56 protein-coding genes (2 of these 56 cut by a window edge) are annotated in these 55888 nt (G+C 66.8%); 34 read left to right on the forward strand and 22 right to left on the reverse strand.

The window, feature by feature from the left end; genetic code table 11:
• Together ACH5N8_RS08365 and ACH5N8_RS08370 are read left to right on the forward strand one after the other, a co-directional pair.
• Positions 1–1268 carry the 3' portion of a hypothetical protein gene (locus ACH5N8_RS08365; RefSeq protein ID WP_483280980.1) on the forward strand. 421 nt of this gene lie to the left of the window's left edge, so 1268 of the gene's 1689 nt are visible here — the last part of the coding sequence; the start codon falls outside the window, past its left edge; the stop codon is at positions 1266–1268.
• Positions 1269–1300: 32 nt separating this feature from the next.
• Positions 1301–2818 (forward strand): hypothetical protein, encoded by a 1518-nt coding sequence (locus ACH5N8_RS08370; protein ID WP_483280981.1) that lies wholly within the window; start codon positions 1301–1303, stop codon positions 2816–2818.
• 95 nt (positions 2819–2913) lie between these two features.
• Here the strand turns inward: ACH5N8_RS08370 and ACH5N8_RS08375 are convergent, their stop codons facing one another.
• From ACH5N8_RS08375 to ACH5N8_RS08420, 10 genes are all read right to left on the reverse strand, one after another.
• Positions 2914–3297 carry a GtrA family protein gene (locus ACH5N8_RS08375; protein ID WP_483280982.1) on the reverse strand — a complete coding sequence of 128 codons (384 nt, stop codon included), beginning with the start codon at positions 3295–3297 and terminating at the stop codon, positions 2914–2916.
• Entirely contained in the window at positions 3297–4010 is a 714-nt protein-coding gene (locus ACH5N8_RS08380; RefSeq protein ID WP_483280983.1) for a class I SAM-dependent methyltransferase, read from the reverse strand. Before ACH5N8_RS08380 ends, ACH5N8_RS08375 begins: the two co-directional genes overlap by 1 nt.
• Positions 4011–4020: 10 nt before the next feature.
• Positions 4021–4965, reverse strand: a complete 945-nt coding sequence (locus tag ACH5N8_RS08385) for a glycosyltransferase family 2 protein (RefSeq protein WP_483280984.1) — start codon at positions 4963–4965, stop codon at positions 4021–4023.
• Between the two features lie 132 nt (positions 4966–5097).
• A complete protein-coding gene (gene hemL / locus ACH5N8_RS08390) occupies positions 5098–6378 on the reverse strand; it encodes a glutamate-1-semialdehyde 2,1-aminomutase (RefSeq protein ID WP_460027741.1) in 1281 nt (426 codons plus the stop codon).
• A 65-nt stretch (positions 6379–6443) separates the two neighbouring features.
• Positions 6444–7010, reverse strand: coding sequence for a dCTP deaminase (gene dcd / locus ACH5N8_RS08395; protein ID WP_483280985.1), 567 nt, complete (start codon positions 7008–7010; stop codon positions 6444–6446).
• Positions 7010–8098 (reverse strand): iron-sulfur cluster carrier protein ApbC, encoded by a 1089-nt coding sequence (gene apbC, locus ACH5N8_RS08400; protein WP_483280986.1) that lies wholly within the window; start codon positions 8096–8098, stop codon positions 7010–7012. The genes dcd and apbC overlap by 1 nt, the downstream gene beginning before the upstream one ends.
• Positions 8099–8166: 68 nt before the next feature.
• The gene (locus ACH5N8_RS08405; RefSeq protein WP_483280987.1) at positions 8167–8439 is read right to left on the reverse strand and encodes a hypothetical protein; all 273 of its coding nucleotides are present in this window, start codon (positions 8437–8439) and stop codon (positions 8167–8169) included.
• Positions 8440–8514: 75 nt separating this feature from the next.
• Complete coding sequence (gene cysS / locus ACH5N8_RS08410; RefSeq protein WP_483280988.1) at positions 8515–9921, reverse strand: cysteine--tRNA ligase; 1407 nt, start codon at positions 9919–9921, stop codon at positions 8515–8517.
• Positions 9921–11324: a glutamate--tRNA ligase gene (gene gltX / locus ACH5N8_RS08415; protein WP_483280989.1), complete on the reverse strand. Its 1404-nt coding sequence runs from the start codon at positions 11322–11324 to the stop codon at positions 9921–9923. The genes cysS and gltX overlap by 1 nt, the downstream gene beginning before the upstream one ends.
• Before the next feature lie 98 nt (positions 11325–11422).
• Positions 11423–13126, reverse strand: a complete 1704-nt coding sequence (locus ACH5N8_RS08420) for an ABC transporter ATP-binding protein/permease (protein ID WP_483280990.1) — start codon at positions 13124–13126, stop codon at positions 11423–11425.
• A 229-nt stretch (positions 13127–13355) separates the two neighbouring features.
• On the opposite strand from ACH5N8_RS08420, the gene ACH5N8_RS08425 reads away from it, so the two are divergent.
• The 4 genes from ACH5N8_RS08425 to ACH5N8_RS08440 are packed head-to-tail and all read left to right on the forward strand — an operon-like array spanning position 13356 to position 16786.
• Entirely contained in the window at positions 13356–13757 is a 402-nt protein-coding gene (locus ACH5N8_RS08425; RefSeq protein ID WP_483280991.1) for a hypothetical protein, read from the forward strand.
• A 30-nt stretch (positions 13758–13787) separates the two neighbouring features.
• Positions 13788–15377, forward strand: coding sequence for a SulP family inorganic anion transporter (locus ACH5N8_RS08430; RefSeq protein WP_483280992.1), 1590 nt, complete (start codon positions 13788–13790; stop codon positions 15375–15377).
• 34 nt (positions 15378–15411) lie between these two features.
• The gene (locus ACH5N8_RS08435; RefSeq protein WP_483280993.1) at positions 15412–16026 is read left to right on the forward strand and encodes a peptidylprolyl isomerase; all 615 of its coding nucleotides are present in this window, start codon (positions 15412–15414) and stop codon (positions 16024–16026) included.
• Positions 16027–16054: 28 nt separating this feature from the next.
• Entirely contained in the window at positions 16055–16786 is a 732-nt protein-coding gene (locus tag ACH5N8_RS08440; protein WP_483280994.1) for a UDP-2,3-diacylglucosamine diphosphatase, read from the forward strand.
• A gap of 21 nt (positions 16787–16807) precedes the next feature.
• Here ACH5N8_RS08440 and ACH5N8_RS08445 read toward each other — a convergent pair whose 3' ends face one another.
• Positions 16808–17623, reverse strand: a complete 816-nt coding sequence (locus tag ACH5N8_RS08445; RefSeq protein ID WP_483280995.1) for a ferritin-like domain-containing protein — start codon at positions 17621–17623, stop codon at positions 16808–16810.
• Positions 17624–17742: 119 nt separating this feature from the next.
• Between ACH5N8_RS08445 and ACH5N8_RS08450 the strand changes: the two genes are divergently transcribed.
• Entirely contained in the window at positions 17743–18813 is a 1071-nt protein-coding gene (locus ACH5N8_RS08450) for a PspC domain-containing protein (protein WP_483280996.1), read from the forward strand.
• On the forward strand, positions 18810–19178 hold the full coding sequence (locus ACH5N8_RS08455) for a VOC family protein (RefSeq protein WP_483280997.1): 369 nt from the start codon (positions 18810–18812) through the stop codon (positions 19176–19178). The genes ACH5N8_RS08450 and ACH5N8_RS08455 overlap by 4 nt, the downstream gene beginning before the upstream one ends.
• Here the strand turns inward: ACH5N8_RS08455 and ACH5N8_RS08460 are convergent.
• Positions 19164–20414: a glycoside hydrolase family 57 gene (locus ACH5N8_RS08460; RefSeq protein WP_483280998.1), complete on the reverse strand. Its 1251-nt coding sequence runs from the start codon at positions 20412–20414 to the stop codon at positions 19164–19166. The two genes, ACH5N8_RS08455 and ACH5N8_RS08460, sit on opposite strands and share 15 nt — an antisense overlap.
• A gap of 402 nt (positions 20415–20816) precedes the next feature.
• Here ACH5N8_RS08460 and ACH5N8_RS08465 point away from each other — a divergent pair, with 402 nt between their 5' ends.
• The 3 genes from ACH5N8_RS08465 to ACH5N8_RS08475 are packed head-to-tail and all read left to right on the forward strand — an operon-like array spanning position 20817 to position 22999.
• Positions 20817–21494 (forward strand): P-loop NTPase family protein, encoded by a 678-nt coding sequence (locus ACH5N8_RS08465; RefSeq protein ID WP_483280999.1) that lies wholly within the window; start codon positions 20817–20819, stop codon positions 21492–21494.
• Complete coding sequence (locus tag ACH5N8_RS08470) at positions 21495–22256, forward strand: hypothetical protein (RefSeq protein ID WP_483281000.1); 762 nt, start codon at positions 21495–21497, stop codon at positions 22254–22256. It begins immediately after the preceding gene.
• Between the two features lie 14 nt (positions 22257–22270).
• A complete protein-coding gene (locus tag ACH5N8_RS08475) occupies positions 22271–22999 on the forward strand; it encodes a polysaccharide biosynthesis/export family protein (RefSeq protein ID WP_483281001.1) in 729 nt (242 codons plus the stop codon).
• An 18-nt stretch (positions 23000–23017) separates the two neighbouring features.
• Here the strand turns inward: ACH5N8_RS08475 and ACH5N8_RS08480 are convergent, their stop codons facing one another.
• Together ACH5N8_RS08480 and ACH5N8_RS08485 are read right to left on the reverse strand one after the other, a co-directional pair.
• Positions 23018–23341 carry a hypothetical protein gene (locus tag ACH5N8_RS08480; protein WP_460027723.1) on the reverse strand — a complete coding sequence of 108 codons (324 nt, stop codon included), beginning with the start codon at positions 23339–23341 and terminating at the stop codon, positions 23018–23020.
• Positions 23342–23536: 195 nt separating this feature from the next.
• On the reverse strand, positions 23537–24094 hold the full coding sequence (locus tag ACH5N8_RS08485) for a hypothetical protein (RefSeq protein WP_460027722.1): 558 nt from the start codon (positions 24092–24094) through the stop codon (positions 23537–23539).
• 289 nt (positions 24095–24383) lie between these two features.
• On the opposite strand from ACH5N8_RS08485, the gene ACH5N8_RS08490 reads away from it, so the two are divergent.
• On the forward strand, positions 24384–24878 hold the full coding sequence (locus ACH5N8_RS08490; protein WP_460027721.1) for a DUF1269 domain-containing protein: 495 nt from the start codon (positions 24384–24386) through the stop codon (positions 24876–24878).
• A gap of 96 nt (positions 24879–24974) precedes the next feature.
• On the opposite strand, the gene ACH5N8_RS08495 is transcribed toward ACH5N8_RS08490, so the two are convergent.
• Entirely contained in the window at positions 24975–25676 is a 702-nt protein-coding gene (locus ACH5N8_RS08495) for a S1 family peptidase (RefSeq protein ID WP_460027720.1), read from the reverse strand.
• Between the two features lie 66 nt (positions 25677–25742).
• Positions 25743–26834: a lytic transglycosylase domain-containing protein gene (locus ACH5N8_RS08500; RefSeq protein ID WP_483281002.1), complete on the reverse strand. Its 1092-nt coding sequence runs from the start codon at positions 26832–26834 to the stop codon at positions 25743–25745.
• Between the two features lie 296 nt (positions 26835–27130).
• On the opposite strand from ACH5N8_RS08500, the gene ACH5N8_RS08505 reads away from it, so the two are divergent.
• On the forward strand, positions 27131–27712 hold the full coding sequence (locus ACH5N8_RS08505; protein ID WP_460027718.1) for a hypothetical protein: 582 nt from the start codon (positions 27131–27133) through the stop codon (positions 27710–27712).
• 19 nt (positions 27713–27731) lie between these two features.
• Here ACH5N8_RS08505 and ACH5N8_RS08510 read toward each other — a convergent pair whose 3' ends face one another.
• Positions 27732–28388, reverse strand: a complete 657-nt coding sequence (locus ACH5N8_RS08510; RefSeq protein WP_460027717.1) for a TVP38/TMEM64 family protein — start codon at positions 28386–28388, stop codon at positions 27732–27734.
• 275 nt (positions 28389–28663) lie between these two features.
• Here ACH5N8_RS08510 and ACH5N8_RS08515 point away from each other — a divergent pair, with 275 nt between their 5' ends.
• The 9 genes from ACH5N8_RS08515 (at position 28664) to ACH5N8_RS08555 (ending at position 35192) form a co-directional block, all read left to right on the forward strand.
• Positions 28664–28822 carry a DUF1674 domain-containing protein gene (locus ACH5N8_RS08515; protein ID WP_460027716.1) on the forward strand — a complete coding sequence of 53 codons (159 nt, stop codon included), beginning with the start codon at positions 28664–28666 and terminating at the stop codon, positions 28820–28822.
• Positions 28823–28850: 28 nt separating this feature from the next.
• Positions 28851–29252 (forward strand): succinate dehydrogenase, cytochrome b556 subunit, encoded by a 402-nt coding sequence (gene sdhC / locus ACH5N8_RS08520; protein WP_483281003.1) that lies wholly within the window; start codon positions 28851–28853, stop codon positions 29250–29252.
• A gap of 5 nt (positions 29253–29257) precedes the next feature.
• Complete coding sequence (gene sdhD / locus ACH5N8_RS08525) at positions 29258–29638, forward strand: succinate dehydrogenase, hydrophobic membrane anchor protein (protein ID WP_460027714.1); 381 nt, start codon at positions 29258–29260, stop codon at positions 29636–29638.
• Positions 29638–31425, forward strand: coding sequence for a succinate dehydrogenase flavoprotein subunit (sdhA, locus tag ACH5N8_RS08530; RefSeq protein ID WP_460027713.1), 1788 nt, complete (start codon positions 29638–29640; stop codon positions 31423–31425). The genes sdhD and sdhA overlap by 1 nt, the downstream gene beginning before the upstream one ends.
• A gap of 33 nt (positions 31426–31458) precedes the next feature.
• Positions 31459–32244 carry a succinate dehydrogenase iron-sulfur subunit gene (locus ACH5N8_RS08535; protein WP_483281004.1) on the forward strand — a complete coding sequence of 262 codons (786 nt, stop codon included), beginning with the start codon at positions 31459–31461 and terminating at the stop codon, positions 32242–32244.
• 35 nt (positions 32245–32279) lie between these two features.
• Positions 32280–32486 carry an FAD assembly factor SdhE gene (locus tag ACH5N8_RS08540; RefSeq protein ID WP_460027711.1) on the forward strand — a complete coding sequence of 69 codons (207 nt, stop codon included), beginning with the start codon at positions 32280–32282 and terminating at the stop codon, positions 32484–32486.
• Entirely contained in the window at positions 32446–32886 is a 441-nt protein-coding gene (locus ACH5N8_RS08545; protein ID WP_460027710.1) for a protein YgfX, read from the forward strand. Before ACH5N8_RS08540 ends, ACH5N8_RS08545 begins: the two co-directional genes overlap by 41 nt.
• A 78-nt stretch (positions 32887–32964) precedes the next feature.
• A complete protein-coding gene (gene trxC / locus ACH5N8_RS08550) occupies positions 32965–33402 on the forward strand; it encodes a thioredoxin TrxC (RefSeq protein WP_460027709.1) in 438 nt (145 codons plus the stop codon).
• Between the two features lie 65 nt (positions 33403–33467).
• The gene (locus ACH5N8_RS08555) at positions 33468–35192 is read left to right on the forward strand and encodes a solute carrier family 23 protein (RefSeq protein ID WP_460027708.1); all 1725 of its coding nucleotides are present in this window, start codon (positions 33468–33470) and stop codon (positions 35190–35192) included.
• A 48-nt stretch (positions 35193–35240) separates the two neighbouring features.
• Here ACH5N8_RS08555 and ACH5N8_RS08560 read toward each other — a convergent pair whose 3' ends face one another.
• Positions 35241–35534, reverse strand: a complete 294-nt coding sequence (locus ACH5N8_RS08560; RefSeq protein ID WP_460027707.1) for a hypothetical protein — start codon at positions 35532–35534, stop codon at positions 35241–35243.
• 142 nt (positions 35535–35676) lie between these two features.
• Entirely contained in the window at positions 35677–37161 is a 1485-nt protein-coding gene (gene zwf, locus ACH5N8_RS08565; protein ID WP_460027706.1) for a glucose-6-phosphate dehydrogenase, read from the reverse strand.
• A 191-nt stretch (positions 37162–37352) separates the two neighbouring features.
• Here zwf and ACH5N8_RS08570 point away from each other — a divergent pair, with 191 nt between their 5' ends.
• Positions 37353–38057, forward strand: coding sequence for a transglutaminase-like cysteine peptidase (locus tag ACH5N8_RS08570; RefSeq protein ID WP_483281005.1), 705 nt, complete (start codon positions 37353–37355; stop codon positions 38055–38057).
• Positions 38058–38062: 5 nt separating this feature from the next.
• Complete coding sequence (locus tag ACH5N8_RS08575; protein WP_483281006.1) at positions 38063–40015, forward strand: EAL domain-containing protein; 1953 nt, start codon at positions 38063–38065, stop codon at positions 40013–40015.
• 30 nt (positions 40016–40045) lie between these two features.
• On the opposite strand, the gene ACH5N8_RS08580 is transcribed toward ACH5N8_RS08575, so the two are convergent.
• Complete coding sequence (locus tag ACH5N8_RS08580) at positions 40046–40561, reverse strand: hypothetical protein (protein WP_460027703.1); 516 nt, start codon at positions 40559–40561, stop codon at positions 40046–40048.
• 240 nt (positions 40562–40801) lie between these two features.
• Between ACH5N8_RS08580 and ACH5N8_RS08585 the strand changes: the two genes are divergently transcribed.
• The 6 genes from ACH5N8_RS08585 (at position 40802) to ACH5N8_RS08610 (ending at position 47186) form a co-directional block, all read left to right on the forward strand.
• Positions 40802–41110 carry a hypothetical protein gene (locus ACH5N8_RS08585; RefSeq protein WP_460027702.1) on the forward strand — a complete coding sequence of 103 codons (309 nt, stop codon included), beginning with the start codon at positions 40802–40804 and terminating at the stop codon, positions 41108–41110.
• Between the two features lie 80 nt (positions 41111–41190).
• Complete coding sequence (locus ACH5N8_RS08590; RefSeq protein WP_460027701.1) at positions 41191–41793, forward strand: nuclear transport factor 2 family protein; 603 nt, start codon at positions 41191–41193, stop codon at positions 41791–41793.
• Positions 41794–41951: 158 nt separating this feature from the next.
• Positions 41952–42296, forward strand: a complete 345-nt coding sequence (smbP, locus tag ACH5N8_RS08595) for a small metal-binding protein SmbP (protein ID WP_460027700.1) — start codon at positions 41952–41954, stop codon at positions 42294–42296.
• Positions 42297–42624: 328 nt separating this feature from the next.
• Positions 42625–43014, forward strand: coding sequence for a hypothetical protein (locus ACH5N8_RS08600; RefSeq protein WP_460027699.1), 390 nt, complete (start codon positions 42625–42627; stop codon positions 43012–43014).
• 59 nt (positions 43015–43073) lie between these two features.
• Positions 43074–43316 (forward strand): CDGSH iron-sulfur domain-containing protein, encoded by a 243-nt coding sequence (locus tag ACH5N8_RS08605; protein ID WP_460027698.1) that lies wholly within the window; start codon positions 43074–43076, stop codon positions 43314–43316.
• Positions 43317–43448: 132 nt separating this feature from the next.
• A complete protein-coding gene (locus ACH5N8_RS08610) occupies positions 43449–47186 on the forward strand; it encodes a PAS domain S-box protein (RefSeq protein ID WP_460027697.1) in 3738 nt (1245 codons plus the stop codon).
• Positions 47187–47239: 53 nt separating this feature from the next.
• Here ACH5N8_RS08610 and ACH5N8_RS08615 read toward each other — a convergent pair whose 3' ends face one another.
• Positions 47240–47818: a helix-turn-helix transcriptional regulator gene (locus tag ACH5N8_RS08615; protein WP_483281007.1), complete on the reverse strand. Its 579-nt coding sequence runs from the start codon at positions 47816–47818 to the stop codon at positions 47240–47242.
• Positions 47815–48324, reverse strand: a complete 510-nt coding sequence (locus ACH5N8_RS08620) for a hypothetical protein (RefSeq protein WP_460027695.1) — start codon at positions 48322–48324, stop codon at positions 47815–47817. The genes ACH5N8_RS08615 and ACH5N8_RS08620 overlap by 4 nt, the downstream gene beginning before the upstream one ends.
• 430 nt (positions 48325–48754) lie before the next feature.
• Here ACH5N8_RS08620 and ACH5N8_RS08625 point away from each other — a divergent pair, with 430 nt between their 5' ends.
• From ACH5N8_RS08625 to ACH5N8_RS08640, 4 genes are all read left to right on the forward strand, one after another.
• Complete coding sequence (locus tag ACH5N8_RS08625; RefSeq protein WP_483281008.1) at positions 48755–49288, forward strand: hypothetical protein; 534 nt, start codon at positions 48755–48757, stop codon at positions 49286–49288.
• A gap of 588 nt (positions 49289–49876) precedes the next feature.
• Positions 49877–52600: a cation-transporting P-type ATPase gene (locus ACH5N8_RS08630; RefSeq protein ID WP_483281009.1), complete on the forward strand. Its 2724-nt coding sequence runs from the start codon at positions 49877–49879 to the stop codon at positions 52598–52600.
• A 32-nt stretch (positions 52601–52632) separates the two neighbouring features.
• Entirely contained in the window at positions 52633–53829 is a 1197-nt protein-coding gene (locus ACH5N8_RS08635; RefSeq protein WP_483281010.1) for an efflux RND transporter periplasmic adaptor subunit, read from the forward strand.
• Between the two features lie 5 nt (positions 53830–53834).
• Positions 53835–55888, forward strand: partial view of an efflux RND transporter permease subunit gene (locus tag ACH5N8_RS08640; RefSeq protein ID WP_483281011.1) — the 5' portion only. It continues 1081 nt past the right edge of the window; the window shows 2054 of its 3135 coding nt (coding positions 1–2054); the start codon lies at positions 53835–53837; the stop codon falls past the right edge of the window.

Genomic DNA, 55888 nt, shown 5'->3' on the forward strand with positions numbered 1-55888 from the left:
AGCGGCCTGCCGCCACTGGTCGCGTCGCCATCGTGGCATTCGGCCTGTTTGCCCTGACACCGGCAATCGCACGCATCACGATCAACGGCATGGAATCGGCCCTCGTCATGCTGCTCGACACCGGCATACTGCTGCTCACAGCCGGATGGAAGGGCAACTGGTTGACCCGCGCATCCCGCAGCCAGCGCCTGCGATTGTCCGCGCTGCTGTCACTGGCGATACTGGCTCGCACCGACCACGTGCTGTTGCTGTCGTGCGTCGGATTCTGGACGCTGCTTGAGATACCTCGAACCGGCAAACGCGGTTGGCTGCCCTGGCTGGAACTCACGGCAGCACCACTGATGACCGTACTGCTGTATGGCCTGGCCAATCAGTACTATTTCGATACCTTCGTGCAGATCAGCGGTTTGGTGAAGCGAGTTTCCCTGACGCCCTATCGCTGGGGCATGCTGGGCATTGTGGCAGGGTTGGCCATCCGCATGCTCTGGCTTGGCCAGCGGCAGCCGTTGACAACCTCGCCATCGAGATTTCCCGGACTGCGGCGCTTCCTGCCATCGACAGCCTGGTTTGCCGCATTCTGCTGCCTGATCCTGGGATATTACGGAATAGCCCAGAATCAGCAGTGGTTATGGTATTACGCGCCTGTAGCATTGTACTCCCAGATGTTCTTGACGATATTCGTTGCCGACCTGGGCGAAGCTGCGATAATCGAAAAAAATCCCAACCACTCCGACGTTCAGGCAATGGCGCCCGCCATGGGCCTTCTGATGCTGCCATTATTGATTTTCTTCATGCTGAGCATGCGAGATATGTTCAACGCCTCGCGTTACTCCATTCTGCTTGCCAACAAGGCCGCCGCGGAATGGATCGCCTCGAACCTGCCAACCGACACGGTTCTGAGCGCCTGGGATGCGGGCGTACTCGGTTACTATGCCCACCGGTCCATCATCAACCTGGATGGCGTGGTCAATTCGATGGACTTTCTGAAGGCCCACATGACAGGCAATGTGGGCAGGTTTCTCACCGAGCGGAACCTTGCTTATATCGTCAACCATGGTGTCCCTACGGAAGGGCGTGACAGCGGCATTGACGACTATATCAGAAACTGGCTGGGAAACGATGCGGCCGCCACCAGTACTCTCGTCAGGCACTGGCCATTCCGGTTCACTGGAACCACCGTCGGCGAGGACGGAGAACAAGCGGGATCACACGACATGGCCGTGTTCCTCTACAGATTGCCGAGACCACTATCGTCACTGGATAACTGAGTGATATGGTAACGACTCCTTCAACGTCGACAATGCGAATACTGATCTGGCCTGCCTGTTTTTCTGTGGTTTTCGCCGCTGTACATGTCCATATTGCTAAATTGCCTCCAAATCATGATAACGAATGGCTGCTGAGAATAGCGCAGAGAATGCTGGATGGAGGAACCTATGGCAAGGACTTCATCGAGATCAATCCTCCGTTTGCCGCCTGGATCAACCTGCCTCCTGCGGCATTTTCTCGGACCCACGGGACCGAGCTTTACCCAACCTTCATTGTCTATGTCGCCATCCTGATAGGCATTTCGACAGGACTGGCCATCAAGCCCATTTCGAAACTATCGCATGGCCGCGGCCATAACATTTTAATGCTGGCCTATGCCTCATCCCTCGCATTGTTGCCCGGCTTCGACTTTGGCCAGAGAGAACATCTGGCCATCATCCTGGCTCTTCCGGGCCTGCTGTGGCTGTCCCTCGCGCAACCCGAGAACAAAGCCCGACCCGGCAGGCTGGAAGCCTTTTCCATATGGCTGTCTGCTGTCGGGCTACTGATCAAGCCTTTCCTGATCCTTATGCCACTGGCCGTTCTGGCTCGCCGTCTGTGGCACCAGCCGCTGTCACGAAACTGGCATTTATCGGCGCTCCCTTTTGGCATCGCCCCCATCCTGTATGTGACGATAGTCACCTACGGATACCCGGAATACTGGGCAGAAGCCGCACTCCATGGCCAGACCTATTTTGGTTACGACAAGCCGTGGCCCATCGTCATCAATGCCTTGAAGGAAGAACTCTTAGGTGGCTGCCTGGTTTTCTGCCTGATGTATCTCCATCGTGATTCAACAAGCGTTGGCAATGCTCAGACCATGAATCTGGCGCTCGCCGCCTTGATGGGGCTGGTTTCGGCGCTGCTGCAAAAGAAAGGCTGGTTTTATCATGCCTTGCCCGCCTTCATCATTATGACATTCACCATGGTCCTGATGACAACCTCATGCCTGATGAGTGCCTTGGGTTCCAGAGGCGGTGTTGACATCGCACTTTGTGGCAAACCCCTGTCAGCGACAACGATTACCGTGCTCTATTTTGGTCTTCTGGCGAAAACCATGGCCTGGTCCTATAGCATCAAACCACCGCCTCTGATTGCCATCCTGCAGAAAGAAGCAAACAACAAATCCCTGTTGATGATGAGCACAAGCCTCATTCCGGGTCTCTTGACGATGCCCGGCACACGACTGGCAGCCCGCGCCCCCGTGCTCGGCGATCTGGGTGGTGTCGTAAAATTAAGCGAGGGCACCGTGACTGACCGCGAGAAGGCCAAATTCTTGCAGCCCTGGCTTATCCAGTCCCTCAACACCGATATAGAAAACCTGAAGCCGGATGTTATCGTCGTGGACGAATCGCAGCACAAGCAATCGCTACCGGAAGGCTTCGATATCCTGACGTATTTCCTCAAGGATGACGGTTTCAGGCGATTGTGGGAACATTACACCTTGCAAACATCGATAACCGGTTACGACATCTACAAAAGGAGTAGCAACCTGAATCCACCAGACTGAGGAAAGCCCGCCCGGCAACAGCCCTCATCTATAGGCATGGAATTTTCTGGAGATTCTCGAACCAAGCAATGCCACGCTACCTTATTGCAAGGCAACTATCTCACCGCAAACGTCCAGGCATGATGAAGCAGGAATGTTGCAGGCGGTATCACGAAAGCGACCGCAAGGATACCCCACAAATAATGGTAGCCTTCCCTGTCCACCATCCAGGACAATCCTGCCGCCATGCCCAGAGCCAGGATCGATACGGCCAGGAAGCGGACCAGATTGGTCTTCCGCAGTGGACAGGTGAATGTCCAGGTGGCGTTGAGGAGATAATTGAAAACCGTCGCGACAGTATAGGCAATCCCGTTGGCAAGCGGCGGATTGTTCACGAGCTTCTCGACGATGCCGATGGCTATCGCAAAATGCAGCGCAGTCACCAGCCCCCCAACCATGGCAAAACGCAATACCTTGCCAATCAGGCCCTGCCGGTCCATCAACATTTTTCAGCCAGACAGAATATGCTGAGGCCAGCCCATCGGTTGCGGTGCATGTAGCGCAGTTCCAGGCCGCAGAGCCCGGCGAGGATGGCATTCATGGTGGCACTGTGCCGGGTCAGCTGTGAACGCGGCACGAGACCGCGTGCCAGCAGCCTCTGCCCCAACCTCAACATGGCGGCCAAGGGAAAGATCAGGCCGAAGTAGTAGCAGCTGTTCCGTACCCGCAGGCCGGAACTGTCGGCGAGCGCGATGAGTTGCCTCAGGGAGTACCGCCGCCGATGTTCCAGAAAGACATCGTGTCCACTCCAGAGAAACTGGAAAGCCGGCACGGTAATGAGAAACCGGGTACCCGCCTCTGCCCTGGCAACATAAGCCCTCAGAAAATCCCCGTCGTCCTCCACGTGCTCCAGGACATCCATCATCAGGATCAGGTCCGCCCGCTGACCGGCAGGATGCCTGAGGAAATGCATCGTCTTGCCATGCAGGCTGGCGTGGCTGTCCGACGGATAGGCGGGGTCGATGCAATAGGCTTCCTCCGCCCCGGCATGCTCCAGCAGGTATCTGGAGAAGAAACCCGAACCCGCCCCGACATCCATGACGACAGCGACAGGCGAATTCTGGAGCAGGCGTGTCAGGGCCTTCGCCTTGGAAGCATAATACCAATGGTGGTCAATGGCATCGCCCAGAATATCGGATTCCTTGATATCCAAGGCAGCCTCGCTAGGGTTCGTAGATATGTCGAACGATATAGATGGGGCGGTGCTTCGACTCGATATAGGCGCGGCCGAGATATTCCCCGATGACGCCAATGCCGATGAGTTGCAGGCCACCCAGGAAGGTAATCGCCACCATCAGCGAGGCATAGCCGGGTACATCCACCCCCTGTACAAACACCCTGATCGCGATGAAAGTCGCAAAACCCAGCGCCATCGTGGCCACCAGGCAGCCAATGTAGGTCCATACCCGCAAGGGCGAGGTGCTGAAGCTGGTGAAGCCTTCCAGCGCAAAGTTCCACAGCCGCCAGCCATTGAACTTGGTCGCTCCGGCGGCGCGACCTGGCCGGACGTAGTCCAGCACCGCCGTCCTGAACCCGACCCAGGCAAACAGGCCCTTCATGAAGCGGCGGGACTCCGGCAACTGGTTCAAGGCCTCCACCACCTTGCGGTCCATGAGGCGGAAATCGCCGACATTCTCCGGTAACCCGGGCTCCGCGATGAGGTTGTGGATACGGTAGAAAAACCGCGCGGAGATCCGCTTCGACCAGCTGTCGGAATCGCGATTGACACGTTTGCCCAGGACCACCTCATAGCCTTCCCGCCATTTTTCCAGCATGGCCGGAATCAGTTCCGGGGGATCCTGCAGATCCACATCGATAGGCACGACAACCTCGCCCGTCGCCACCTGCAAACCCGCGCTCAAGGCGGCTTCCTTGCCAAAATTCCGGCTCAGGTCAACGATCTTGATCCTGGCATCCTTGCCCTGGCTTTCGAGCAGCCTGTCCAGCGTATCGTCCTGACTGCCATCGTTCACGAACACCAGTTCCACATCCAGTCCGGTCTGCGAGGCGAATATCCGGTGGATGGCATCCAGAAACAGCGCGATGGACTCCGCTTCGTTGTAGACGGGTACCACCAGGGAAAGCCTGGTCCGGGCGCTGTTCCTCATGAGCCCCGACGGCTGCATCCAGGAGGGCGCCCGAAACGCCGGAAGGTCATGGCAGAGCTTCCGCTGCGCCCGGCCAGGTGCACCAGCCAATTTGTCTCCGCATCGACGGATCCCTCTGGCCGTGGACAGGCGTTACGGCAGGCGGGCAAACACACGGCCGGCCGCCTCCAGGGTAGCCTCGATAACGTCCTCGCCATGACTGGCCGAGACGAAACCGGCCTCGAAGGCGGAAGGCGCCAGATAAACCCCCTCCTCCAGCATGCCGTGGAAGAAGCGTCTGAACCGTTCGCCATCGCAGGCCATAACGGCGTCGAAGCCGGTCACGTGGGGTTGGTCGGTAAAGAACAGGCCGAACATGCCGCCGACCGCATTGACCGCCAGCGGGATGCCGGCGGCGTAGGCACGCTGCCGCAGCCGCTCGACGAGATCGCGCGTCACGTCGGTCAGCCGCTCGAAGAACCCGGGGACACCGATCAGCTCCAGCGTCCTGAGCCCCGCTGCCATCGCCACCGGGTTGCCGGACAGGGTACCGGCCTGGTAGACGGGGCCAAGCGGCGCCAGCCAGTCCATGATGTCGCGGCGGCCGCCGAAGGCGCCGACCGGCATGCCGCCGCCGATGACCTTGCCCAGGGTGGTCAGGTCGGGCCGGATGCCATGCAGGGCTTGGGCACCTCCCAGCGCGACCCGGAAACCGGTCATGACCTCGTCGAAGATCAGCACGCTGCCGTGCTCGTCGCAGACTTCGCGCAGGGTCTCCAGGAAGCCGGGAACCGGCGGGATACAGTTCATGTTGCCGGCCACCGGTTCGACGATGATGCAGGCGATCTCACCGCCGCGACGGGCGAAGAGCTCGCGCACCGCACCGCTGTCGTTGTAGGGCAGCGTCAGCGTGTGCCCGGCCAGGCTGGCCGGCACGCCGGGCGAGCTGGGCACGCCCAGGGTCAGCGCGCCGGAACCGGCCTTGACCAGCAGCGAGTCGGAATGTCCGTGATAGCAGCCCTCGAACTTGACCAGCGTGTCGCGGCCGGTAAAGCCGCGCGCCAGGCGAATGGCGCTCATGGTGGCCTCGGTGCCCGAGCTCACCATGCGTACCTTTTCGATGCCCGGCATCAGCTGGCAGATACGCTCGGCCATCGCCGTTTCGATGGCCGTCGGCGCGCCATAGCTCAAGCCCCGGTCGACGGCGGCATGCACCGCCTTGAGCACCTCCGGATGCGCGTGGCCCAGCACCATCGGCCCCCAGGAGCCGACATAGTCGATATAGCGACGGCCTTCGGCGGACCAGAAATAAGGCCCCTCGGCCCGCTCGACGAAAACGGGCGTACCGCCGACTCCCTTGAAGGCCCGCACGGGCGAATTGACACCGCCGGGAATGACGGCGGCAGCCTGCTGGAAGAGTTGTTCGTCGGTCATGGACATAGGTTCAGCCAAGTGATGGTTTGAGTGGTCCCGTGTTGCCGCCGCCGCAGTCCGGTGGCTCAGGCCCTCGGCAAGGTGACGCCGGTCTGGCCCTGGTATTTGCCGCCACGGTCACGGTAGGAGGTTTCGCAGACGTCGTCGGCGCCGATGAACAGCATCTGGGCGACGCCCTCGTTGGCGTAGATCTTGGCCGGCAAGGGCGTGGTGTTGGAGAACTCCAGCGTCACGTGCCCTTCCCATTCCGGCTCCAGGGGGGTCACGTTGACGATGATGCCGCAGCGGGCGTAGGTGCTCTTGCCGAGACAGATGACCAGCACGTCGCGGGGAATGCGGAAATACTCCACGGTGCGCGCCAGGGCGAATGAGTTGGGCGGAATGATGCAGACATCCTGCTGCACATCGACGAAGCTGCTGGCGTCGAACTGCTTGGGATCGACGATGGCCGAGTTGATGTTGGTGAAGATCTTGAATTCGTTCGAGCAGCGCACGTCGTAGCCGTAGCTGGAGGTGCCGTAGGAGATGCTGCGTCCGTCGGTCCCCTCGCGCACCTGACCGGGCTCGAAGGGCTCGATCATGCCGTGCTCCTGAGCCATGCGGCGTATCCAGCGATCGGACTTGATGCCCATCAGTCGTTCACCACGGCAATGGTCGGGAAGCGGGCGCTGTAGTCGCGGGCCTTGAGCGCCAGACGGGCGGACAGCCGGCGGGCGATCTCGCGGTAGGCGACTGCCGCCGGACCGTCCGGCTCGGCGACCACGATGGGATGACCGGCGTCGGCGCGCTCGCGGATGCGAATGTCCAGCGGCAGCGAACCCAGCAGCTCGGTCCCGTATTTCTGCGCCATCTTCTCGCCGCCGCCCTGGCCGAAGATCGGTTCGGCATGGCCGCAGCGGGAACAGACGTGGATGCTCATGTTCTCCACCAGCCCCAGCACCGGCACGCTGACCTGCTGGAACATCCGCAGCCCCTTCTGGGCGTCCAGCAAGGCGATGTCCTGCGGCGTGGTGACGATGACGGCCCCGGAAACCGGTATCTGCTGCGACAGGGTCAGCTGGATGTCGCCGGTTCCCGGGGGCAAGTCGATGATCAGGTAGTCGAGATCGTCCCAGGCGGTATTGTTCAGCAGCTGCTGCAGAGCGCCGGTCACCATCGGGCCGCGCCAGATCATCGGCTGGTCCTCGTCGATGAGGAAGCCAATCGACATGGCCTGGAGACCGAAGGCCTGTAATGGCACGATGCGGTTGCCCTCGCGCACCTCCGGACGCCCGGCAAGGCCCAGCATGTGCGGCAGGCTGGGCCCGTAGATGTCGGCATCCAGCACGCCGACCCGCGCGCCTTCCGCCGCCAGCGCCGCGCCCAGGTTGATGGCGGTGGTGGACTTCCCCACCCCGCCCTTGCCGGAGGCGATGGCGACGATGTTGCGCACGCCCGGCAGGGGCTTGAGATTCTTCTGCACCGCATGAGAAACGACCTGCAGAGCGAAGCCGATGTCCACGCGCTCGACGCCGGTATCGGTCCGGATGCGCTCGGTCAGGGCCTCGCGGATCACCGGATGAAAGCCCAGGGCGGGGTATCCCAGGGCCAGCTCGACCCGCACCCGGTCGCCATCGACATGGATGGCCCTGACCATCCTGGCGCTAACCAGATCCTTGCCCAGATAGGGATCGATCCATCCCTTGAGGCTGTTTTCCACGTCCTGTTGCTGAAGGGTCATGCGTGCTCCGTCGTCGTGAGGGACCGGGTTGGCGAGAGCGGGCGCCGGCGGTCGAAAGGGTGTCGGGTTCAGTAGCGCAGCCGGTCGAGCTGCAACTCGTTCTGGCGATCCGGCGAGCCGCGCTCCTGTTGCTGCTTGATGGCGGCATCCAGCGCCGCCTTGTGCCGGACCCGCATCTCCGAATAGGCGGTGAAGGTCGCCATGAACATCACCAGGCCGAGCGAGGAGGCCCAGAGACGGTCCGGCTCCTTCATCCAGAACAGGATCCATTTGGGCTTGACCAGACCAACCAGGAAGACAACGGGAGACAGGGCCACGAGGAGGAGTAACAGCTGAAGCATGGTGGGTTCTCGGAGTATGGAAAAAACGCCGGTTAGACCGGACGACGGACAGGGGTTCCGGCCGCGGAGCGGACTTCAGGCACGGCGCCAGGTGGTGCCGCCGGGGCCATCCTCCAGCACCACGCCACCGGCCTTGAGCAGATCGCGGATCCGGTCGGCCTCGGCCCAGTCGCGCTGCTGGCGGGCATCCAGCCGCCGCTGGATCAGGTCCTCGATCTCGGCATCGCCAAGCCCGTCCCCGGCGGGCGCCCCGGCACCCTTGAGGAAGGCCTCGGGATCGGACTGCAACAGCCCCAGCACGGCGGCCAATGCCTTCAGGCGCGCCGCCAGCCGCCGGGCGGCTTCGGTATCGTCGGCCTTCAGCCGGTTCAGCTCGCGGGCCATCTCGAACAGCACCGCGATCGCCTCGGCGGTGTTGAAATCGTCGTCCATCGCGGCCTGGAAGCGCTCGGCCTGGCGGTCGCCCTCGCGGCCTGCCAGCCCGGGGTCGACGCCTGCGAGGTCGAGCCCGCGCAGGGCGGTGTAGAGACGGGTCAGGGCGGTCTGCGCCTCCTCCAGATGCTCGTCGCAATAATTCAGCGGGCTGCGATAGTGCGCGCTGAGGATGAAGAAGCGCACGACCTCGGGCCGGTAGCGGGCGAGAATGTCGCGGACGGTGAAGAAATTGCCCAGGGATTTGGACATCTTCTCCTCGTTGACCCGCACGAAGCCGTTGTGCATCCAGACATTGACGAAGGGCCCGCCGGTGGCGCCCTCGGACTGGGCGATCTCGTTCTCGTGATGCGGAAACTGGAGATCCATGCCGCCGCCGTGGATGTCGAAGTGGTGGCCGAGGCAACGGGTGGACATGGCCGAGCACTCGATATGCCAGCCCGGCCGTCCCGGGCCCCACGGCGAATCCCAGGCGGGCTCGCCCGGCTTGGCCATCTTCCACAGCACGAAATCCAGGGGATCGCGCTTGGCGGTGTCGACATCCACCCGCTCGCCGGCGCGCAGATCGTCCAGTTGCTTGCCCGACAGCCGGCCATAGGGCTTGAAGCCGGCCACGGCATAGAACACGTCGCCGTTACGGCCGGCATAGGCCAGCCCCTTGCCGATCAGGGTCTGGATCATGGCCAGGATGTCGTCGATGGACTGGGTGGCACGCGGCTCCAGATCGGGTGGCAGGACACCCAGGGCACGCTCGTCGGCATGCATGGCGTCGATGAAGCGCGCGGTCAGGTCACCGATGTCCTCGCCGTTCTCGCGGGCCCGCTGGATGATCTTGTCGTCGATGTCGGTGATGTTGCGGACATAGGTCAGCCGGTAGCCGAGATGGCGCAGATAGCGCGCCACCACGTCGAAGGCCACCATCACCCGCGCATGCCCCAGATGGCAGTAGTCGTAGACCGTCATCCCGCACACATACATGCGGGCCTGGCCGGGGACGATGGGGGTGAAGGCTTCCTTCTGGCGGGTCAGCGTGTTGTAGATGTGCAGCATTATCGGGAGGGGTAGGTGAATTCGGCCAGCCGCCGGTACAGGCGTTGCGCGTCCAGGGTACGGTAGAGAAAGCCCAGTTCGGGTCCATCGTGGCGCCCGGTGAGCGCGGCCCGCAGCGGCATGAACAGGGCCTTGCCCTTGGCTCCGGTGGCCTGCCTGAGCACGGCGAGAAACCGGTCACCATCGGCGCCGGCCTGCTCGGCGGCATCGATGGCGGCGAGGAAAAAGCCCTCGCCGGCCTGCCGGGCGGCATCGGCCGCGGCCAGCTCCAGCGCCAGCGGCTCGTCGGTGAAGAGAATGCGCGCCCAGGCATCCGCCTCCCCGGGGAACAGGCAGTTGCTGCGCACCAGATCGAGGAAATCAGCCATCCGCGCGGCCGGCACCAGCACCCGGGTCTCGGTGCGCAGCCAGTCCGTCAGCGTGCGGTCGCCGGCCGCGCGGATGGCCAGCGACTGCCAGTGCAGGAGATGCGCGGGATCGAAGCGGGCGGGCGACTTGCCCAGGTGGGCGATGGCGAAACCGGCCTTCAGGCCGGCGAAATCCAGCAGCACCTCGCTTTCGTAATGATGCCCGAGGCGCGCCATCATGTTGAGCAGGGCGATGGGCAAGTAGCCTTCGCCGCGCAGCTGACCGAGGCTGCGGCTGCCATTGCGCTTCGACAGCGGCGTCCCGTCGTCGCCCAGGATCAGGGCGGTATGGGCATAGGCCGGCACGGGCAGCCCCAGGGCTTCCAGAACCAGGATCTGGCGCGGCGTGTTGGCCAGATGGTCCTCCCCGCGCACCACCTGGGTCACGCCCATGAGGGCATCGTCGATGGCGTTACAGAAGAAGAAGGCGGCGCTGCCGTCCGCGCGGCGGACGATGAAATCGCCGATATCGTCGCTCCGGAAAGTCTGGGTGCCGCGCACGCCGTCTTCGAAACGCACCGTCTCGCCCCGGGGCACCCGGAAGCGCAGGGTCGGCTGGCGACCTTCGGCGGCCAGGCGTGCCCCCTCCCCGGCCGACAGCTGGGCGCACTTGCCGCTGTAGCGCGGCGGCTTGCCGGACGCCAGCTGCACCTTGCGCGACACCTCCAGCTCGGTGGCCGAGCAATAGCAGGGGTAGGCCCGCCCCTGCTCGGCCAGAGCCGCGTAATACCCGGCATAGAGGGCACCCCGCTGCGACTGGAACCACTGCGGGTCGGGGTCCGCGCTATCCGGCCCCTCGTCCCAGTGGAGGCCCAGCCAGCGCAGATCCTGCAGCAGTTCCTCGACGAACTCGTGGCGGCTGCGCTCCCCGTCCGTATCCTCGATGCGCAGCAGGAAGGACTCGCCGGCGAGGGCGCTGAACAGGGCGGTGCGGGCATTGCCGATATGGATCAGGCCCGTAGGACTGGGCGCGAAGCGGGTCTTGGCGGCGGTCATGGTGGCTGGTGCGGGCTGGGAGGCGGAATCTAGCAATGATCGCGGCGGCGGCGCAATGGCGGGTCCGTTTCGGGTGAATCTTGCGGCGGTCGGCCGGTTCAGGTCTTGCGCCAGCGCCAGTGGCCGGCCTCGCCGAGTTCCAGCACGGCATCGTACTGCTTGGCGTGGTCGTCGCGGTCGCGCTTGCCGAGATGGCCCATGGTGATGAGGGTGATGTCGTGCTCCTGCATCAGCTTGAAGATCAGGTCGCGGACCTCGACCGCCAGATCGCGCCCGGGATTGGCCATCACCGCGAAACGCGGTTTCGCCAGCAGGATGCGCGCGAAGGACACCAGGCGCTGCTCGTGGGCGGACAGCAACGTGTCCCAGTCGTGCTCGACATCCAGCCCGCCCGCGCGGCCGATGATTTCCGCGGCGTTGAGCAATCCCAGCATGGCGTGGATCTGCGCGTCGCTGGGCGACACCTGCGCATGCACCGGCGTCAGCGACTGCCGCAGGGTGCCGGGCGGCAGATAGGGCTTTTCGGGCAGGAACAGGATGGCGTCCAGCGCCGGCCGCCGGACCAGGCCCTTGCCGGCATCGTAGATGCCCGCCGTCGCCTTGAACAGCGCATCGCGGGCAACCTCGTCGCCGGTCACCAGGACCCATGTCCCATGGGGAATGCGGACATTGAGATCCTTGACCAGCACACGCTTGTCGCTGGGCGAGAGCAGGGTCAGCTTCTCGTAGACGATTTCGCCGTCTTCCTCGCGGACATCGAGGCCGGACACCGTCTCCGTCTGGGCCAGCTCGATCACGTACCAAAGGTTGATCAGCCGCTGGATCACCGCGGCATAGGAGGACAGCGACTGGAACTGGGTGACGATCAGCGAGAAGGCGCCGACCAGCGTCGCAAAGGCCATGGCCGACTGGGTGACGACGCCGAACTCCACCCGGCCCTGGATATAGAGCGGCGCCACCAGCAGGACCGGGATGATCTGGATCAGCCAGTTGTAGCCGGTGGTGAAAAAGCCGAGCCGGCGATTGACGCCGATGATGGCCAGGAAATTGTCCGTCAGTTCCTGGAACTGCCGCAGCAGGCGTGGCCTGATGCCGGCCTCGTGGTGTAGCAGCGAGATGGATTCGGCCTTTTCCCGCACGTGGATCAGGCAGGAACGGAAGGCGGCCTCCTTGTCCAGCTGCTTGTAGTTGAGATCGACCAGCGGGCTGCCCAGCCGGACGGTGACGTAGGAACCGACGAAGGCATAGGACAGGGCCGCGCCGAACAGCCATGGGTTGATCATCCACAGCACGCCCGAGAACGCCACGACCGTGAAGACGCCGTTCAACACCATGAGGATGAACGACAGGGTCACGGTGGTGAAGGCCTTCACATCGTCGGCGATGCGCTGGTCCGGATGCTCGACGCCGCTCTGGCGGATGAGGTCATCGTTCATCCGGTAATAGGTGGGAGGCGTCACATACAGCTTGATGAACTCGGTGGTCATAAACTGGCGCCAGACCAGGCCAAGCTTTTCCTCGCAATAGCGCAGCACCACGGCCACTACCGTGGAGGCGGCAAACACCAGGACGTAGTAGACCGCCTCGCGCATGAACACGTCGGTGTTGCGATCCGCCAGCGCGGTCATGAAATCGCGGCCGACATAGCTGTTGAGGATGTTGAGCACGTTCACGCCCACCAGCAGCGCGATCAGGGCAATGAACAGCGTCAGGGCCGTGTTACCGTACTCGGAGCGCCGGAAATTGGCGATCAGCCGATGGAACAGTCCCCAGCCCTGTTCATTGATGGGAAGTCGGAACATGCGGATTCAGCCCGGTTTGCGTTCAGCCCGATGGTTAGCTGGTAGGATATTAACAGTGACGCTGGGCGGGGAGCGAATCTTGCGCTCCACCTCGCCAGCGACAGCGTTGCCGCGGCGTCCCCCCGGGGCTCGCGCCCGTACTGGCAGCGCGGGCCGCCTGTCGTGCGCCCGATCCCCAACCCGAACCCCAAGGCCGCGAACTGCCGCACCCGACTCTGGAGCTATGCCCATGCACGCCAAACTGGCCCGGAAACTCGCCCTCTGCCTGCTGCTGACCAGCCCTGTCCTGCCTCATCCGGCGCATGCCATCGCCTATTGGGGCACCTATGGCGCGACGCTCTGGAACACGCCATCCGGCAACTTCACCGATGAGGACTGGCAGCTGTTCGAAAGCACGCTGCAGAAAACCCTGGACACCGCGCCGGACGGCCAGCCGATCGCCTGGTCCAACCCGGCGACCAAGGCGTCCGGTGAATTTACCGTGCTGAAGACCGTCAAGCGTGGCGATCGCGACTGCCGGCAAGTCAAGATCATCGGCATGGCCCGCGGACTCCGGCGGGTCACCGGCATCGCCTTCTGCCACGAGGACGACGGCAGCTGGAAGGCGGTCTCCGGCAAGGGCCGGCAATAGACCGGACGGCGCCTCTCCCCGACTCGCCGCATGGTCCACAAGCAGCCCGCTTATTACCTCCAGCACCTGGCCGACGACATACCGGCCGGCATTGTCGTGTTCCTGGTGGCGCTGCCGCTGTGCCTGGGCATCGCCCTGGCCTCGGGCGCGCCGCTGATGGCGGGCATCGTCACCGGCGTGGTCGGTGGCGTGCTGGTCGCCTGGCTCAGCGGTTCGCAGCTCAGCGTCAGCGGCCCCGCCGCCGGCCTGACCATGATCGTCTCGCAAGCCATCGACGCGCTGGGCAGCTACCCGGTGTTCCTGTCCGTGGTGGTGCTGGCCGGCATGATCCAATTGCTGCTGGGCTTCCTGCGGGCCGGCGTGATCGGAGCCTATTTTCCCTCGGCGGTCATCAAGGGCATGCTGGCCGCGATCGGCCTGATCCTCATCCTCAAACAGATCCCCCATGCGCTCGGCTACGACGCCGACTTCGAGGGCGACGAGACCTTCCTGCAAAGCGACGACCACACCACGCTGACCGAACTGCTGTATTCGGCCCAGGCCCTTTCACCGGGCGCCATGCTGGTCAGCGGTGTTGCCCTGGCCATCCTGCTACTGTGGGAAACCCAAGCCATACGTCGCCGACGCTGGCTGGCCCTGGTGCCGGGGCCACTGGTCGCCGTCGTCTGGGGCGTCTGCTGGCAGGCTTTCAGCCGCATCCACGCGCCGGAATGGGCCATCGCCGAAACCCATCTGGTGAACCTGCCCAGTGTCAGCGGACTGCGCGAGGTCGCCAGCCAGTTGCCGGGGCCGGACTTCAGCCAGTGGCGCAATCCACGCGTCTACCAACTGGCCCTGACCCTCGCCATCGTCGCCAGCCTGGAAACCCTGCTCAGTCTGGAGGCCGTGGACAAGCTGGACCCCCTGAAACGGGTGGCGCCGACCGATCGCGAGCTCAAGGCGCAGGGCATCGGCAACCTGGTCAGCGGCCTGCTCGGTGGCTTGCCCATGACGGCCGTGATCATCCGCAGCTCGGCCAACATCCAGGCGGGCGGCAAGACCCGGGTCGCCTGCTTCGTTCATGGCGCGCTGCTGCTGTCGAGCGTGCTGTTCCTCGGCCGCTACCTGAACCAGATTCCCCTGGCCAGCCTGGCCGCCATCCTGCTGCTGACCGGCTACAAGCTGTGCAAGCCGGCCCTGCTGCGTGAGATGCACGCCAAGGGCGCCAGCCAGTTGGTGCCTTTCCTGGTCACGGTGGTCGCGATCCTGCTGACGGACCTGCTCAAGGGTATGGCCATCGGCCTGGTGTTCGGCGTCTATTACGTGATCCGCAGCAATTTCCATTCCGCCATCGTCCTGACCCAGAACGGCCGTCACTATCTGCTGCGGCTGCAAAAGGACGTCTCCTTCCTGAACAAGGCGCCGCTGCGGCAGGCGCTCGACCGCGTCGACGGAAACAGCTATGTCATCATCGACGGGACACGCGCCCAGTTCATCGACCATGACATCCTGGAAACACTGGAGGATTTCATCGTCAACGCGGTCGACAACAACATCCGGGTCGAGCTGAAAAATGTCAACGGCATCAGCTACCTGCCCATGCCGCTGCCGCCTGCCGGCACACCGGCCACCGGGCCCTGACCCGGCCATCCGCTTCCCAGCCATCGAGGAAACCATGCGATCCCTGCTTTTGCCCCTGTCCTGTATCCTGAGCCTTTCACTCGCCGGGCCCGTCCTGGCCACACCCAAGAAAACGGAGAAACAAGCTGTGACCACCCCCGCCCCCCAAGTCAAACTCGAAACCAGCCTCGGCGACATCGTCATTCAGCTGGAGGCGGGCAAGGCCCCGGTGACGGTCGAGAACTTCCTCGGCTACGTCAAGGACGGCCACTACGACGGCACCATCTTTCACCGCGTGATCGCCGGTTTCATGGCCCAGGGCGGCGGCTTCACCGAGCAATGGGCGCAGAAACCGACCAAGGCGCCGATCCGGAACGAGGCCGACAACGGCCTGCACAACAAGCGCGGCACCATCGCCATGGCGCGCACCTCCGATCCGCAATCGGCCACCGCGCAGTTCTTCATCAACTATGCGGACAACGCCTTCCTCGACTACAAGAGTCCGACGCCGCAGGGCTGGGGCTATGCCGTGTTCGGCGAGGTCGTCCAGGGCATGGACGTGGTCGACAAGATGGCCAGCGTGCCGACCGGCCGTGGTGGTCCCATGCCCAGCGACGTTCCGCAGACCGCCATCGTGATCAGGAAGGCCAGCGTCGTCGCGGCCCACTAGCCCGCTGCGGGATCGGCACAGCGACCGTATGGCCCTGCGGCCGGAAGCGCTGTTCATCTCCGACCTGCATCTGACGGCCGACCGCCCGGCCGTGGTGGAGCGCTTCCTGCGCTTCTGCCACGGCCGGGCGGCGGGTGCGGAGCGGCTCTACATTCTCGGCGACCTGTTCGACGCCTACCTCGGCGACGACAACGAGGCCTGGCCCCACGACGCCATCCGCATGGCCCTGCGGCGCCTGAGCGACGCCGGCACGGCGGTCTTCTTCCAGCATGGCAACCGCGACTTCCTGCTCGGCGAACGCTTCTGCCGCGCGACCGGCACGACCCTGCTGCCGGAGGCGGCGGTGGTCGACCTCTACGGCACCCCCGCCCTGCTCCAGCATGGCGACCTCCTCTGCACCGACGACCTCCAGTACCAGGCGGCCCGGCGACGGGTCCGCTCGCCGGCCTGGCAGGCCCACGCGCTGGGCAAGCCGCTGTGGCTGCGCCAGCTCTACGCCCGCTGGTACCGTTTCAAGAGCGGCCTGGACAAGGGCGGCAAGACGCGGGAAATCATGGACGTCAACGGCGACGCCGTGGCCGAGGCCTTTCGCCGGCACGGGGTACGCCGCCTGATCCACGGCCATACCCACCGGCCCGGCCGCCAGGTCATCACCATTGACGGCATGGCGGCGGAACGGTGGGTGCTGCCGGAGTGGAATGGGCGGGAATGGCTGCTGGTGGCCGATCGCCGCGGCCTGCGGGAAGAGCCCCTGGCCTGACCGGCAAGCGTCCAGAACCGTCTAGGGCGCGGCAGCGCCCAGCCCGTCCAGCCGCGCCAGCTCGGTCTCGCTGAAACCGGCCTGGCGCCGGGCCGCCCGGTTGAAGGGACCCCGCACCCCGCCCTGGATATAACGCCGGATGAGCGCAAAATAGGTCTGCTCGGCATCCAGCCCGCGCGCGCCGGCGACATGCCGGAACCAGCGGCTGCCCAATGCCACGTGGCCGATCTCCTCGCGCAGGATGAGTTCGAGCACCGCCACGCTGTCCGCATCGCCCGCCGCCCGCAGCTTGTCAATCATGGCCGGCGTGACATCCAGGCCGCGCGCCTCCATGAAGCGCGGCACCAGCGCCAGCCGGTGCAGGACATCGCCGGCGGTCTGCTCGGCCAGTTCCCACAGCCCGCGATGCGCGGGCAGGTCGCCATAATCGGCGCCCAGCGATCGCAGGCGCGCGCGCACAGCCTTGAAATGGCGGGCCTCCTCGATCGCCACGCCCAGCCAGTCGCGGTAGAAAGCGTCCGGCAGCCCGCGGAAACGGTAGGCGATGTCCCAGGCCAGCAGGATGGCGGTGAATTCGATGTGGGCCACGGCATGCAGGAAGGCGATGCGTCCCTCCGGGGTATGCAGCGACCGGCGCGGCAGTTCACGCGGCTCGACCAGCAGCGGGCGCGGCGGAAAACGCACGGCATCCGCCGGCACCGGCGGTTCGGGGACATCGAAACGGAGCTCGCCACCCGCCAGCCAGCCTTCCGCCGCATGGGTCGCCGCCAGCTTGGCCTCGATCTCGGGTTGCAGCAGGCAGTCGCTCGCCAGCCGGTGAAAATGCATGTGGGTCATCGTGAATCGGGTGAATGCGGATGCCGGCGCTGTGCGAGCAAGGGCCAGCCCCCAGTCCGGGCCGGGATAGCCTGTCGGCGGTATACAATTCGCTGACCGAATCCGGCAACAGCGCAGCGATGACGCCCGACACCTACCGCCCCCGCCTCCCCGACCGGCCCCGCCGACTCCAGCGCAACACCCACCGCCGGCGATTGGGGGGCGTCTGCGCGGGCCTTGCCGATTATACGGGCTGGGACGTCAACCTGATCCGCTTCCTGTTCCTGCTGTCGATGTTCTTCGGCGGCCTGGGCATGGGCATCTACCTGGCGCTCTGGCTGGCCTTGCCCAGCACCGAGGAACTGCCGCTGCCGCGGGTGTCCTGGTCGCTGCGGCGCCAACTCGGGCGCCTGCGGAAGCAGGTGAGGCGCATCAGTCGCAAGCACGACGCCCTGGTCGCCGACCCGGTCCTGGCCTGCTTCGAATCGGTGAAGCTGATCGCCGCCGACTTCGAGGCCGACAGCCCGCACCCCGCGGACGACCGGCTGCGTCAGCTCGCCCTGCGGCAATTCCCCTGGCTGCTGGACAGGATCCTGGCGATGCCGGCGCAACCGTTCCGCGGCCAGCCATCCGCCGCCGCCGAGGCCGTGCTCGAACAGCTGGCCGCGCTGGGTCAGAGTTTCGAGGCGGCGGCCCGCGCGGTCGTGGAGCGCGATTTCCTCGCCAGCCTCGGCCAGCCTCGGCCGGACACGCCGGAACTCGCGGCCTGGCGCCAGACGCTGGCGCCCCTGGAGGCGCAATTGCGGGCGCGCAGCGGCACCGACACCCTGGCCGTGCTGGAGGGCATCGCGGACAAGCTCGGCTTCCTGCTGCAGCGGCTGGAGCAGCGCCCGGAGGACCGGGACGTCCTCGACCTGCGCCCGCACGAGATACGCAAGATCGCCTTCGAATATCTCCCCGACGCGCTGAGCGAGTATCTGCGGCTGCCCGCCGACCTGGCCCGCACCGCCAGGCTCCGGGGCGGCAAGACCGCCGAGGAGGCCCTGGGCGATCAGCTGCGCCTGCTCGACACCACCCTGCACGACCTGGCGAAAAGCCTGTTCGAAAGGGATGCGACCGGCCTGCTCGTCCACGGGCGCTTCCTGCGGGAAAAATTCGCCGCCCAGCCGTTTCGGCTGACCGATTCCCCCACGTCGGAACCTGCCCCATGAGTGCCTACGCGATCCACCATGCCTCCCTGGTCGTCCGCGACCTCGCCGCGGCCAGACCCTTCTATGAAGACATCCTCGGCCTGGCCCTGTCGCCGATGCGGCCCGACAAGCCGTTTCCGGGCGTCTGGTACCAGGTGGGCGAGCAGCAGATCCACCTGCTGGTCTGCCCCGAGGCGCTGCAACCGGAAATCCGCGACGTCTACCCCGGCATGCAGCGACATGTGGCCCTGCGGGTGCGCGATCTCGACGGGTTGCGGCAGAAGCTGGCGGCGGCCGGCATCGCCTTCGAGGCCAGCCGTTCGGGCCGCCCGGTGGTCTTCTGCAAGGACCCGGACGGCAACAGCTTCGAGCTAATCGGCGATTGAGCCCGCCACGCCGCAGGAGGACTCTCCGGCATCGTGCCAGCCGGGATCGGCGTCGATGAGGTATTTCTTGGCACGGAAACGGCGCAGGGTCGCCTCGGCATCGTCGAGATCGCGATTGGCCCGGGCCACCCAGTCCTCGCCCCAGTAGAAGTTGCAGGAGGTCTCGGCGCGCAGCAGGCGCCAGTGGGCCTCCTCCAGGACGGATTGTTCCTGCCCGCCCAGCTCGCGCTGGCCGGCGGCCTGCATGGCATCGTGCACCTCGGCGCTGACCACGGCCAGGCGGTCCAGCGTGTGTTGCTGGGCTTCCGAGCCGGTCCACTGGGCAAACTCCCGCCCGTCGTGCCATTCGGTGTTCCAGGCGCCGGTGGTGACGGTGACCTCGCCCAGGGTGCCGAAGCGATCCAGGTAATCCGACAGGAAGACCGGCCGAATGTCGCCGCCGTCACGCGCATCGTCGAGCAGGTGACGGTAGAACCCGCCCCAGAAATTGGCCTCGTCGTCGGTATTGCGGAACCAGGCGCCGTTCTCGCCATCGCAGGCGGTCGTGACCAGCGGCTCGAAATCGCAGTGGCCGGTACGCTCGGCCACCAGTTGCTGGAAGGCCGGGTAGTCCAGCCCGTCGGCCATGGCGCCCGAGAGCTGGCGATCGCGGACGACGACGATGATCTCATCGCTGCCCAGGCGGGCAATATGCGGGCGGTACAGCCGTTCCGCCTCGGTCATCGGCGTCAGCGCACGCACATGCTCGCAGTCGACCAGCACATAGCGATACCCGAGGCGCTTCAGCAGCGGAATCAGGGTCATCGAGAACCCCATTTCCGGTGGCCAGAAACCCGGGAACGCTTCCCGCCAGAACAGATGCCGGGCGATACCCTGCCAGCGCTGCAGATGCTCTTCGCGATCGGCCTCCGGAATCAGCGGCAGGATCGGGTGGTAATAAGCGGTACCGAGAATGTCGATAATGCTCCGGTTTTGCAGATGCCAGAGCAGCGCCCCGCAATCAACGATACCGTAGACATTCTGCTGGAAGACGGGACAGGACAGGGTTTCCAGCAGGCTGCCGGACGGCGACAGGTGAACGCGGGCCGTGTCTTCGTAAGCCCAGAGAAAGCGGGCGATGCGGTCGTAGGCGTAGAGAATCTCGCGCGCCTCCCAGGGCTTGCTGGCCAGGAGCTGTTCGAGATTGCCGTGTGGCTGGTGCAGGTTGAGGACAAGCGCGTGATGGACGACAGGCATGCGTATTACCGTAATCTTGAGCCGGGCAAGGCCATGAATGTCATGGAAACGGGACAGCCCGCCCCAGGATAGGGAGACGGGTGTGCAAAAAACCCCAATTATGAAGGCGATGCACCGGAAAGGGGACCTCAAACTCCTAATTTTGGGCATATCAGCCGGTAACAGACTTTTTACACCCACCGGCATCGCTGTTACAGCGGGGGTTTGCCGCGGAGCTTGGCCGGCCGGACGCGAAACCCGGGCCTTGCCACGGCGGAAAGCCCATGCCTTGCGCGGTGGCGGCCGGTCACGTAACGTATGAGCTTGTCTGCCCGAGCCTGGATCGACCCGGCCACCGGCCGGCCCGCATACCCCACCCCATGGGCCTCACGCCATCGAGACGCATCTTGCCACGATACCCGCATGCTGCTGGAAACTGAGGCGAAAAATCTCTTTGCCCTGCTGAATCCCCGCCTCGTTCCCGGCGCCGGCCTGGTCATCCAGTTCATCGCGGCCACGCCGGGCGAGGGTACCTCGACCCTGTCCCGTGACTTCGCCCTGGTCGCCAGCCGGCATACCCGCTACCCGGTGCTGCTGCTCAACCTGGACCTGAACGACAGCGCGCACGAGCAAGGTTTCGGCGACCTGGTGCGTCAGCCAGCCGATACCGTTGACCCGCTGGCCAGGCCGGCGGCGATCGATGCCGGGCTGCTGTACCAGGCCGGCGGCCATGACCGCGATTACCGCCTCGACTTCATCGCCACCGGCAGCAGCGCCCTGTACTACAGCCGCCTGCGGGGGTACAAGCCCGATGCCCTCTGCCTGGCCAACTCGCCGGACTTCTGGTCGGCCGTGCGCGAACGGTTCGTGCTGACCATCGTCGATTCGCCGCCGGCCTCCGCGTCCTTCGATGGCATCAGCGTCAGCGGCAGCATGGATGCGGTGGTCATCGTCGTCGCTGCCGAGGCCACCCGCGCGCCCGTGGTGGCCTCGCTCAGCGAGCGCCTGCGGGCCCAGGATGCCCCCCTGATCGGCACGGTACTGAACAAGCGGCGGTTCTACATCCCGCAGCGCGTCTATCAGTGGCTGGAGAGGCTGTAGATGGCGCTGCGGCCCGCCCACCCTTCGCCAGGGCATGGCGAACCTGGCCGGACGCGCCTGAGCGGACCTGGCGGCAAGCCGTTCGCGCCGATCCGCTGCCCCTTGATCCTGACGCTCGGCGCGCTATCCCCGCTGGCCTGGGGCGGACCCGGCGACGACCATCCCGGCGGCTATTTCATCACCCCGCCATCCTATGGTCACGCGCGACCGGAAGAGGCGCACGGCGGCTGGCTGGCACCGGACGCCGACGCGCCGTCGCCACCGTCGCACTCCTACACGGCCACGGATAACATCCAGGACCCACCGCCGCCCTTCGTCTACCTGGTCGGACGCAAGCGGCGCGATCTGGCCGGTGTGCACAGATTCCAGCAGGAAGACCAGATCCTCGATACCTGGCTGCGGTTCTACCCGCGCAACCTGAAGTTCGCCCTCAAGCAGGGCTCGGGAACACCGCGCTGGCCGGCCATCCAGTCCATGCGCCTGTATACCCGGGGTGGCTTGCCCTACAAGCAATGGGACACCCTGCCCGGCAGCCAGCACCCCGTGCTGCAGGTGGTCTCGGAGGGCCGTGTCGTCAACCGCGCGGATGGCTCCATCGCCGACTTTCGCCCTGTGGGTCCCAGCGTCGTCGACCTGTTCATCGGCGATGACGGCAGCATCGCCAGCCGCCACATCCCCCTGGAACTGGAAATCGTCACCCTCGACGGCACCCTCCGGTTCGCGGTCCAGCGACGAAGCCTCCACGATAACCGCGCCGATTGAACCGGGACCGACCCATGGCTTTGCTCATCGCCCCCTTCCGCCGCATCCGCTGGCTGCCGGCGCTCGCCCTTCTGCTCCAGGCTTACGGGTGCGCCCACCTGGAGCCCGTGGAACGACCGCCGGAAAAACCCGAGGCCTGGAACCAGCGGGAGGCCGAATACACCCTGCTGCCCGGCGACGAACTGGACATCAAGCTCCTGTACAACCCGGAATTCAGCGACCGCGTAATCGTGGCGCCCGATGGGCTGGTGCACCTGGATCTGATCGGCGCGGTCAACGTGCTGGACAAGACGCCGGGACAGGTCGCGGAGGACGTGCGGCAGCGTTATGCCCGGGAGCTGAGGCACCCCGATGTCAACGTGACGCCGCGCATCTTCGGCTCGCAGGCGATCTTCGTCGCCGGCGAAGTCAACAAGCCCGGCATGCTCAAGCTGGCCCATGGCATGTCGGTGCTGCAGGGCGTCATGGAGGCCGGCGGCCTGCTGGAAACCGCCAACCTGGAGCAGGTCATCCTCTTGCGTCGCACGCCCCGGAACACGTCGATGCTGAAAACCCTCAACCTCAAGGACATCCTGGAAGGCAAGACGCCCGCGGCCGACATCCCCCTGCACCGTTTCGACGTGGTCTTCGTACCGCGGTCCGACATCGCCGAGGCCGATGTCCGGGTGTCCCAGTATGTCGACAAGCTCATCCCCATGCAGAGGCAGCTGTTCATCGGCTACTACCCCGGCCTGGTCAACTGAGGCGTGTTCCCGGCGCGCCTAGCGCTTGCCCGTCTCCTCGGTGGCGGGGGCGGCGGGCAGGCAGATCCCCGGTGGCGTGAACGCCGTCTTGAAATAGCAGCGATAGCCGGGCAGGCAGTCCACCCCCAACTCGCAGCTGTCCCCCGGCTTGCGCGTTGCCAGAGGCCGCGGACGCGCCTCCGGTTTCGATACCCTGAAATCCGTCGACGGCACCCAATCGGCGCATTGCCCCTGGGCATAGGCCCCCGGCAGATACAGGCAATGGCGGTTGGGGCAATCCAGGTCCGAACGGCATCCGGTGGCCCAGGCGATCTTCGCCAGCAGCAGCCACGAGGCAGCCAACAGCCGAGCCCGCCATTTGCCTGCATACCGCCTTATTTCCACAGAGGACCGATACGACATCCCGGTAATGCTCCTCGCGTCATCGCCTGGAAGTAGCGCAGCGCGGCTGTCCCGGCTCATCGATCCTGCCGCTGCGCGGCAGCGGTAAGCCGGAAGCCACCGGGCCAGCCCGGAAAGCGCCAGGCTCCCGCGCCCCTACTGCCTCTTTTCGGCTTCTTCCCTGGCGTCAGCAGGATATTCCAGGCGATCCGGCGCATACCGATAGAGCGGCTGGCTCGGGGCGCGGGTAGTCGTGGTGACCGGCCGCGGGGCGACCGGGACCGGCGCCTGGGTCCGCACCGGGCGATCCTCCGGCTTGGTCAGCACGGGATAGACACCGCTGCGCTGATAGCTGAACTCGCCGAGCGGGCGGTTGAAGGTAAAGCCCGCCGGTCCCACCACCAGCGCGTTGCCGACGCGCAGGAAGGCGTCATGCGGCGGCGCGGCAGAGGCAATGGCGGTGAAGGGCGAGGTCGCCACCAGCAGCCCTACCCCGCCGATGGTCATGGCCAGGCCGAACGGGCGCAGCAGCAGGAGGTCGGCCACCACGCCGGGCGCGCCGAGGTTACGGCCACGGCCATAGCCATAGGCATTGCCGTAGTTGCCGCTGTCGTCATAGGTGCTGGCGGAGGTCGGCGGATCGGCGGCGGCGGGCCCGGCGGTGTTCAGTCCCAGCGTCAAGGCCAGCAGCGCAGTGCGTGTCAGTGTCTTCATGTCGTCCCTAATGGCGCGGACCGCGTCCGGTCCCGTTGAACAGCTTCCGGGACCCGCCCGGAACCGATGATTAAGCCCGCGCAGTGTAGCAAGCTCCGATGGCGGCCGTGTCGTCTCGCCGACACCGGCCCCGGTGGCGCCGCCCAGGGCAACAGGCGCCCCCGCGGTCGCTACGGATCTCGCCGGTCGCCCGGCCGGGTGGCGCCTGGCGGGTTTTTGCGGGCGGCTGGCCGGCTTCTCCTGTAATCTGCGCTTCCTTTTCCCAAACCCAAAGCACAGGAGCTGCGAGATGAGCGACTTGATCGTGATCGGCTACGATGACCCGTTCAAGGCCGAGGAAACCCGGCTGAAGCTGGCGAAGATGCAGAAGGGCTATCTGATCGACCTGGAAGATGCCGTGGTGGCGGTCAAGGACCGGGACGGCAAGATCCGGCTCAACCAGGCCTACCCGCTGACCCAGATGGGCGCCGTCGGCGGCGGCTTCTGGGGCGCGCTGATCGGCATGCTGTTCCTCAATCCCCTGCTGGGTGCCGCCGTTGGCGCCGGCGCCGGGGCAATCTCCGGGGCGCTGTCGGATGTCGGCATCAACGACACGTTCATGAAGGATCTGGCCCAGAGCTTCCAGCCCGGCACCTCGGCGCTGTTCGTGCTGGTGCGCAAGGCGACGCCGGACAAGGTGCTGGAGGAACTCCGGGGTGCCGGTGGCCGCATCATCCAGACCTCGCTCTCGCACGAGGATGAGGCCAAGCTGCAAGCCGCGCTGGACGCCGCGAAATCCGCCTGAGACCACCTCCTCCGCTGCCGGCCGGGGGACTGAGCATCCCCCGGCATGCGTCGGCCCGGCGCGGCAGACCCTGCGTCCCGATCCGGCATCCGACCGTCAGCGACCCGGCGCGCCCGGTCGCTGCAGAAAGGCCGGCCCGTGCGACGTTTCCTCCCAGAACGAGCGTCCCGGCAACGGCGCCACCGCCGACCAGGGGCGCGAGGTCAGCGCCCTGATCCAGTCGGCCGGGATGGCGAAATACGCACCGCCATGCCCCGGCGCCAGGAAGGTCGCGAGTCCCGCCAGCCGGCCGCGGGCATCGAACAGGCCGCCGCCGCTGCCACCGAGGGTGAAGAAGGCGGTCGTCTCGATGACACGGCTGCCGCCGAAGGGATGCAGCCGCTTGAGCCGGCCTTCCGAGTAGGACAGCCCGAGGGCCCGTGGAAAACCGTAGAAGGACAGGGGCTGGCCGGCCTTGAGCGCGGCCAGCGGCGCCGGTTTCGCCGATGGCGGGGCCAACCCCGGCGCTTGCAGCAGGCAGAGATCGCGGCTCACATCCACCCGCTCGGCCCGGACCGGATAGCTTTCCGCACCGCGGAACACGCCGATGCGGCCGCCGGTCCGTACCACATGACAGTTGGTCGCCACCGTGTCCGGGCCGACGATGACGCCGGAGCCGAAATACAGCTTGCCGGCCGCGTCCATGCCGCGTATCTGCACCACCGTGCGGGACACGGCAGCGTCGAACCCGGCCACGGCCGGCGCCGCCAGCGCCAGATAGAGTCCGCCGGCCATCCCCCAGCGGGCCAGTTGTTTCATGGTGATTTCCCTCGCATGCCCCAGGACCCGGACTTGGAGAAGGCCATCCCCGGGCGAGTTCCGGCCTCAGTCTTCCAGCCCGGGGATGCCCAGCGACTGGATCACGCGGGCATTGTCGCCGTCCTCGTAGCGCGGCAAGGCGCCCAGGCGATCCCACAGGCGGTAGGCCAGCGCCGCCGTCAGCACGCGGATCGGATAATCGCGCGGCAGGTGCTGCAGGTAGGGCTGTATGGTGAAGAAATCGCGGGCGCCGTACTGGCGCATGATCGACAGCAGGCCGCCATTGCGCGGGCCGATGTTGTAGGCCAGCAGCGCCAGAAACAGGTCGCCGCGCATCTCGTCCAGGTAATGTCGCAAGGTGGCGGCCGCCAGCCAGGCGTTCTGCCGCGGATTGCGGTAATCCAACGTGTCGACGCCGAGCAGACGGCGAATCCGCGCCGCCGCCGCCTGCGGCGGTGCGGTGATCTGGAACAGGCCGCGGCCGCCGTCGCGACTGTCGCGCGGCACGAAGGATGATTCGGCCACGCCGATGCCGACCAGCACGCCGACATCGATACGGTTGCGCCGCGCCGCTTCGCGCATGGGCTGCCCGTAGGGGGGCGTCCGCCGCAGGATGGTCTGCATGACGGCCAGATCGGCCCGGCGGTAGGCGGCATAGACCTGATGGGCGACGGCCGCGCGGCCGGCCTGCTCGACCCCGCCGACCAGGGTGCGCAGGCTGCGCAGGTCGGCCTGGAAATCCGCTCGCCAGGCGAACAGGACGCCGCCCAGGGCCACCAGCAGCGCGGCGAAGGCGGGCCGCCAGGGGCCCGCCCGCAGCCAGCGGGATCGGAGCCGCGACCAGGCCCAGAGGAACAGCGAGCCGGCGATGGCCAGCAGCAGCACCGTGCCGGTAAAGGGCAACAGGCTGTCGGTCAGGCCGGTACCGCCAAACCAGCCTGCCGCCCGGCCCATGACGGCCATCGTGGCGATCAGCCCCGTGAACGCCAGCAGCAGGCCTTCCAGGAACAGGCGCAGGCCGCTCTGCCAGACCGGCGCCCGCGCGGCCGGCCTGACCGGCGGGGGCGCCCAGGTCGTGCGCTGCGGGCGCGGTCTGGCCGGCAGCGGCTTGCCCGGCTGACGCTCCCCTGGCCGTCTTGCCCGAAACGATCGTTTCACCCGCCTGACCCAAAATCCCGCAAAAGCCGGCATGGTAGCAAAGCGGCCCTGGCAGGTTTGCCGGGGCGGCCCGCGACCGGGAAGGCCTCCTCCAGCGGGCGCCGACCGCCTGGCGCGGAGGGTCGCGGGCCATGGCGGCCTGCCGCCAGGCGTCCGGCCCGGGCCGATCCCCCTGCGGTATGATGCGGCGTTGTCGCACCGCATCGCCAGCCGCCATGATGACCCGCCCTCTCCCCCCTGCCGCACGACCACCGGGACGCGGCCGAATCCGTTCGCGATGCGGCGCCGGCTGGCTGATGGCACTGCTGTTGCTGCTCGCGGGAACGCCCCTGCGGGCCGAGGAACCGGACGAGAGCCTGCCGCCGGAGCCGCCGCCACCCCTGGTGCTGGACCATGTCATCGAGCGGGTGGACCGGGTCGAGTTCTACCGCGCGCTCGACTTCGGCCCGCCCGGTAGCGCCTGTTATCCCTGCCTGACCCCGCAGCACATGAAATGTCCGCTGCTCTGCTACCAGCAGATGCCCAGCCTCAGCCTGGTCTGCGCCGCGGCCGTGCGCGGCATCAGCATCGGCCCCTTCGACCGCCGGGCGCGCGGGCGCCTCCTCGAGGAGCTGCTCGCCAGCGATAGCGTCCATTTCGCCACCGCCGCAGGGGAAGAGAGCCTCACGGCATCCCGCATCGCCAGCAGCACCGGCACGGAGGACGAGCATTACGCCATCGACATCGAGGGCTTGCCCGGTTTCAAGAACACCCTGGTCCGGGCGTCAACGGCGACCGAGCAGTTCACCCTGAAGATCGGCCCGCAGCTCTACATCGTGCCGCTGAGCCCCAAGGTCCGGGACGGCTTCTACCGGCTGCTCAGACAGTGTCCGGACTGAGGGCGCGCCGGGAAGCGGATCAGACCCACTCGGTGGGCGATGCCGTGACCCGCCGCTGCACGAGCCACTTGAGGGCCAGCGAGAACGTGACGAACAGCAGGGCGCCCATGGCCAGGTAACGGCCGACCACGGCCAGATCCGCCTGGATGGCGCCGGCGCCCATCAGGCTGGCGGTGATGCCCAGCGGCAGGAAGCCAATGAAGCTGCCGATCCAGAAATCACGATGGCTGACCGGGCTCCAGGCCAGGAGAATGTCGTTGTACAGCCCCGCCAGCGGCAACTGGCGCACCACCAGCACGGAAAACCAGCCGCGGCCGACCGGAGCGCTCAGCGCGCGGAGCCGCGGGTATTTGACCAGCAGGGTCTCGGGACGGGTGTGCCGCGCCAGCACGAACAGCCCATAGGCGCCCAGCAGGCTGCCGAGCTGGCTCCAGGCAAAGCCCCACGCGAAGCCGAACAGCCAGCCGCCCATGACGCAGAACACCAGCCGTGGCAGGCCCAGCGCCGTCGCCAGCGCCGTCGCCAGCACGAACAGCGGGGCCGACCAGGAACCGAAAGCCCGCATCGTGGCTCTCAGGCCGATGCCGGCCTGTAGCCATTCCTGCCAGGGCAGGGTCAGCACCAGCGGGCTGGCCAACAGCAGGACGGCAGTCAACCAGGGCAGGCTTTTCTTCATGAAGGCGGCGATTGGGCAATGAAGCGATGGCGGGACAGGACGGGGCGTGACAGATGCACGCGCGAAGCGTAGCAGATCGCCGGCCTGGGGTCCCTGGAAATCCTCTGTCCCCACCCGGGGACAGACTGTTTCCCCGCTCTGCCGCGCCCGGCCGAAACGCCCGGCAAGCTGCCCTTACGGGCCCGTGCGAGACGCCCCCCGGGATCCGGCCCGGCCCGGATTGGTTGTGAAGGGTGAACCGTCACGGTATAAAGTCGCAAAGCATAGAGACGACGATGGTCACGATGGACCCGCGCAAGATTCCCGACGACCACGCCCCCGAGGCCGCATCCCCGACACCCGGAACCGCCCCAACCTCCCCGGCGGTTCCGCCCGCGCCGGATCCCACCCGCTACGGCGACTGGGAAAAGGCCGGCCGCTGCATCGATTTCTGAACCGGCCCGAGCATCCCAGGACACCCTGATGGCCAGCCTACCGAATCGCCCGCTGTCGCCACACCTGCAGGTCTACCGACTGCCGCTGACCGCCCTGCTGTCCATCAGCCACCGCATCACCGGCGTACTGCTGTCGCTGGGGCTGCTGGCGATACCGGCCGGCCTCGCCGTCGCCGCCTGGTGGCCGGAACGGCTCGATGCGCTGCTGGCACTGTTGCGCACGGGACCGGCACAGGTCGTCTGGTGGGCCTGGCTGTATGCGCTGATGTTTCATGTCTGCCATGGCATCCGCCATCTGCTGTGGGATCTGGGCTTCGGCCTGGAGCGGCAGGGCCTGCTGACGCACAACATCCTGGAAATCGCCGCTTCCCTGGCGCTGACGGGCGGGCTGTTCCTGTTCGCCCGGCTGCACAGCCTGCCGGGTGGATGAGCATCATGCGTGCCGCCGCCCCGCCGTTCGCCCGAGGCCAGCGCCGCTGGCCGCATCCCGCCACCCGGGAATGGCTCGGTGAGCGCCTGACCGCCCTGCTGCTGCTGCCGCTGACGGTCTGGCTTGCCCTCAACCTGGCCGCCCTGCCCGCCTGCGATGCCGCCACGCTCGGGATCTGGATGACCAGGCCCATGCACTACGGACCGCTGCTGGCCTTCCTGGCGCTGACATTGCTGCATGCGCATCTCGGCCTGCGCTGCATCCTGGACGATTACGTGCATGGGCCGCTGGTCAAGCGGCTCGGACTCGGCGCCATCCGCCTGCTGCTGCTGGCCGTGCTGCTGGTGTCGGCCGCCGCCCTCTACGTACGGGCCGGGACAGGCTGATGCCCAGGGCCTACGATCCGATCGAGCACCACTACGATGTCGTGGTCGTCGGCGCCGGCGGGGCCGGGCTGCGGGCCGCGCTGGGCCTGGCCGAACGGGGGCTCAGGACCGCCTGTGTCACCAAGGTGTTCCCCACCCGCAGCCACACGGTGGCCGCCCAGGGTGGCATCAGCGCCGCGCTCGGCAACATGGGCGAGGATGACTGGCGCTGGCACATGTATGACACCATCAAGGGGTCCGACTGGCTGGGCGACCAGGACGCCATCGAATACATGTGCCGCGAAGCCATTCCCGCCATCGTCGAACTGGAACATTACGGCGTGCCGTTCTCGCGCACGGCCGAGGGCAAGATCTACCAGCGCGCCTTCGGCGGCATGACCACGCACTATGGCCAGGGCGCGGCGCAGCGCACCTGCGCCGCGGCCGACCAGACCGGCCACGCCATCCTGCACACGCTGTACCAGCAGTCACTCAAGCGCCGGGTGGAATTCTTCGTCGAGTACGTCACCCTCGACCTGCTCATGGAATCGGGCGAATGCCACGGCGTGCTCGCCTGGTGCCTGGAGGATGGCAGCCTGCACCGCTTCCGCGCCCATCAGGTCATCCTCGCCACCGGCGGCTATGGCCGCGCCTACTTTTCCTGCACCTCGGCGCACACCTGCACCGGCGACGGCAACGCCATGGCGCTGCGGGCCGGACTGCCACTGCAGGACATGGAGTTCGTGCAGTTCCACCCGACCGGGATCTACGGCGCCGGCTGCCTGATCACCGAGGGTGTGCGCGGCGAGGGCGGCTATCTCACCAATGCCGATGGCGAACGCTTCATGGCGCGCTATGCGCCGCATGCCCGCGACCTGGCCTCGCGCGATGTCGTCAGCCGCGCCATCACCATCGAGATTCGCGAAGGGCGTGGCTGCGGGCCGCACAAGGACCATGTGCTCCTGCACCTGGAGCAGGTCGATCCCGCCATCATCGACGAGCGCCTGCCGGGCATCGCCGAGACTGCCCGCGTCTTTGCCGGCATCGACGTGCACCGCGCGCCGATGCCGGTCCTGCCGACCGTGCACTACAACATGGGCGGCATTCCCACCAATTGCCATGGCGAAGTGGTCACCCTGCGCGACGGCGACCCCGAGTCGGTGGTGCCGGGCCTCATGGCCATCGGCGAGGCCGCCTGCGTCTCGGTGCATGGCGCCAACCGGCTGGGCTCGAATTCGCTGCTGGACCTAGTCGTGTTCGGCCGCGCCGCGGCCCACCGCTGCGCCGAGCTGATTCGCCCGGGCCAGCCACATCCGGCACTCGCCCAGGAAGCCGAATCCGCCTGCCTGGATCGCTTCGATCGCCTGCGCCATGCCAGTGGCCAGGAACCGACCGCCGACATCCGCCTGGCCATGCAGCGCGCCATGCAGGGCCATGCCAGCGTGTTCCGCAACGGCCAGGTGTTGCAGGAGGGCCTGCTGCAACTGGCCGGGATCGCCCAGCGCTTCGACGCGGTGCGCGTCAGCGACCGTTCGCTGATCTGGAACACCGACCTGGTCGAAACCCTGGAACTGGAGAACCTGCTGCAGCAATCCCTGGTCACCGTGGCCAGCGCCCTCAACCGCCAGGAAAGCCGCGGCGCGCATGCCCGGGAGGATTTTCCCGGACGCGACGACGACAACTGGCTGAAGCACACCCTGGCCTGGCTGGACCCGCGCCGGCGGCTGCGCATCGATTACCGGCCGGTGCATCTGCATACCTTGACCCCGGAGGTGGCCGCGGTGCCACCGGCCAAACGGGTCTACTGATCCTGTCAACGCCCACGCAACAAGGCCATACCCATGGTGCAGTTCACCCTCCCCGCGCACGCGAAGGTCGTCAAGGGCCAGGATCACCCGGCCCCGGCCGGCGCCACGCGGACGCGGCGCTTCGAGGTTTACCGCTACGATCCCGACAGCGGCGGCAACCCGCGGGTGGACCGTTTCACGGTCGATCTCGACCGCTGCGGCCCCATGGTGCTGGACGCCCTGCTCGGCATCAAGAGCCAGACCGACAGCAGCCTCGCCTTCCGCCGCTCCTGCCGCGAGGGCGTGTGCGGTTCCTGCGCCATGAACATCGATGGCCGCAACACCCTGGCCTGCACCCAGGCCATCGCCGATTGCCGCCCGGTGGTCAAGGTCTACCCCCTGCCCCACCTGCCGGTGATCAAGGACCTGGTGCCGGACCTGTCGCAGGTGTACCGGCAGTATGCCGCCATCGAACCTTGGCTCAAGAACGCGTCGCCGCCCGGCGACCGGGAGCGCCTGCAATCGCATGCCGAGCGGGCGCAGCTCGACGGGCTGGTGGAGTGCATCCTGTGCGCCTGCTGCTCGACCAGCTGTCCCAGCTACTGGTGGAACGGCGACCGCTATCTCGGCCCGGCGGTGCTGCTGCAGGCCCACCGCTGGCTGCGCGACAGCCGCGACCAGGCCACGCAGGACCGGCTGGATAGCCTGGAGGACGCTTTCAGACTGTATCGTTGCCACACCATCATGAACTGCACCGATACCTGCCCCAAGTCCCTGAATCCCGCCAGGGCCATCGCCGAAATCAAGTCCCTGATGGTGCGCCGGCCGCACGACGAATGAGTCCCGGGCGGCTGCGGTGGCGCTGCCGGCGCGGCATGCGCGAGCTGGATCTGCTGCTGACGCGCTACCTGGATACCGCCTATGACCGCGCCGGCCAGGCGGAGCAGGCTGCCTTCGAGGCCCTGCTGGAGCACCCCGACGAGGACCTGTGGCGCTACCTGTTCGAACAGGCGGCGCCTGCGGAAGCCCGGCTGACCGAGCTTGTCGACAAGATCCGCCGCACCGCTGCACCTCATCCCTGAGGCGTCACCGACACTGCGGGTGCTGCTGCGGCTGACCCATGGCCTGGCGATCCTGGCCTGCCTGATGACGCCGCTGCCGCTGTCGGCGCAGGCGTTCGGCGCGGTTGGCATCCTGTTCAGTCTCCACCGTCAGGGGCGACAGCCGGCAAGGGTGCGCGGCCTGACCCTGACGGCGGAGGCTGAGTGGGAAATCGTGCTGCCCGGCCAGACCCTGATGGCGCAACTGGAACCTGGCACCGTGGTCACGCCCTGGCTGGTCATCCTGCATCTGCGGTCGACCGACCGGTGCCGGCTGGCCGTGCCCATCTGGCGCGACGCGGTGGACCCCGAGTCGTTCCGGCGCCTGCGCGTCCATCTCAAGGTGCGGGGATACCAATCCACCGGGACCGCCGGGGATTGAACGGTGGCCTGCCCGGGTTGCCCCGGGCGCCGGAAAACCCGACACTGATGGCCATCCGCCACTTCAGGATCCTCGACCATGAGCGATGCCCTCCATCTCGTATGCCCGGCCTGTCACGCCGTCAACCGCCTGCCGGCCAGCCGGCTCGACCAGCAGCCGAGATGCGGACAGTGCCGCGCCCCGCTGTTCAGCGGCCAGCCCGTGGAACTGACGCAGGCCGGTTTCGCCCGCCAGATCGGCCGCAACGACATCCCCGTGCTGGTCGACTTCTGGGCGCCCTGGTGCGGGCCCTGCAAGGTGATGGCCCCGCATTTTGCCGAGGCGACCAGGCGGCTGGAGCCGCAGGTGCGCCTGGCGAAGCTCGATACCGAGGCGGAACCCGACATCGGCGGGGAGTTCCGGATCCGCAGCATCCCGACCCTGGTGCTGTTCCGCAGTGGCCGGGAAATCGCCCGCCAGTCCGGCGCCCTGGGCGCCGAGGACATCGTCCGCTGGGTGCGGCAACACCTGCCATGAGCCACCGGCCGGCCCTACGGGAGGGCCGGCTTCCCCCCCCCGCCAACATCGCCGGATAGCCCCGCATGCGCAAGCCCGACAACATCCAGTACTGGCTGGACGACAAGCCACCGTTGCAGATCGCCCTGATCCTGGCGATGCAGCAGATGTCCTTCCTGGCGGTCTATCTGGTGGTATCGCCGCTGTTCGCCCATACCCTGAACCTGAGCCATGAGCAGACCCTGCAGCTGATTTCCGGCACCCTGCTGGCCTCCGGTATCGGCGTGGTGCTGCAATCCTGGGGCCGCTGGGGCATCGGCTCAGGCTACTTCTGCCCGCTGCAGGCGACCTCGTCCACCTTCGGCGCCCTGGCCATGGCCAAGATCATCGGCGGCATCGAGGCGATCTTCGGCGCGGTCAGCGTGATCGGCCTGAGCCAGATCGTCTTCGGCCACATGTTTTCCCGGCTGCGCGGCATCTTCAACATCCAGGTGGCCGGCGTGGCGGTCATGCTGATCGGCCTGGGCCTGGGGCACAACGGGCTCAAGCTGATCATGGAGCCACACCCGGGCAGGATAGCCACCGGCAACGACCTCTGGATCTGCTGCCTGACGCTGGGCACCATGATCGCCTGCAATGTCTGGTCCGCGGGGTATCTGCGGCTGTTCTCGGCCTTCATCGGTCTCAGCGTCGGTGTCGCCGCCAGCCTGTGGCTGGAGACCATTCCGGCCGCATCCTGGGAACTGCTGGCGAAAACCCCGCTGTTTCTGGCACCCCGGCCACTGGGCATCGGCTGGCGCCTGGAAATCGAGACCATCGCGCCGGTGGTCCTCACCGGGCTGTTTCTGGCCCTGCATGGCTTCGGCGGCATCACCGCCGCGCAGCGCTTCAACGACGCCGACTGGAAACGGCCCGACATGCCGCTGGTCCGGCAGGGCGTGGTGGCCGAAGGGCTGACCAATGTCGTCGCCGCCGTGCTCAACGGCGTGCCGATCACCTCTAGCGGCGGCGCCGTCAGCCTGGCGGCCGCCACCGGCTGCACCAGCCGCTACCTTGCCTACTGGCTGGCGGCGATCATGACGCTGCTGGCCTTCATGCCCAAGGCGATCCTGTTCTGGGAACTGCTGCCGGAGTCGGTCATGGGCTCGGCGATGATCTTCCTGGCCTGCTTCACGACCATGGCCGGCTTGCAGATCATCGCCTCGCGCCTGCTCGACAATCGCAAGATCCTGACCATCGGCGTCGGCCTGCTGCTGGGCATCAGCTATGAGCCGCTGCGCGAGGTCTTCATGAAGAACGCGCCCGAGGTCCTCAAGCCCATGCTGTTCTCGGGCGTGGGATTCGGGGTGATGGCGGCCGTGCTGCTGTCGGCAGTGTTCCGGCTCGGCGATCACACCCGCCGGCGGCGGACCTTCGATGCCGCGCACAGCTCGATCGCCGAGGTGGCCGAATTCCTGGAGCGTCAGGGCAAAAGCTGGGGCGCGCGGGGCGATGTCGTCCGCCGCTCCGAGTACGCCACCTGGCAGGCCTTCGAGATCCTCACGGAACACGGACTGGTGCAGAGCGAGGACAGCGCCACCAAGCAGATCGAGCTGGAGACCGTGTTCAACGAGTTCTATTTCACCGTCGTGCTGCACTACCATGGCGCCGCGGTGCCCCTGGCCATGCACCCGCCGGCCCACGAGGAACTGCTGGAAAGCGACCTCGCCGTATTGCAGATGGCGGGCTACATGCTGCGCCGGCTGGCCGACCGCGTGGACATCCGTGCGACCGGCGATCAATGCGAGCTGCGGCTGGTGTTCAACGACTGAGGCAGTCCGCCCGCCGGCCGGACCCTGGCCATCCAGCCGCCGACGGGCCTAATGCCAGGATGGCTGCATGACGATGAGGAGCAGGACGAACAGCCCGTAAGCCAGGCCGGGAACGGCAGCGATGGCCAGCACGGCGATGGCGGCACCGCTCCGGCCACGGGCGCGAAGCGCATGGCCGATCGCGAGGATGGCCGCCATACCGGCGAGCAGGAACAGCCAGAGTTCGATATTGAATGCCGACACCGAGCCGTCACCGATGCCGACGAGGAAAAAGACGCCGAGCAGCGCGGCGGTCAGTGCCGCGAACGTGAAGGCGAGGCGATACAGAAGCGTGCTCCGCATCCCTGACAGGTCCTGTCCCCTGACGATGGCCCGGATGGGACGGGACTTGCCACCCGGCTGCCGGCCTCCCGCGGGACGAACCCGCCCGTTCGGCTAGCCAGGGCCGCCCGTACCCCGGGGTGCCGCGCCGCGGCGGCAACGCTCACAGTTCGTTGCGCCAGTACTGTTCCTCCTTGTCGAACAGGCGGTTGGCCTCCGCCAGGCCCCAGGAACCCGCCGGGTAGGTGTGGATGAACTCCCGCTGCGTGGCCCAGTGCTTGAGGATCGGATCGACCACCCGCCAGGCCCATTCCACCTCGTCGAAGCGGATGAAGAGCGTGCGATCGCCCTCCATGATGTCGAGCAGCAGGGTCTGGTAGGCATCCAGCTTGACCTCGTGGCCATGGCGATAGGAGGCGTTCAGCTGCACGGTATGGGTCTGCATGCCGAGACCGGGCTGCTTGGAATGGATCTCCACATGCATGCTTTCCGAGGGTTGCAGGGACAGCAGGATCCAGTTCGGCTCCAGGAACTCCAGCGGCGTCTCGCGGAACAGCTGCTGCGGCGGATGGCGGAAGCGGATGGCGATCATCGATTGCGACTTCGCCAGCCGCTTGCCGGTGCGCAGGTAGAAGGGCACTCCGCGCCAGCGCCAGTTGTCGACATAGAACTTGGCGGCGACATAGGTTTCGGTCACCGAGTTGCGTTCGACGCCGGCCTCGTCCTGATAGCCGGGCACCGAGACGCCGTTGACCACGCCCGGCCCGTACTGGGCGCGAAAGGCATGGGCATGCAGCGCCTGCTTGGGAATCGGCCGGATCGAGCGCAGCACCTTGACCTTCTCGTCGCGCAGGGCATCGGCCTCCAGCGCCGGCGGCGGCTCCATCGCCACCAGGGTCAGCAGCTGCAGCAGGTGGTTCTGCAGCATGTCGCGCAGCGCACCGGCCCGCTCGTAGTAGTCGGCCCGGGTCTCGATGCCGACATCCTCCGCCACCGTGATCTGCACGTGATCGATGAAGTTGCGGTTCCAGAGCGGCTCGACCAGCGTGTTGGCGAAACGGAACACCAGGAGGTTCTGCACCGTTTCCTTGCCCAGGTAGTGATCGATGCGGAACACCTGTTCCTCGTCGAAATGCTCGTGCAGGACCCGGTTCAGCAGCCGCGCGCTCTCGATGTCCTCGCCGAAGGGCTTCTCGACGACGATCCGGTGACGGCCGCGCGGCTTGTTCAGACCGGCCTCGTCCAGGCGGCCGATCACGGTGCCGAAATCGGAAGGCTTGATCGACAGGTAGAACACCGTATTGGCGCAGGCATCCTGATTGCATGTCATCTCGGCCAGCTTCTGGTAGAAGGCCGGATCCTGCACCTCGCCCGAGAGATAGCGGAAGCGTCTGGCGAACCGCTCGTATACGCGGCTGTTGAGATGCCCGCCGACCGCCGCGCGGATCGATTCGAGCAGATTCTCCTGCCATTGCTCGTCGGTCCAGGGCCGCCGCCCCAGCGCCACGACCGTCATCTCCGGCGGCAGGTGGCCGGACACGTCCAGGTGGTAGAGTGCCGGCAGCAGCTTGATCTTGGCCAGGTTGCCGGTGGCGCCAAAGATGACGAAATGGCAGGGAGCGATCTCGCGGGTTTCGTGCAGGGACATGTGGGGATCCTCGGATGATGGCGACAGGCAGCACCGGACGGACGGAACACGGCAACGGCACAGCCCGTCGCAAGCCGGAAGCCGTTCGCGCCGGCCCCGGTAGAATGCCCGGCAGCAAACATCACCCGATCCCGTCCGTCAGCCCCATATTAACCCGCATGTGGCGACATTTAACGTCTCGTTGCCCGAAGATGCCGCTGTCCCGCCGGCAGCGCCGCTGGCGGCTGGGCGGACTCCTGGCCGTCGCCCTCGCCTTTCCGCTGTTCGCCTGGAGCTTCAGCCTGGAAATCAGCGCCGAATTGCTGGCCTGGATCGAGCAGCGGCACGGAACCGAGACGCGCCAGCGTGTCGAACGCTGGCGGACACTGATGACCGCCGGCCAGGCGTGGGACGAGGGAAAAAAGCTGCTGGCCGTCAACGACTTCTTCAACGAGCTGGTCTTCATCGACGACCTCCGCCACTGGCGCCAGGCCGACTACTGGGCCACGCCGCTGGAGTTCCTGACCTCGGGTGGCGGCGACTGCGAGGATTTCGCCATCGCCAAATACTTCACCCTCAAGGCCATGGGCGTCGACGAGGCCAAGCTGCGCATGACCTACGTCAAGGCCCTGACGCTGAACCAGCCGCATATGGTCGTGACCTACTACGACACGCCCGAGGCCATGCCACTGGTGCTCGACAACCTCGCCGACGCCATCCGTCCGGCCAGCGAGCGCAACGACCTGGCGCCGGTCTACAGCTTCAACGGTTCCGGCCTATGGCTGGCCCGCGAACGGGGACAGGGCAAGCGCGCCGGCGACGCCGACCGGGTGGGACTATGGCAAGATTTGCTGCTACGACTCTCCCGGCCGGTCGCGGCGATGACGCCGGTCAGGTCGGGGAATCCATCCAAGTAAGACCTATGACCCTGTCGCGACAGCTCTACCTGCTCCTGGGCGCGCTCCTGCTGCTGGTATTCATCGGCTCGTTCGCCATCAGCCTGAACAACACCCGCGCCTACCTCAACCTGCAGCTGGCCTCGACGGCGCAGGATACCGCCACGTCGCTGGGCCTTTCCGTCTCCACGCAGCTGGCCAAGCAGGATCAGGCCACGCTGCAATCGATGGTGGACGCGGTGTTCGATCGCGGCGACTACCGCATCATCCGGGTGCAGGATACCGCCGGGCGCACCCTCTACGAGCGGCTGGCCCCGCTCGTCATCGATCGGGTGCCGGACTGGTTCGTGCGCGGATTCCCGCTGGAGACGCCGACGGCCGAGGCGCAGGCCATGAGGGGCTGGAGCCAGATCGGCACCCTGCAGGTGGCCAGCCATCCGGGCTACGCCTACCAGCAGCTCTGGCGCGATGCCAGCGGTACCCTGGCATGGTTTCTGGCCTGTACCCTGGTCGGCTTCGCGGTGGGCGGCGGGCTGCTGCGGCTGTTGCTGAAACCCCTGCGGGCCGTCGAAAAACAGGCGCTGGCCATTGCCCGCCGCCAGTACCCGGTGCAGGAAAAATTGCCCAGAACCCGGGAACTGCGGCGCGTCGTGCATGCCATGAACCACCTGTCGCGGCGCGTCGGCCACCTGTTCAGGGCCCAGGCCGCGCTGATCGAAAGACTCCAGCACGACAATTACATCGACCCGGTCACCGGCCTCGGCAATCGCCGCCAGTTCGACCAGCAGCTTGACCACCTGCTGCGCTCGCCCGACGAGTTCGCCGGCGGCAGCCTCCTGCTGCTGGCCTGGCGCGACTTCAAGGCCTACAACGACGAACACGGCTATGCCGCCGGCGATGCCCTGCTGCGCCGGACGGCCGAGGTGCTGGGCGCGACCTGCGGCCCGGTTGCCCGCTTGCTGTGCCGCCTGGGTGGCGCCGACTTTGCCGTCCTGGTGAACGAAACCGGGCGGCCAGCGGTGACTGAACTGGCACAGCGCATCCTCCACGGGCTGCGGCCGGCAACGGAGCATGGCGCCGCGCCCGGTCGGCACCTCGCCGACATCGGCCTGACCCTCTGCCATCCCGGCGAACCGGCCGGCATCATCCTGGGACGGGCGGATCAGGCGCTGCGCGCCGCGCAGCAAGGCGGCGCCGATGCCTTCGCCTGGGCCCACGAAGCGGCCCCGATGGCACCACAAGGCAGCGCCGGCGCGCAGGCATGGCGCCAGCGGATACAGCGTTATCTGGTGGAACATGCGCTCTGCATCACCCTGCAACCGGTCGCCGATACCCGCCAGGCGGGCGGCTGGCTGCATCACGAGGTGCTGCTGCGGGCCCGCGAGACCGATGGCAGCCTGGTGCCGGCCGGCGCCTTCCTGTTCATGGCCGAGCGAACCGGCCTGAGCCAGGCCCTGGACCGGCGGGTCGTCGAGCTGGCCGCCGACTGGCTGGCGTCGGCGCAGCCGCCTGTGCCCGGGCGGATCGCCATCAACCTCAATCCCGCCGCCATCGCCGACGCGCACTTCGTCGACTGGCTGACCGGCTTCGTGGCGGCCCGGAACATCGCCGGCCAGCTGGTTTTCGAGCTGCCGGAGCGAGGCGTGACCCGCCATCCCCGGCAGGTCCGCGACTTCGCCGGGAAACTGGCGAAAGTGGGCAGCGCCCTGGCCGTCGATCATGTGCTCGGGCTGTCCTCCTTCAACGATCTGCGTCCGCTCAAGCCGGCCTACGTGAAACTGGACGGCAGCCATACGCGCAGCCTGCCGGACGACCCCGACAGCGGGCTGCTGATCCAGGCGCTGGCCGGGCTGGCCCATGCCATGGGCGCGCGACTGATCGCCGAGGCGGTGGAAACGGCGGAGCAAGAACGCCAGCTGAAGGCGCTCAACGTGGATGGCCTGCAGGGTTATTGGATCGGCGAGCCACGGCTCCCGTGAGCGACCCGCATCCGCGCCGTCGGCCCGGACTCAAGCGGCGAAGGTGCGCTCGCCGGGCCAGCCGAGCGCCTCGGTCAGTTCGCTCAGGAACACCCGCTCGCCCTCGCTGACGCGCTCGCCACCAAACCCCAGGATGCCGCCCTCGCTGGCAGCCCGGGTCACGCGCTGCGCCAAATCCATCAGGAATCCGGCGTAGGCCTTGGCGTCGTCGGTGCCACGCCTGGCCTGCACGATGGCCAAGGCCGCGCGGCTCTTGCCGACCGCCTGCTGCTGGAGATACGCCGGCATTTCCCCGGCATCGATCGACTGCGCGTCCTGCCGGACCTCCTCCACGGCCGCCCGCATCTCTTCCTGGTCGCAGATCGCCCGCAGCAAGGGATTGTTGCCCTTGAGCGCCTCGACCAGGGCACCGGCCGGGGCGATGGTCTCCTTCAGGGTCCCGAGCAGACCGCTGCCGGAGGCGGTGGTCGCGGCCGCCACGACCCAGTGCGGCGCATTGCGGACGGTGCGCCATTCGGCGGTGGAAAAGTCTGCTCGCGTCGCCATGTCAGGCCTCCTGGTGCATTGCGGATCGTGTGTGAAAGCCGGCCGCCAGGCCAGCGACATCATCCATGCCGGAGCGGCGACATGCCTGCCCGCCACCCGGCTGAAGGATAATGTACACCGTCCCGCCGGCCACCCCGCCCGACAGGGTGCCCCGGAGCGGGTTTCCCTGGCGGGGCGGGGGCGGGGCCGGTCCCGTTCCCTGTTCTTTTCGACAACGGCACACACAATCAGGAGTCCATCATGCGCCACCCGACCATCATGCCCCTCTGTTGCCTGGCTTTCGCCGCCCTCCTGGCGGGCTGCGCCAGCGACAAGCCCCTGCCTCCACCCCAGGCGCCCAAACCCCTGTCCGGCGAGCAGATCCTGCGCGAGAGCCAGGGCATGGCCCAGCTGGGCCAGCGCTACAAGGAAGGGGAAAGCATGGCGCAGGAGGGCGAGAAGCTCATCGAGCAGGCCAACCAGCAGATCGCCGAGGGCCGGCGCCTGATCGATGAAGGCCGGCGCATCATGCAGGAAGCGGAACAGGGCTACGGCGCCATCAAGCAATAAACCCGGGGCCGATGACAGCGGGAACCCGCCGGCGGCTGGTGTAACATGCCCGCCTCTCAGTCTCCGCAGGATAAACCGCCATGCCCGCCTATCCCCGCCAAGAACTCGAAGCCATGGTCGAACGCTGGCTCGCCGCCAATCGCGACTCCGAACGTGCCGGCGACTGGGTGAAAAGCCTGGGCCAGATGTATGCCGAGGACGCCGAATACAGCTGGAACATGGGCCCCAACCGCGAGTTCGTCGCCCGCGGCCGCCGGCAGATCGAGGAATGGGCGCTGGGCGCGCACATGGAGGGCTTCGAGAAGTGGCGCTATCCCTACGACAGCATCCTGATCGACGAACAGCGCGGCGAGGTCATCGGCATCTGGCGGCAGGTCGCGCCGGTCAAGCGCGACGACGGCAGTGATTATGAGGTGGCCGGCCTGGGCGGCAGCTGGTTCCGCTATGGCGGCGATTATCAATGGGCCTGGCAGAAGGACTTCTTCGACCTCGGCAACGTCAAGGCCCTGTTCATGGAACTGGCCGCGGACGGCAAGCTGGAACCGCCGGTCAAGCAGAAGCTGCGTCGTCTGGCCTGGGGATTGAAGTTGCCCGGCGTCGATCCCATCCGGCCGGACCTGAAACCCTGGCAGAAGCTCAAGGGCGTGCTCGCCATGCTCGGGATCGTGCTGCTGGGACGTTGAGATCCACGCGCCGGCGGCCGGCCTCCGGGCAACCTTTGCGCCCGCCCGGGGTCCTACCGCTGCCCGCGGGGTGCGAGCCCTGCCGGCTCGCCATAACCGAGCGCCGGTCCGACAGGTGGTACCGGCGCCATGTCCACCTCACCGCACAGGAGAATGTCATGAGGAAGCAACTGTTGTCCCTGCTGACCGCCGGTTTCATTGCCGGCCTGCTGGGCACCACCCAGGTCCTGGCCGAAGACCACAAGGCCGAGGCCACCAAGCATGCCCTGGCCGCCGCCGAGAGCGGCAAGAAGGGCGATGCGGCCGCCGTTGGCGAGCACGCCGCCGCGGCGAAGACCCATGCCGAGGCGGCGCAGGCCGAGAAGCCCAACGCGCACCTCGATGCCGGCATCAAGAACCTCAACGATGCCATCGAGCATGCCAAGATGGGGCACGCCGACATCGCCGGCGAGGCTGCCGACGCCGCGGCCACCCACCTGAAAGCCGCGGAAAAGTCGTTCTGATCTGACCGGCCGTCCGCCGACACCACCGACCCAATGGCGAGCGGGAACCATCGCTTCCGTTCGCCGTTGCGCATCCTCCGGGATGCCGCCCCATGGCGCGGCAACAACAGCGCCGCGTCCCGGAATTTGCCGCAACTTCCGGTGCACACCACGGAACCTGTTGCGACATGGGCAGTCGAAGGGTTCGTAAGCTCCTCTCTCGAGTCACAGAAAACCCGGTCCCCGCGCCGGGTTTTTTGTGCGCTATAGTCGCTGCCGACATCCGGCACGGCCGCCGCCCAGACCGCCGACCCGATCACACCCTCAAACTTCACCGGGAGGACATCCGATGAAAACGATTCGCTGCTGGTCGCTTGCGCTGCTGCTTGGCGGCATCAGCTCCGCCCTGCTCGCCTATGGTGGCGGCGGTGGCGGTGGCGACAGCTGCCCCGAGCCGCAGTTTTTCCGCGCCACGCCCGCCAACGACGCCGTGGTAACGGCGCTGACCGAGTTCAGCATCAGCGCGTCCGAGAACACCGACCTCGCCAGCCTCGACCTGCGCGTCAATGGTGATAAGGTACAGCCCACCATCACGCCGCAGCGCTCGGGCGACACGCGGATCGAATTTCGGCCGGCATCACCGATCGCGACCGCCGGCCGGGTTCGCATCACCCTGCGCGCCAGAAGCCGGGAGGGCTGCGAGGCCTTCCTGCCGATTTACGTGAACATCCGGCCCTGAGCCGATCCCGCCGCCGGGCGGCAACCGTCTTGATCCCCACCGAGCAAGGAGAAAATCCCATGACCGACGAACCCACCATCGCGCAGAAAGCCCCCTGCCCCGTCGACGTCGAGGCCGGCAAAACCTATTACTGGTGCGCCTGTGGCAAGAGCGCCAAACAGCCCTTCTGCGACGGCAGCCACAAGGGGTCGGCCTTCGCGCCGGTCCAGTTCGTACCCGAGCAGACCGGCAAGGTCTGGTTTTGCGGCTGCAAGCACAGCCATAAAGGCGCACTCTGCGACGGAACCCACAAGACGCTCTGACCCCATGGACGAACCGGGCGGCGACACCGCGTCGACCGGTTCGGCGCCTGCCTCGCCCGGGACGGACCATCGTCCGCACCCTTTCCTTCCTGCTACCGGACTCCTGCGGCCTCCAGGCCATTGCGGCGGAACATGAGCAAGCTACTGACCGCGATCCTGCTGCTGGCCGCCCTGTCGTGGAGCACGTTCGAGATTTTCGACGCCCATCTCGACCAGGCGCGCGGCCGAACCCGGCATCTGCTCCAGGGGATCGTGCGCCTGAAGGTCGAGCATCTGGTGCGCTGGCGCCGCGATCGCCTGGCCGACGCCGAGGTCATGCGCGCGCACGCGCCGGTGATGGAAAAGCTGCGCCACTGCCTGCAGGGCACCCGCGACAACCGGCTGCTGGAGGAACTCCGCGGCTATTTCGAGGCGCTGATCCAGCAGCATGGCTACCATGACGTGCTGGTTGTCGATACCGGCGGCTCCATCCACTTCCGCGCCGGCGCCACGGCCGTCGACCGGCTGACCGGAGAAATCGAGGCGGCCGTGCGGGAAGCCTGGCAGCATCGTCGCGCCACGCTGTCCGACATTCATCTCAGCGATGCCTACCCGCAACCGCATCTGGCCCTGGTGGCGCCGGTCTTCGATCGCCAGGATCCGGTCGGCGCGGTCATCTTCCTCATCGACGCGCGGCGGAACCTCTTTCCGCTGGTCGACAGCTGGCCGACGCCCAGCCAGAGTGGCGAATCGCTGCTGGTCCGCCGCGACGGCGACCAGCTGCTGTATCTGAATGACCCCAGGCACCGGCCCGGCGCGGCGCTCGGCGTGCGGCTGCCGGCGACCGGGAGCGCCGGCAGCGGTGCTGCGTCCGAAAGGGATGCGGCGGCCAAGGAACTGGACTACCGGGGCATCCCGGTGATCAGCGCCAGCCTGCCCGTGCCCGATTCATCGTGGATACTGGGCGCGAAGATGGACCGGGCAGAGGTCGACGCCCAGGGACGGCGGGAGGCCCTGTACCTCGCCAGCCTGCTGGTCACCGCGGTCGCCCTGGTGGCCTGCCTCGCCCTGCTGGCCTGGCAATGCCGCAGCAAGCGCCATCTGGCGGTCCTGCGGGGCGCGGAAATGGACAAGCTGCGCAGCCTCGCCCAGTTCCAGACCCTGTTCGAACAGAGCCCGGACGGCATCCTGCTGCTGGATGGCGACCAGCGCTTCCTGGATGCCAACCCCGCCGCGCGCAGGATGCTGGACCAGTCGCAGGCAGCGTTGCAGTCGCTCCGGCTGCCCGAACTCCTGCCGCAGCTGGCACCCGGCAATCTGCCAGCGGCGGTCGAATCCTTCCAGCCCGGCGCCTCGCACCACCTGGAGTGCGAGCATCGCCGCCCGGATGGCGCCACCTTCCTCAGCGAGATCGACATCAAGGTATTCGCGCCGGACCGCTGTTTCGTGATCCTGCGTGACATCACCGAGCGCAAGCGCATGGAGGACGCGCTGCGGGAGCGGGAGCAGACCCTGCAGGTGGTGATGGACACCATTGCCGAGGTGTTCTGGATGACCGATTACCCGTTCACCCGGGTGCTCTTCGTCAGCCCCGCCTTCGAAACCATCTGGCAGCGCCCCATGCATCAGGTCTGCCGGAATCCGGCAGACCTGATCACCGCCATTCACCCGGACGACCGGGCCATCGTCGAGGCCGTGCTAGCCAGGCCCCAGCCGGAACCGTTCGATCACGAATACCGCATCGTCCGCCCCGATGGCAGCATCCGCTGGATCCGCGATCGCGGCTATCCGGTCGTCGAGGCCGACGGTCGGGTAAGACTCCTGGCGGGCGTGGCGGAGGACATCACCGAGCGCAAGCACCAGGACCTGCAACAGAAGCTCAGCCAGTTTGCCCTGGAAAGCGCCTCCGACCTCATCGGCTGGGTACGTCCCGACAGCAGCATCGCCTATATCAACCAGTCCGGCTGCCGCCTGCTGGGCTACCGGCTGGACGAGCTGCAACGGATGACGGTGCCGGATATCGACGGCAACTACGGCAACGCCAGCTGGGGAGAGCACTGGGCGGCCCTCAAGCAGGCGGGTTCGCTGACCTTCGAGTCGGTGCACAGAACCCGGGAAGGACGGCTGATCCCGGTCGAAGTCAACGCCAACTACTTCGTCTTTCAGGGCGAGGAATACAACTGCGCCTTCATCCGCGACATCACCCAGCGCAAGGCCGCGGAAAAGGCCTTGCAGACCCTCAACCAGGAGCTGGAAAACCGTGTCGAGCAGCGGACCGCCGAACTGGCCCGCAGCCAGCAGCGGCTGCAGGTCAGCGAGGAGCGGCTGCGGCTGGCGCTCGACGGCGCCCATCTGGGCGCCTGGCACTGGGACATGTCCAGCGACGTCATCGAATGGTCGCCAACCGCCCTGGCGCTCGCGGGTTTCACGCCCGGCTCGCAGCCCAGCCGCGCGGCATGGTGGGCGCGCATCCATCCCGAGGACGCCACGCGCCTGCGCCAGGCGCTGGACCGGGCCATTGCCAGCGGCACCGACCTGTCGCAGGAATATCGCCTGTACTGGCCCGATGGCAGCGAACGCTGGCTGGCCTCGACCGGCCGGGTGATCTACGACGAGCAGAGCAGCCCGCTGCGCCTGGAAGGCATCAGCAGCGACATCACCGAACGCAAGCGCGCCGAGCAGGCCATCCGCGACCTCAATGCCAACCTGGAGCGCAAGGTGGAGGAACGCACCGCCCAGTTGGCCGCCGCCAGCGCCGCCAAGAGCCAGTTCCTGGCGCACATGAGCCATGAGATCCGCACGCCCATGAATGCGATCCTCGGTTTCGCCCAGATCCTCGAGCAGGACGGCCTGGCGCCCGGGCAGCGCAAGCTGGTGACGAAGATGCGCCAGGCCGGCGACATTCTGCTCAACATCATCAACGACATCCTCGATTTCTCGAAGATCGAGGCTGGCGAGCTCCGCATCGATTCGCAGCACTTCAGCCTGTCATCGCTGCTGAATCGGGTCATGCAGCTGCTGCGCCAGCAGGCCGAGGCCAAGGGACTGGAGCTGCGGGTGCAGGGCGATATCGCCGCCCACGACAGCCTGGAAGGCGACCCCTTGCGACTGGAGCAGATCCTGATCAACCTGACCAGCAATGCCGTCAAGTTCACCGAGCGCGGCGCGATCAGCCTGACTGTCGTCACCCTCGACAACAACGCCGGCCAGACGCGGCTGCGCTTCGAGGTCCGCGATACTGGCATCGGCATTCCCGCCGAGGTGCTGGCACGGCTGTTCCAGCCGTTCACCCAGGCCGACGCCAGCATCACCCGGCGCTTCGGCGGCACCGGCCTGGGACTGTCGATCAGCAAGCGGCTGGTCGAGCTGATGGGCGGGCAGCTGGGTGTCGAGAGCGAACTGGGACGCGGCAGCACCTTCTGGTTCGAGCTGCCGTTTGCCCGCCACCGGACCGCGGCGGCAAGCGCCGCGCCCGATCACCCGGCACTGCCGTCGCCGGAAGGCCAGCTGCGGGGATTGCGGATCCTGGCCGTGGACGACAACCGCACCAATCGCCTGCTGGCCGAGCGTGCCCTGGCCCTGACCGGCGCGGACGTGATGCTGGCCGTCAACGGCGAGGAGGCGCTGGAACACCTGCGGGCGAATCCGGAGGCCTTCGACATGGTGCTGATGGACATCCAGATGCCGGTCATGGACGGCCTGGCGGCGACCCGCGCCATACGCCAGCACGACGCCCTGACCCATCTGCCCGTCATCGCCCTCACCGCCGGAGTGCTACCCGAGGAGCGCGACGCCGCCCTGGCCGCCGGCATGGACGATTTCCTCACCAAGCCGCTGGACATCCAGCAACTCACCATTGTCCTGGGGCGCTATCGATCCGGTCGTCTTTGACCTGGCAAGAATGCCTTCGGCCCGGCCGGCCGGTCCCGGCGACCCGTCGGCACCTAGTTGCGGGATTTCTCCCGCCTCAGGCTCCCCGGGCGATAGCCGTACTTCCTGGTGAAGGCATTGCTGAAATGACTGACGCTGGAATAGCCCAAGCGGGCCGCCAGCACCTTTAACCGCGTGTCGCTGCCCCGCAAGGCCGCATGCGCCGCCTCCAGCCGCTGGCCGGTAGCGTAGGCATGGATCGACTGCCCGTATTGCTGCCTGAACAGCGCGTTCATCGACCGCTCCGACAGGCCATAACGCCTGGCCAGCGCGTCCAGACACGGCACCGCCCCCTCCAGCCGGTCCAGTTCCTCGCGCAGCCGCCTGACGACCCGGATCCTGCGCGCTTCCCGCCCGGTATCGCGGGCCAGATGGTCGGCCAACGCCACGATGAAGTCCAGCACCCTGGCCTGGGCATGCAGTTTGCGCAAGTTGCCGGCCAGATGATCGGCGAAGCAGGATTGCAGTATCGCCGTGATGTATTTCGGCACAGTGCGCACGCTGGCCGGCGGGGGCTGGCCCAGGCCCAGGCTCGCCAACAGGTTCCCCACGGTTGGCTGCCCCAGGTAACGCCGCAGCCTGGACGCCCTCACCCCCACCTCCACTGTCGTCGACGTATCCGCCCAGTGCTGGTGATCGATGCGGTCCATGTGCTGAAAGACGCACGCGCCGGGATCGTGTGCCAGCCAGACATCCAGCCGGCGGTCATGCAGTACCCCCGGCCCTGCCGAGCCGTCTGCACGAACAGCACCGGCTCGCTGAACTCGGTCACCACTTCCGACACCGGCCGCAGGCCTGCCGCCTCCCCCGGCTCGAAATGATGCACAACCCGGCACAGGTGAATCCCGAACGGCAGGTCCAGCATTTCGACCCAGCCGTGCCCCTCGCCTTGCCGGAACGGCAACTCGGTTCTGCGCGGTTCCTTCCGGCCTGCCTTGATCAGCATCGGCTCGCTACCCGGTTCGCTGAGCCAGCGGATGTTCATCTGCGCCGTCACGGACTCCCCGCGCGGTACCGTGGCCGCGAAACGGCGATGCCGGGGGACGTCACTTTCCGCATAAACGGTTCCGCTTTTTGCATAAGAACCTTCATTGAACATCAATGACCACAGTCTAGAATAGGGGACACGCAGAACTGAGCCAGCCCCAGGCCCATGCCGCCGAAATTTCCGCGAACCCCATGCCAAGGATCCCGTGCCGACCGCAGCGAATCGTCATCCGGTCGTGGCATGAAGCATCCGCCGTTCCCGGCAATGCCGATGCCAGGCGGGTCTGTGGCCCGGCAATCGACCCCACGGTCGCCGCCCACGGGGACAAGCCGGGATGCGGGAGAAACGGGAGCATCGCCGCCAGCAGACACGCCATACCCGCCCGCCCATCTGCGGCGCATTACCTGTCCGTAACCCCGAAGGAGAATCATCGCGCCATTTCAGCAGGGAATTCGTTTGCCGGAAGCGCTCGCCCACAGCCGCATGGGCGGGCCATCCAAGAACGGCAATCATCATGCCGCCATACACAAAGGAGAACCTCATGCCAAGCCACCGCATTGCCGCAAAAGCCATGATCGCCAGCTGCCTCCTGTTGGGTAGCCTGTCCCCGGGAACCGCACCCGCGGCGCCCCTCAATCGCCTTGTGTCATTCTCGAAAAAGCTGTGCGATTCCAATGCGCCCGGCGCGCGTTGCGATGCCACGCAACCGGCTTTGCCGACCACCTTCACGGTCGTTTCCAGAATCGGTCACAGAAAGGTTAACCAGCTGGTGATCGAGTTCGTGTCAGGCGTCTGCGTCGGCGACGGACGGGCGGATTACATTGCCATCACCTCGACGCCGGATGGTGCGCCCAAGAAAAACCCCGATGCGGGGGACAATTTCAGCAACAATTACTTTTACTTCACGCCCAATCAATATATTGCGCCAGCGGGTAGCAACGGGGTTCAGGTCTTGTCGCAAATCTCGAGGATATACCTGAGTCCTGGCGATGCCATTACGCTCGAACACGACTCGGCCACCAGCGGGGTTCAGCGTTGCGTCGTGGAACTGAACGGGCACTACGACCTTCGCTGAACACCCGGCGCATCCCACTCCGCCATGGCCCGCGAGCTGATCCGGCGAAGCTCTGGCATTCGGTATCACCGGCTTCCGCCACCACCGCGACGCCCGGGTTCATGGTGGCAGGTCCATCGTGCGGAAGGCACGCCCCCGCCGGTGAAGCGCCACGTTGACGCGGCTCCGCAAGGCTTGCTCGTGCCCCTGAAAAACGGCGACAGCATCCCCAGGCCGCACCGGCGCGTGTTGTCCCAGGATCGGTAGGGGATGGGATGCCTGCGGAGACCGGCGAAGCGGCGTGGATGGGCTTGCCGCACCCCGGCGATACGGCCATTGCAGCGCTCGGGCCGGCCATGGGTCCTGAGTGGCTTGGCGATGCCAGGCGATGCGCCACCTGCCGCCCGGCACGGGCATGATCGAACGCGCGTGCGTCCGGGGGCCGTTGCTCGCGACGGTGGCAGCGATGGGCCCGGGCCACGCCGGCGATACCGGTGCGGTCCAGGACATCCTGGGGCATCGCCCGCCGCCCGCGGGTGGCGCTGCTATGATCGACCGTCGAGCCACCGCCAGGTCAGACGGTGGCATTGCCCCGCCAGGAGGTTTCCCATGAAGGCGTCCGAGGATTTTCGCTGGCATCATGCCGATGGCGCCGCCCTGCTGAGCGCGCTGAAGAGCGACCCGCGCACCGGCCTGCAGGCGCCGGAGGTTGTCCGGCGTCTGGCTGCGCAGGGGCCGAACCGGCTCACGCCACGTCGGGGGCGGTCGCCGCTGATGCTGTTCCTGTCGCAGTTTCACCACCCCCTCATCTATATCCTGCTGCTATCCGCCGCCGTCACCGGCCCGCTCAAGGGCTGGGTGGACGCGGGCGTCATCCTCGGCGTGGTGCTGGTCAACGCCGTCATCGGCTTCATCCAGGAAATGAACGCCCTGCGTGCGATCGCCGCGCTTGCCAACGTGCTGAACGTCAACGCCACCGTGCTGCGCGACGGCCTGCGGATGGTGGTCCCGGCCAGCGGGCTGGTACCCGGCGATATCGTCCATCTGCAATCCGGCGACAAGGTGCCGGCGGACCTGCGCCTGCTGGCGGTGCGCGAACTCCAGATCGACGAGTCGATGCTGACCGGCGAGTCGGTACCGGTGGAAAAGACCACCAGCCCCCTGCCCCCCGATACGCCGCTGGCCGACCGCACCAACCTGGCGTTTTCCTCCACCCTGGTCAGCTACGGCACCGGTACCGGCGTGGTGGTGGCAACCGGCGACCGCACCGAAATCGGCCGCATCAACCGGATGATCGCCGAGGCCAGGGAGCTGGAAACGCCGCTCACCCGCAAGATCGGCCAGTTCAGCTGGATACTGATGTGGTTCATCCTCGCCCTGGCCGGCATCGCCTTCGGGGTCGGCGGATGGCGTGGCGAGAACCTCGTGGAAACCTTCGTGGCCTCGGTAGCGCTGGCGGTGGCAGCGATTCCCGAGGGTCTGCCGGTCGCGGTAACCATCACCCTGGCCATCGGCGTCGCGCGCATGGCCAGACGCAACGCCATCATTCGCAAGCTGCCGGCGGTGGAGACCCTGGGCGGCACCAGCATCATCTGCTCCGACAAGACCGGGACCCTGACGCAGAACCAGATGACAGTCCAGGCCATCCTCGCCGGCGGCCGGCGCTATGCGGTCAGCGGCGCCGGCTATGCCCCGGCGGGAGCGTTCCGGCGCGACGACCGGCCGGTCGAGGCCGCCACCCAGCCGGCGCTGCTGGAAATCCTGCGCGCCGGGCTACTGTGCAACGATGCCCGGCTGTATAGGGACGGCAACGCCTGGCGCATCGAAGGCGATCCTACCGAAGCGGCCCTGCTGGTATCCGCCCACAAGGGTGGACTGCACCGCGAACCGGCCCAGGACAGCCACCCGCGCCTGGACGCGATCCCCTTCGAATCGGTCCACCAGTTCATGGCGACCCTGCATCACAACCGTGCCGAGGACGCCCGCCATGTCTATCTCAAGGGCTCGGTGGAAAGCCTGCTGGACCGTTGCGAAAGCGCCTTCGACGAAGCGCTGAGGCCGGTGCCGCTGGACGTCGAGGCCATCCAGCGGACGGTCGCCGAACTGGCCGGGCAGGGCCTGCGGGTGCTGGCGTTCGCCCGCGGCGATCATGCCGCCGGCGAGGCCCTGCACCACGATCACGTGAGCACGGGGCTGACCTTCCTCGGCCTGCAGGCGATGATCGACCCGCCGCGCCCGGAAGCCATCCAGGCGGTGGCGGACTGCCGCCGCGCCGGCATCCGCGTGAAGATGATCACCGGCGACCATATCGGCACCGCGGTGGCCATCGCCCGCCAGATCGGGCTCACCGATCCGGATGAGCCGCTGCATGCCCTGGACGGCCGCGCGCTGGCCGAGCTGCCGGAGCGCGCCTGGCCGGCCACGGCGGAGAAGACCAGCGTGTTCGCCCGCGTCGCCCCGGAGCAGAAGCTGCGCCTGGTCACCGCCCTGCAGGCGCGCGGGCATGTCGTCGCCATGACCGGCGACGGGGTCAACGATGCCCCGGCGCTGCGCCAGGCCAACATCGGTGTCGCCATGGGCATCACCGGCACCGAGGTCGCCAAGGAGGCCGCCGCCATGGTGCTGACCGACGACAACTTCGCCAGCATCGCCGCCGCCGTCGAGGAAGGCCGCGGGGTCTACGACAACCTGATCAAGTTCATCACCTGGACCATCCCCACCAACATCGGCGAGGGCCTGGTCATCCTGCTGTCGATCCTGCTCGGCATCGCCCTGCCGATCCTGCCGGTACAGATCCTCTGGCTGAACATGTCCACCGCCGTGCTGCTCGGCCTGCCGCTGGCGTTCGAGGTCAGGGAAGCCGATATCATGCAACGCCGCCCCCGGCATCCGGACCAGCCGATCCTCTCGCGCACGCTGATTTTCCGCTCGGTGCTGGTGGCCCTGCTGCTGACCGCCGGCGCCTTCCTGGAATTCGAGTGGGAGCTGGCGCACGGGGAGCCGATCGCCAAGGCGCGCACGGCGGCGATGAACCTGTTCGCCGTCGGCGAGGCGTTCTATCTGCTGAATTGCCGCTCGCTGAGGCATTCCATGTTCAAGATCGGCCTCTTTTCCAATCCCTGGGTATGGGCCGGCATCGCCGCCATGCTGCTGGCGGAGGCCGTCATCATCTATCTGCCGGCGATGAACTGGCTGTTCCAGACCCAGCCCCTGGGCTGGCCCGAATGGCTGCTAGCCATCGGTTGCGGCCTGCTCGTCTACCTCGTCGTCGGCACCGAGAAGCTGTTGCGCCTGTGGCTTTCCAGGCCTCGGCGGCGGCAAGGCGGCGGCTAGAATATGCGGCCGAGACCTTGGGGGAGATATCCATGATCGCGCAGTTGCCGCCGCGACCGCGGCGGCAGGTTTTCCGGCGCCCGCTGGCCGGGCTGGTCCTGAACCTGTGGCTGGCCGGCCTGGCCGGATGTGGCGGGAAACCGCCCGACACCCCGGCGGCGGCCGCGGCCGGTCCCATCGTGGAGGTCGTCGAGGTCACGCAACGCGACGTGCCCGTCTACCAGGAATGGGTCGGCACGCTGGACGGCATGGTGAACGCCCAGATCCGCGCCCAGGTCACGGGCTACCTGATCCGCCGTCACTTCGAGGAGGGGCAGCTGGTGAAGCAGGACCAGCTGCTCTACGAAATCGATCCGCGCACCTTCCAGGCGACCCTGGACGGCGCCCTCAGCACCCTGGCGCGCGAGGAGGCGCTGCTGAAAACCGCCCGGCTGGATTACGAGCGCATCCAGCGGCTCTTGCCCGAGCGCGCCGTCAGCGTGCGCGATCGCGACAATGCCCTGGGCCGGGTGGCATCCGGCGAGGCGCAGGTGATGACCGCCAGGGCCGCCGTGCATTCGGCCCAGCTGGATCTGAGCTTCACCCGCATCCGCTCGCCGATCACCGGCATCATCGGTCTGTCGCAGGCGCAGATCGGCGACCTCGTCGGCCCCAACAGCGCCAACAGCAATGCCCTGACCACGGTGTCGCAGCTGGACCCGATCCGCGCCTACATCTCGATCAGTGAGCAGGATTACATGCGTTTCGCCACCAAGGCGGACGCGAGCGAGGGCCCGCCCGACCTGGATCTGATCCTCGCCAACGGCGAGCACCATCCCCGCACGGGGCGCTTCTACGTCGCCGACCGTCAGGTCGACCCGACCACGGGCACCATCAAGGTGGCAACGCTGTTTCCCAATCCCGGCAACATCCTCCGTCCCGGCCAGTTCGCCCGCGTGCGTGCGCAACTGCGCACCAAGCGCGGCGCGCTGCTGGTGCCGCAGCGCGCGGTGACGGAACTGCAAGGCGGCTACCAGCTGGCGGTGGTCCGCCCCGACGACACCATCGACATCCGCGCGGTCAGGCCGGGCGAGCGGGTGGCGTCGCTGTGGGTGATCGACGAGGGGCTGAAGCCGGGCGAGCGGGTGATCATCGAGGGCATCCAGAAAGCCCGCCCGGGCCTGAAGGTCACGCCACGCCGGCCGGCTTCCGCCGACGACGCCCAGCCGGCCACGCCCGTCCATCCCTGAACCCCATGTCGCGCTTCTTCGTCAACCGGCCCATCGTGGCCATTGTCATCGCCATCCTGATGGTGATGGTCGGCCTGGTGGCCATGCTGGGACTGCCGACCGCGCAGTTCCCGGACATCGTGCCGCCGGAGATCCAGATCAGCACCACCTACACCGGCGCCGACGCGGTGACCGTCGAGCAATCCGTCGCCACCCCCATCGAACAGCAGATGTCGGGGGTCGACAACATGAACTACATGTACTCGGTCAACGCCAACGACGGCACCATGACGCTGCGGGTCAACTTCGACGTCAAGACCGATCCCAACACCGACCAGGTGCTGGCGCAGATGCGCAAGGCGCAGGCGGAATCGCAGGTACCGAGCGATGTCCGCAACTATGGCATCAACGTGCAGAAATCGACGGCCTCGCCGCTGATCCTGTTCGCCCTGTATTCGCCGGACAACCGCTACGACAACATCTTCCTGGCCAATTACGCGCACATCAACATCAACGACCAGATGACCCGGGTGCCGGGCATCGCCAGCGTCACGGTGTTCGGCGCCGGCAAATACGCCATGCGCATCTGGGTCAAGCCGGACCAGCTGGCCAAGCTGAACCTGACCATCCCGCAGATCGTCGAGGCGGTGGAGAACCAGAACCGCGTCAACCCGGCCGGCCAGATCGGCAGCGAACCGGTGCCGCCGGGGCAGGAATTTACCTACTCGGTGCGCGCCCAGGGCCGGCTGCAAAGCGAAGAGGAATTCGGCGATATCGTGTTGCGGGCCAATCCGGACGGCTCGATGGTGCGCATCCACGATGTCGGCCGGGTGGAACTGGGCGCACAGACCTACAACCAGATCGGCCGCCTGAACGGCAAGCCCTCGGCGCTGATCGCCCTGTACCAGCTGCCCGGCACCAACGCGCTGGCCGCCGCCCAGGGTGCCCGGGACATGATGGAGGAGCTGAAGCGGCGTTTCCCGCCCGGCCTCGATTACCTGGTCGCGCTGGACACCACGCTGGCGGTCAGCGCCGGCATCGAGGAGATCATCCATACCCTGTTCGAGGCGCTGGCGCTGGTCATCGTGGTGGTCTTCGTGTTCCTGCAGGGCTGGCGGGCGACGCTGATTCCGCTGCTGGCCGTGCCGGTGTCGCTGGTCGGCACCTTCGCCCTGTTCCCGGTGCTGGATTTTTCCATCAACACCCTGTCGCTGTTCGGCCTGGTGCTGGCCATCGGTCTGGTCGTCGACGATCCCATCGTCGTGGTCGAGGCGGTCGAACACCACATCGACAAGGGACTGAGCCCCAAGGAGGCGACGCTCAGGACCATGCAGGAGGTTACCGGCCCGATCCTGGCCACCTCGCTGGCGCTGATCGCGGTCTTCCTGCCGACGGTGTTCATTCCCGGCATCACCGGCCGGCTGTATCAGCAGTTCGCCGTCACCGTGTGCGTCTCCATCGCCATCTCGACCTTCAATTCGCTGACCCTGAGTCCGGCCCTCTCGGCGCTGCTGCTGCGGCCGAAGACCCATGCCGGCCCGCTGCAGCCGTTTTACGACGGCTTCAACCGGATCTTCGGCCGGGCCACCGAGGGCTACGTCGGCATCTGCGCCCTGCTGATCCGCAAGTCGGTGATCAGCCTGCTGTTCCTGGCCGCCGTGGCGGCAGCCGCGGGCGGGCTGGGCAAGCTGGTGCCCGGCGGCTTCCTGCCGGAGGAGGATCAGGGCTACCTGTTTGCCGGCATCCAGCTGCCGAACGCCGCCTCGCTGCAACGAACCGACCAGACCGCGCGCAAGGTCGAGGAGATCCTCGCCCGCACGCCGGGCGTCGCCCATTACTCGTCGGTGGCCGGCTTCAGCCTGCTCAGCCAGGTGAGCAACACCTACAGCGCGTTCTTTTTCATCTCCCTGAAGCCATGGGAGGAACGGCAGGCGCCGGAGGAAAAGGCCGCCGCCATCATCGCCCGGCTGAACCGCGAATTCGCCGCCATCCCCGACGCCATCGGCTTCGCCTTCCCGCCGCCGGCGATTCCCGGCATCGGCACCTCCGGCGGCGTGACCATGGTGCTGGAGGACCGCGC

The organism is Methyloparacoccus sp. NF-16 (genome assembly GCF_056880625.1).

Excerpts from the sequence above, each read along its gene's own strand:
- dcd (WP_483280985.1), bottom strand. The coding sequence starts at position 7,010 with ATGGGCATCAAGTCCGATCGCTGGATACGCCGCATGGCTCAGGAGCAC.
- ACH5N8_RS08490 (WP_460027721.1), top strand. The coding sequence starts at position 24,384 with ATGAGCGACTTGATCGTGATCGGCTACGATGACCCGTTCAAGGCCGAG.
- ACH5N8_RS08450 (WP_483280996.1), top strand. The coding sequence starts at position 17,743 with ATGACGCCCGACACCTACCGCCCCCGCCTCCCCGACCGGCCCCGCCGA.
- ACH5N8_RS08605 (WP_460027698.1), top strand. The coding sequence starts at position 43,074 with ATGACCGACGAACCCACCATCGCGCAGAAAGCCCCCTGCCCCGTCGAC.
- ACH5N8_RS08515 (WP_460027716.1), top strand. The coding sequence starts at position 28,664 with ATGGTCACGATGGACCCGCGCAAGATTCCCGACGACCACGCCCCCGAG.
- ACH5N8_RS08620 (WP_460027695.1), bottom strand. The coding sequence starts at position 48,324 with ATGTTCAATGAAGGTTCTTATGCAAAAAGCGGAACCGTTTATGCGGAA.
- trxC (WP_460027709.1), top strand. The coding sequence starts at position 32,965 with ATGAGCGATGCCCTCCATCTCGTATGCCCGGCCTGTCACGCCGTCAAC.
- ACH5N8_RS08625 (WP_483281008.1), top strand. The coding sequence starts at position 48,755 with ATGCCAAGCCACCGCATTGCCGCAAAAGCCATGATCGCCAGCTGCCTC.
- sdhA (WP_460027713.1), top strand. The coding sequence starts at position 29,638 with ATGCCCAGGGCCTACGATCCGATCGAGCACCACTACGATGTCGTGGTC.
- ACH5N8_RS08465 (WP_483280999.1), top strand. The coding sequence starts at position 20,817 with ATGCTGCTGGAAACTGAGGCGAAAAATCTCTTTGCCCTGCTGAATCCC.
- ACH5N8_RS08445 (WP_483280995.1), bottom strand. The coding sequence starts at position 17,623 with ATGACCCACATGCATTTTCACCGGCTGGCGAGCGACTGCCTGCTGCAA.
- ACH5N8_RS08600 (WP_460027699.1), top strand. The coding sequence starts at position 42,625 with ATGAAAACGATTCGCTGCTGGTCGCTTGCGCTGCTGCTTGGCGGCATC.
- sdhD (WP_460027714.1), top strand. The coding sequence starts at position 29,258 with ATGCGTGCCGCCGCCCCGCCGTTCGCCCGAGGCCAGCGCCGCTGGCCG.
- sdhC (WP_483281003.1), top strand. The coding sequence starts at position 28,851 with ATGGCCAGCCTACCGAATCGCCCGCTGTCGCCACACCTGCAGGTCTAC.
- ACH5N8_RS08460 (WP_483280998.1), bottom strand. The coding sequence starts at position 20,414 with ATGCCTGTCGTCCATCACGCGCTTGTCCTCAACCTGCACCAGCCACAC.
- ACH5N8_RS08635 (WP_483281010.1), top strand. The coding sequence starts at position 52,633 with ATGATCGCGCAGTTGCCGCCGCGACCGCGGCGGCAGGTTTTCCGGCGC.
- ACH5N8_RS08405 (WP_483280987.1), bottom strand. The coding sequence starts at position 8,439 with ATGCTTCAGCTGTTACTCCTCCTCGTGGCCCTGTCTCCCGTTGTCTTC.
- ACH5N8_RS08590 (WP_460027701.1), top strand. The coding sequence starts at position 41,191 with ATGCCCGCCTATCCCCGCCAAGAACTCGAAGCCATGGTCGAACGCTGG.
- ACH5N8_RS08570 (WP_483281005.1), top strand. The coding sequence starts at position 37,353 with ATGCCGCTGTCCCGCCGGCAGCGCCGCTGGCGGCTGGGCGGACTCCTG.
- zwf (WP_460027706.1), bottom strand. The coding sequence starts at position 37,161 with ATGTCCCTGCACGAAACCCGCGAGATCGCTCCCTGCCATTTCGTCATC.
- smbP (WP_460027700.1), top strand. The coding sequence starts at position 41,952 with ATGAGGAAGCAACTGTTGTCCCTGCTGACCGCCGGTTTCATTGCCGGC.
- ACH5N8_RS08535 (WP_483281004.1), top strand. The coding sequence starts at position 31,459 with ATGGTGCAGTTCACCCTCCCCGCGCACGCGAAGGTCGTCAAGGGCCAG.
- ACH5N8_RS08495 (WP_460027720.1), bottom strand. The coding sequence starts at position 25,676 with ATGAAACAACTGGCCCGCTGGGGGATGGCCGGCGGACTCTATCTGGCG.
- hemL (WP_460027741.1), bottom strand. The coding sequence starts at position 6,378 with ATGACCGACGAACAACTCTTCCAGCAGGCTGCCGCCGTCATTCCCGGC.
- ACH5N8_RS08505 (WP_460027718.1), top strand. The coding sequence starts at position 27,131 with ATGGCACTGCTGTTGCTGCTCGCGGGAACGCCCCTGCGGGCCGAGGAA.
- gltX (WP_483280989.1), bottom strand. The coding sequence starts at position 11,324 with ATGACCGCCGCCAAGACCCGCTTCGCGCCCAGTCCTACGGGCCTGATC.
- ACH5N8_RS08430 (WP_483280992.1), top strand. The coding sequence starts at position 13,788 with ATGGTCCACAAGCAGCCCGCTTATTACCTCCAGCACCTGGCCGACGAC.
- ACH5N8_RS08580 (WP_460027703.1), bottom strand. The coding sequence starts at position 40,561 with ATGGCGACGCGAGCAGACTTTTCCACCGCCGAATGGCGCACCGTCCGC.
- ACH5N8_RS08475 (WP_483281001.1), top strand. The coding sequence starts at position 22,271 with ATGGCTTTGCTCATCGCCCCCTTCCGCCGCATCCGCTGGCTGCCGGCG.
- ACH5N8_RS08630 (WP_483281009.1), top strand. The coding sequence starts at position 49,877 with ATGAAGGCGTCCGAGGATTTTCGCTGGCATCATGCCGATGGCGCCGCC.
- ACH5N8_RS08560 (WP_460027707.1), bottom strand. The coding sequence starts at position 35,534 with ATGCGGAGCACGCTTCTGTATCGCCTCGCCTTCACGTTCGCGGCACTG.
- ACH5N8_RS08435 (WP_483280993.1), top strand. The coding sequence starts at position 15,412 with ATGCGATCCCTGCTTTTGCCCCTGTCCTGTATCCTGAGCCTTTCACTC.
- ACH5N8_RS08370 (WP_483280981.1), top strand. The coding sequence starts at position 1,301 with ATGCGAATACTGATCTGGCCTGCCTGTTTTTCTGTGGTTTTCGCCGCT.
- ACH5N8_RS08585 (WP_460027702.1), top strand. The coding sequence starts at position 40,802 with ATGCGCCACCCGACCATCATGCCCCTCTGTTGCCTGGCTTTCGCCGCC.
- cysS (WP_483280988.1), bottom strand. The coding sequence starts at position 9,921 with ATGCTGCACATCTACAACACGCTGACCCGCCAGAAGGAAGCCTTCACC.
- ACH5N8_RS08385 (WP_483280984.1), bottom strand. The coding sequence starts at position 4,965 with ATGAGGAACAGCGCCCGGACCAGGCTTTCCCTGGTGGTACCCGTCTAC.
- ACH5N8_RS08440 (WP_483280994.1), top strand. The coding sequence starts at position 16,055 with ATGGCCCTGCGGCCGGAAGCGCTGTTCATCTCCGACCTGCATCTGACG.
- ACH5N8_RS08485 (WP_460027722.1), bottom strand. The coding sequence starts at position 24,094 with ATGAAGACACTGACACGCACTGCGCTGCTGGCCTTGACGCTGGGACTG.
- ACH5N8_RS08575 (WP_483281006.1), top strand. The coding sequence starts at position 38,063 with ATGACCCTGTCGCGACAGCTCTACCTGCTCCTGGGCGCGCTCCTGCTG.
- apbC (WP_483280986.1), bottom strand. The coding sequence starts at position 8,098 with ATGACCCTTCAGCAACAGGACGTGGAAAACAGCCTCAAGGGATGGATC.
- ACH5N8_RS08420 (WP_483280990.1), bottom strand. The coding sequence starts at position 13,126 with ATGTTCCGACTTCCCATCAATGAACAGGGCTGGGGACTGTTCCATCGG.
- ACH5N8_RS08540 (WP_460027711.1), top strand. The coding sequence starts at position 32,280 with ATGCGCGAGCTGGATCTGCTGCTGACGCGCTACCTGGATACCGCCTAT.
- ACH5N8_RS08470 (WP_483281000.1), top strand. The coding sequence starts at position 21,495 with ATGGCGCTGCGGCCCGCCCACCCTTCGCCAGGGCATGGCGAACCTGGC.
- ACH5N8_RS08375 (WP_483280982.1), bottom strand. The coding sequence starts at position 3,297 with ATGGACCGGCAGGGCCTGATTGGCAAGGTATTGCGTTTTGCCATGGTT.
- ACH5N8_RS08455 (WP_483280997.1), top strand. The coding sequence starts at position 18,810 with ATGAGTGCCTACGCGATCCACCATGCCTCCCTGGTCGTCCGCGACCTC.
- ACH5N8_RS08610 (WP_460027697.1), top strand. The coding sequence starts at position 43,449 with ATGAGCAAGCTACTGACCGCGATCCTGCTGCTGGCCGCCCTGTCGTGG.
- ACH5N8_RS08555 (WP_460027708.1), top strand. The coding sequence starts at position 33,468 with ATGCGCAAGCCCGACAACATCCAGTACTGGCTGGACGACAAGCCACCG.
- ACH5N8_RS08510 (WP_460027717.1), bottom strand. The coding sequence starts at position 28,388 with ATGAAGAAAAGCCTGCCCTGGTTGACTGCCGTCCTGCTGTTGGCCAGC.
- ACH5N8_RS08425 (WP_483280991.1), top strand. The coding sequence starts at position 13,356 with ATGCACGCCAAACTGGCCCGGAAACTCGCCCTCTGCCTGCTGCTGACC.